The 57,671-nt window shown below is 65.9% G+C and carries 52 protein-coding genes, 2 tRNA genes and 1 pseudogene (2 of these 55 cut by a window edge); 31 read left to right on the forward strand and 24 right to left on the reverse strand.

All coding sequences use genetic code 11. The annotated features are described in order from the left end of the window. The 3 genes from LRA87_RS08090 to LRA87_RS08100 form a co-directional block, all read right to left on the reverse strand. Positions 1–125, reverse strand: the beginning of a protein-coding gene (locus LRA87_RS08090; protein ID WP_230630860.1) for a hypothetical protein. It extends 361 nt beyond the left edge of the window; the window shows 125 of its 486 coding nt (coding positions 1–125); it begins with the start codon at positions 123–125; the stop codon falls past the left edge of the window. A gap of 132 nt (positions 126–257) precedes the next feature. Further along, positions 258–2,042, reverse strand: coding sequence for a lytic transglycosylase domain-containing protein (locus LRA87_RS08095; RefSeq protein ID WP_230631191.1), 1,785 nt, complete (start codon positions 2,040–2,042; stop codon positions 258–260). Positions 2,043–2,083: 41 nt separating this feature from the next. Next, entirely contained in the window at positions 2,084–2,812 is a 729-nt protein-coding gene (locus tag LRA87_RS08100) for a uracil-DNA glycosylase (protein ID WP_230630861.1), read from the reverse strand. A gap of 134 nt (positions 2,813–2,946) precedes the next feature. Between LRA87_RS08100 and LRA87_RS08105 the strand changes: the two genes are divergently transcribed. The 7 genes and pseudogenes from LRA87_RS08105 (at position 2,947) to LRA87_RS08135 (ending at position 10,087) form a co-directional block, all read left to right on the forward strand. Further along, complete coding sequence (locus LRA87_RS08105) at positions 2,947–4,599, forward strand: electron transfer flavoprotein-ubiquinone oxidoreductase (protein WP_230630862.1); 1,653 nt, start codon at positions 2,947–2,949, stop codon at positions 4,597–4,599. After that, the gene (locus LRA87_RS08110; RefSeq protein WP_230630863.1) at positions 4,571–6,181 is read left to right on the forward strand and encodes a tetratricopeptide repeat protein; all 1,611 of its coding nucleotides are present in this window, start codon (positions 4,571–4,573) and stop codon (positions 6,179–6,181) included. The genes LRA87_RS08105 and LRA87_RS08110 overlap by 29 nt, the downstream gene beginning before the upstream one ends. After that, a complete protein-coding gene (locus LRA87_RS08115; protein WP_230630864.1) occupies positions 6,178–7,023 on the forward strand; it encodes a 4-(cytidine 5'-diphospho)-2-C-methyl-D-erythritol kinase in 846 nt (281 codons plus the stop codon). Before LRA87_RS08110 ends, LRA87_RS08115 begins: the two co-directional genes overlap by 4 nt. Before the next feature lie 184 nt (positions 7,024–7,207). Continuing rightward, complete coding sequence (gene recA / locus LRA87_RS08120; RefSeq protein WP_329958586.1) at positions 7,208–8,281, forward strand: recombinase RecA; 1,074 nt, start codon at positions 7,208–7,210, stop codon at positions 8,279–8,281. Positions 8,282–8,613: 332 nt separating this feature from the next. Further along, positions 8,614–8,850 (forward strand): annotated as a pseudogene (locus LRA87_RS08125) (class I SAM-dependent methyltransferase); the annotation flags it as partial. 122 nt (positions 8,851–8,972) lie between these two features. After that, positions 8,973–9,455: a hypothetical protein gene (locus tag LRA87_RS08130; RefSeq protein ID WP_230631234.1), complete on the forward strand. Its 483-nt coding sequence runs from the start codon at positions 8,973–8,975 to the stop codon at positions 9,453–9,455. Continuing rightward, on the forward strand, positions 9,452–10,087 hold the full coding sequence (locus LRA87_RS08135) for a glutathione S-transferase family protein (RefSeq protein WP_230630865.1): 636 nt from the start codon (positions 9,452–9,454) through the stop codon (positions 10,085–10,087). Before LRA87_RS08130 ends, LRA87_RS08135 begins: the two co-directional genes overlap by 4 nt. A 9-nt stretch (positions 10,088–10,096) precedes the next feature. Here the strand turns inward: LRA87_RS08135 and LRA87_RS08140 are convergent, their stop codons facing one another. Next, a complete protein-coding gene (locus LRA87_RS08140; RefSeq protein WP_230630866.1) occupies positions 10,097–11,416 on the reverse strand; it encodes a dicarboxylate/amino acid:cation symporter in 1,320 nt (439 codons plus the stop codon). A 71-nt stretch (positions 11,417–11,487) separates the two neighbouring features. Here LRA87_RS08140 and LRA87_RS08145 point away from each other — a divergent pair, with 71 nt between their 5' ends. Genes LRA87_RS08145 through alaS form a run of 3 tightly spaced genes read left to right on the forward strand, consistent with a single transcriptional unit; the run spans position 11,488 to position 15,845 of the window. Further along, positions 11,488–12,744, forward strand: coding sequence for a M24 family metallopeptidase (locus LRA87_RS08145; protein WP_230631193.1), 1,257 nt, complete (start codon positions 11,488–11,490; stop codon positions 12,742–12,744). An 11-nt stretch (positions 12,745–12,755) separates the two neighbouring features. Beyond that, a complete protein-coding gene (locus LRA87_RS08150) occupies positions 12,756–13,154 on the forward strand; it encodes a hypothetical protein (protein ID WP_230630867.1) in 399 nt (132 codons plus the stop codon). A 45-nt stretch (positions 13,155–13,199) separates the two neighbouring features. Then, positions 13,200–15,845 carry an alanine--tRNA ligase gene (alaS, locus tag LRA87_RS08155; RefSeq protein WP_230630868.1) on the forward strand — a complete coding sequence of 882 codons (2,646 nt, stop codon included), beginning with the start codon at positions 13,200–13,202 and terminating at the stop codon, positions 15,843–15,845. Between the two features lie 169 nt (positions 15,846–16,014). Here the strand turns inward: alaS and LRA87_RS08160 are convergent, their stop codons facing one another. The 5 genes from LRA87_RS08160 to yaaA form a co-directional block, all read right to left on the reverse strand. Then, on the reverse strand, positions 16,015–16,623 hold the full coding sequence (locus tag LRA87_RS08160; RefSeq protein ID WP_230630869.1) for a hypothetical protein: 609 nt from the start codon (positions 16,621–16,623) through the stop codon (positions 16,015–16,017). Between the two features lie 96 nt (positions 16,624–16,719). Beyond that, complete coding sequence (locus LRA87_RS08165; RefSeq protein ID WP_230630870.1) at positions 16,720–17,073, reverse strand: DUF952 domain-containing protein; 354 nt, start codon at positions 17,071–17,073, stop codon at positions 16,720–16,722. After that, entirely contained in the window at positions 17,070–19,895 is a 2,826-nt protein-coding gene (gene gyrA / locus LRA87_RS08170) for a DNA gyrase subunit A (protein ID WP_230630871.1), read from the reverse strand. Before gyrA ends, LRA87_RS08165 begins: the two co-directional genes overlap by 4 nt. A 142-nt stretch (positions 19,896–20,037) precedes the next feature. Next, on the reverse strand, positions 20,038–20,739 hold the full coding sequence (locus LRA87_RS08175) for an SDR family oxidoreductase (protein WP_230631194.1): 702 nt from the start codon (positions 20,737–20,739) through the stop codon (positions 20,038–20,040). Then, on the reverse strand, positions 20,736–21,476 hold the full coding sequence (yaaA, locus tag LRA87_RS08180; protein ID WP_230630872.1) for a peroxide stress protein YaaA: 741 nt from the start codon (positions 21,474–21,476) through the stop codon (positions 20,736–20,738). The genes LRA87_RS08175 and yaaA overlap by 4 nt, the downstream gene beginning before the upstream one ends. A gap of 165 nt (positions 21,477–21,641) precedes the next feature. Between yaaA and LRA87_RS08185 the strand changes: the two genes are divergently transcribed. Beyond that, on the forward strand, positions 21,642–22,964 hold the full coding sequence (locus LRA87_RS08185; protein WP_230630873.1) for a hypothetical protein: 1,323 nt from the start codon (positions 21,642–21,644) through the stop codon (positions 22,962–22,964). A gap of 60 nt (positions 22,965–23,024) precedes the next feature. On the opposite strand, the gene LRA87_RS08190 is transcribed toward LRA87_RS08185, so the two are convergent. After that, the gene (locus LRA87_RS08190) at positions 23,025–23,492 is read right to left on the reverse strand and encodes an Lrp/AsnC family transcriptional regulator (RefSeq protein WP_230630874.1); all 468 of its coding nucleotides are present in this window, start codon (positions 23,490–23,492) and stop codon (positions 23,025–23,027) included. Positions 23,493–23,676: 184 nt separating this feature from the next. Between LRA87_RS08190 and LRA87_RS08195 the strand changes: the two genes are divergently transcribed. The 3 genes from LRA87_RS08195 to LRA87_RS08205 all read left to right on the forward strand — a co-directional run bounded on the left by LRA87_RS08195 (position 23,677) and on the right by LRA87_RS08205 (position 26,957). Further along, entirely contained in the window at positions 23,677–25,425 is a 1,749-nt protein-coding gene (locus LRA87_RS08195; protein WP_230630875.1) for a sensor histidine kinase, read from the forward strand. Positions 25,426–25,427: 2 nt separating this feature from the next. Further along, on the forward strand, positions 25,428–26,447 hold the full coding sequence (locus LRA87_RS08200; RefSeq protein WP_230630876.1) for a WalW protein: 1,020 nt from the start codon (positions 25,428–25,430) through the stop codon (positions 26,445–26,447). A gap of 294 nt (positions 26,448–26,741) precedes the next feature. Further along, positions 26,742–26,957, forward strand: coding sequence for a hypothetical protein (locus LRA87_RS08205; RefSeq protein ID WP_230630877.1), 216 nt, complete (start codon positions 26,742–26,744; stop codon positions 26,955–26,957). A 378-nt stretch (positions 26,958–27,335) separates the two neighbouring features. On the opposite strand, the gene LRA87_RS08210 is transcribed toward LRA87_RS08205, so the two are convergent. From LRA87_RS08210 to LRA87_RS08225, 4 genes are all read right to left on the reverse strand, one after another. After that, positions 27,336–27,412: transfer RNA gene (locus LRA87_RS08210), tRNA-Pro, on the reverse strand. A gap of 273 nt (positions 27,413–27,685) precedes the next feature. Beyond that, positions 27,686–27,761 (reverse strand) — tRNA-Ile (locus tag LRA87_RS08215). A gap of 156 nt (positions 27,762–27,917) precedes the next feature. Beyond that, positions 27,918–28,181 carry a hypothetical protein gene (locus LRA87_RS08220; protein ID WP_230630878.1) on the reverse strand — a complete coding sequence of 88 codons (264 nt, stop codon included), beginning with the start codon at positions 28,179–28,181 and terminating at the stop codon, positions 27,918–27,920. Positions 28,182–28,324: 143 nt separating this feature from the next. Then, positions 28,325–29,734, reverse strand: coding sequence for a M28 family peptidase (locus LRA87_RS08225; RefSeq protein WP_230630879.1), 1,410 nt, complete (start codon positions 29,732–29,734; stop codon positions 28,325–28,327). Positions 29,735–29,884: 150 nt separating this feature from the next. On the opposite strand from LRA87_RS08225, the gene ettA reads away from it, so the two are divergent. Both ettA and LRA87_RS08235 read left to right on the forward strand, forming a co-directional pair. Further along, positions 29,885–31,564, forward strand: coding sequence for an energy-dependent translational throttle protein EttA (gene ettA / locus LRA87_RS08230; RefSeq protein ID WP_230631196.1), 1,680 nt, complete (start codon positions 29,885–29,887; stop codon positions 31,562–31,564). Between the two features lie 150 nt (positions 31,565–31,714). Then, positions 31,715–32,890 carry a sensor histidine kinase gene (locus LRA87_RS08235; RefSeq protein WP_230630880.1) on the forward strand — a complete coding sequence of 392 codons (1,176 nt, stop codon included), beginning with the start codon at positions 31,715–31,717 and terminating at the stop codon, positions 32,888–32,890. Here the strand turns inward: LRA87_RS08235 and LRA87_RS08240 are convergent, their stop codons facing one another. The 5 genes from LRA87_RS08240 to LRA87_RS08260 are packed head-to-tail and all read right to left on the reverse strand — an operon-like array spanning position 32,891 to position 37,129. Further along, on the reverse strand, positions 32,891–33,445 hold the full coding sequence (locus LRA87_RS08240; protein WP_230630881.1) for a Uma2 family endonuclease: 555 nt from the start codon (positions 33,443–33,445) through the stop codon (positions 32,891–32,893). 50 nt (positions 33,446–33,495) lie between these two features. Next, positions 33,496–34,269, reverse strand: a complete 774-nt coding sequence (locus tag LRA87_RS08245; protein ID WP_230630882.1) for an NYN domain-containing protein — start codon at positions 34,267–34,269, stop codon at positions 33,496–33,498. Positions 34,270–34,322: 53 nt separating this feature from the next. Then, complete coding sequence (locus LRA87_RS08250; RefSeq protein ID WP_230630883.1) at positions 34,323–34,565, reverse strand: hypothetical protein; 243 nt, start codon at positions 34,563–34,565, stop codon at positions 34,323–34,325. 50 nt (positions 34,566–34,615) lie between these two features. Beyond that, entirely contained in the window at positions 34,616–35,101 is a 486-nt protein-coding gene (greB, locus tag LRA87_RS08255; RefSeq protein WP_230630884.1) for a transcription elongation factor GreB, read from the reverse strand. A gap of 3 nt (positions 35,102–35,104) precedes the next feature. Then, positions 35,105–37,129 (reverse strand): lytic transglycosylase domain-containing protein, encoded by a 2,025-nt coding sequence (locus LRA87_RS08260; protein WP_230630885.1) that lies wholly within the window; start codon positions 37,127–37,129, stop codon positions 35,105–35,107. A gap of 78 nt (positions 37,130–37,207) precedes the next feature. Here LRA87_RS08260 and dapA point away from each other — a divergent pair, with 78 nt between their 5' ends. The 11 genes from dapA (at position 37,208) to LRA87_RS08315 (ending at position 51,402) form a co-directional block, all read left to right on the forward strand. Beyond that, complete coding sequence (gene dapA, locus LRA87_RS08265; protein ID WP_230630886.1) at positions 37,208–38,092, forward strand: 4-hydroxy-tetrahydrodipicolinate synthase; 885 nt, start codon at positions 37,208–37,210, stop codon at positions 38,090–38,092. A gap of 110 nt (positions 38,093–38,202) precedes the next feature. Continuing rightward, positions 38,203–38,685 carry an SsrA-binding protein SmpB gene (gene smpB / locus LRA87_RS08270; RefSeq protein ID WP_230630887.1) on the forward strand — a complete coding sequence of 161 codons (483 nt, stop codon included), beginning with the start codon at positions 38,203–38,205 and terminating at the stop codon, positions 38,683–38,685. Between the two features lie 20 nt (positions 38,686–38,705). After that, complete coding sequence (locus LRA87_RS08275) at positions 38,706–39,260, forward strand: DUF2062 domain-containing protein (protein WP_230630888.1); 555 nt, start codon at positions 38,706–38,708, stop codon at positions 39,258–39,260. Positions 39,261–39,320: 60 nt separating this feature from the next. Next, positions 39,321–41,375 (forward strand): M13 family metallopeptidase, encoded by a 2,055-nt coding sequence (locus LRA87_RS08280; RefSeq protein WP_230630889.1) that lies wholly within the window; start codon positions 39,321–39,323, stop codon positions 41,373–41,375. A gap of 251 nt (positions 41,376–41,626) precedes the next feature. After that, entirely contained in the window at positions 41,627–43,651 is a 2,025-nt protein-coding gene (locus LRA87_RS08285) for a M13 family metallopeptidase (RefSeq protein WP_230630890.1), read from the forward strand. 173 nt (positions 43,652–43,824) lie between these two features. After that, a complete protein-coding gene (locus tag LRA87_RS08290) occupies positions 43,825–46,209 on the forward strand; it encodes a hybrid sensor histidine kinase/response regulator (RefSeq protein ID WP_230630891.1) in 2,385 nt (794 codons plus the stop codon). A gap of 104 nt (positions 46,210–46,313) precedes the next feature. Further along, a complete protein-coding gene (locus LRA87_RS08295) occupies positions 46,314–46,664 on the forward strand; it encodes a response regulator (RefSeq protein WP_230630892.1) in 351 nt (116 codons plus the stop codon). A 59-nt stretch (positions 46,665–46,723) separates the two neighbouring features. Continuing rightward, positions 46,724–48,442, forward strand: a complete 1,719-nt coding sequence (gene ilvD / locus LRA87_RS08300) for a dihydroxy-acid dehydratase (RefSeq protein WP_230630893.1) — start codon at positions 46,724–46,726, stop codon at positions 48,440–48,442. Then, positions 48,429–48,833: a hypothetical protein gene (locus tag LRA87_RS08305; protein ID WP_230630894.1), complete on the forward strand. Its 405-nt coding sequence runs from the start codon at positions 48,429–48,431 to the stop codon at positions 48,831–48,833. Before ilvD ends, LRA87_RS08305 begins: the two co-directional genes overlap by 14 nt. Beyond that, positions 48,830–50,218 carry an NAD(P)H-hydrate dehydratase gene (locus LRA87_RS08310; protein ID WP_230630895.1) on the forward strand — a complete coding sequence of 463 codons (1,389 nt, stop codon included), beginning with the start codon at positions 48,830–48,832 and terminating at the stop codon, positions 50,216–50,218. Before LRA87_RS08305 ends, LRA87_RS08310 begins: the two co-directional genes overlap by 4 nt. After that, complete coding sequence (locus LRA87_RS08315; RefSeq protein WP_230630896.1) at positions 50,215–51,402, forward strand: class I SAM-dependent RNA methyltransferase; 1,188 nt, start codon at positions 50,215–50,217, stop codon at positions 51,400–51,402. The genes LRA87_RS08310 and LRA87_RS08315 overlap by 4 nt, the downstream gene beginning before the upstream one ends. Positions 51,403–51,414: 12 nt before the next feature. Here LRA87_RS08315 and truA read toward each other — a convergent pair whose 3' ends face one another. Both truA and fmt read right to left on the reverse strand, forming a co-directional pair. Further along, entirely contained in the window at positions 51,415–52,158 is a 744-nt protein-coding gene (gene truA, locus LRA87_RS08320) for a tRNA pseudouridine(38-40) synthase TruA (protein WP_230630897.1), read from the reverse strand. Continuing rightward, positions 52,155–53,066 (reverse strand): methionyl-tRNA formyltransferase, encoded by a 912-nt coding sequence (fmt, locus tag LRA87_RS08325; RefSeq protein WP_230630898.1) that lies wholly within the window; start codon positions 53,064–53,066, stop codon positions 52,155–52,157. The genes truA and fmt overlap by 4 nt, the downstream gene beginning before the upstream one ends. Positions 53,067–53,120: 54 nt before the next feature. Between fmt and recR the strand changes: the two genes are divergently transcribed. The 4 genes from recR (at position 53,121) to LRA87_RS08345 (ending at position 56,205) form a co-directional block, all read left to right on the forward strand. Next, a complete protein-coding gene (gene recR / locus LRA87_RS08330; protein ID WP_230630899.1) occupies positions 53,121–53,717 on the forward strand; it encodes a recombination mediator RecR in 597 nt (198 codons plus the stop codon). 48 nt (positions 53,718–53,765) lie between these two features. Further along, positions 53,766–54,287: a peptide deformylase gene (def, locus tag LRA87_RS08335; RefSeq protein WP_230630900.1), complete on the forward strand. Its 522-nt coding sequence runs from the start codon at positions 53,766–53,768 to the stop codon at positions 54,285–54,287. A 230-nt stretch (positions 54,288–54,517) separates the two neighbouring features. After that, complete coding sequence (gene rmuC / locus LRA87_RS08340) at positions 54,518–55,963, forward strand: DNA recombination protein RmuC (RefSeq protein WP_230630901.1); 1,446 nt, start codon at positions 54,518–54,520, stop codon at positions 55,961–55,963. A gap of 20 nt (positions 55,964–55,983) precedes the next feature. Continuing rightward, a complete protein-coding gene (locus LRA87_RS08345; protein ID WP_230630902.1) occupies positions 55,984–56,205 on the forward strand; it encodes a hypothetical protein in 222 nt (73 codons plus the stop codon). A 144-nt stretch (positions 56,206–56,349) separates the two neighbouring features. On the opposite strand, the gene LRA87_RS08350 is transcribed toward LRA87_RS08345, so the two are convergent. The 3 genes in view from LRA87_RS08350 to LRA87_RS08360 are tightly spaced (at most 38 nt apart) and all read right to left on the reverse strand, a layout consistent with a single transcriptional unit that may run on beyond the window. Further along, positions 56,350–57,150 (reverse strand): TrmH family RNA methyltransferase, encoded by an 801-nt coding sequence (locus tag LRA87_RS08350; protein ID WP_230630903.1) that lies wholly within the window; start codon positions 57,148–57,150, stop codon positions 56,350–56,352. Between the two features lie 38 nt (positions 57,151–57,188). Continuing rightward, positions 57,189–57,461, reverse strand: a complete 273-nt coding sequence (locus tag LRA87_RS08355; protein ID WP_230630904.1) for an HPr family phosphocarrier protein — start codon at positions 57,459–57,461, stop codon at positions 57,189–57,191. After that, positions 57,458–57,671 carry the 3' portion of a PTS sugar transporter subunit IIA gene (locus LRA87_RS08360; RefSeq protein ID WP_230631198.1) on the reverse strand. The gene runs 194 nt beyond the window's last position, so the window shows 214 of its 408 coding nt (coding positions 195–408); the start codon falls outside the window, past its right edge — the gene reads right to left on this strand; it ends in the stop codon at positions 57,458–57,460. The genes LRA87_RS08355 and LRA87_RS08360 overlap by 4 nt, the downstream gene beginning before the upstream one ends.

Consider the following 57,671-nt stretch of genomic DNA (forward strand, 5'->3'; position numbering starts at 1 on the left):
TGGAGGGCGAACAGCAGGTCGGGCAGTTCCTTGTTCCAGTAATTCGCGAAGAGCGATTCCAGCTGCTGAGGCATGTCTTGCTTGTTGAAGCCGCGCATCAGCCTCGATCTGAACGGATAGATCATCGTCGTTTGCTCCCCGGCACCCGGCAACGGGCGGGTGCCTTACGACGAGGGTGTACCCGGGGCGCCCGGCGACCTAATCGAACCCGGTCCGAAACGACGGCGAGCAACGATGGTCTGCGCCGTCCGCTATTCTCAGTCCTTCGACACCGTCGTCGATTGCGGCGAGACCCGTCCGTTCACCGCGATCGCGGTCGCATTCGGCCGCGCATTCATCCGCACCGCTGCCGCGCCGGGCAGGCCGGGGAAGCGCGGCCACATGCCCTGCGCCAGCGCCGACCGGCTGGCCGATGCCTTCCGTCCGCCCTGCGCCTCGTACATCCAGTAGTTGCGCAGCACCGTCGTGACGTAGCCGCGCGTCTCCCAATACGGAATGCTCTCGATATACAGCAAGGGATCGCCGCCATCGTGCACGATCGCGTTCCAGTCGCCGACCGGACGCGGGCCGGCGTTATAGGCCGCGATCACCTTGGGCAGCAGACCGCCGGTCACGCCCGCCATGTCGCGCAGCCGTTCGAGGTGGCGCTGGCCGATATCCATATTGGTCGCCGGTCTGGTCAACGCGCTCTTGTCGAGCGGCAGGCCCTTTTCGCGCGAATAATCGGTCGCAGCGGCGGGCATGATCTGCATCAGGCCATAGGCGCCGGCGGGGCTGACCACCTTGTTGCGGAACCCGCTCTCTTCCAGCGTGTGGGCGTAAACCAGCGCCTTGTCGACGCGCCAGCCGCTCGATGGCGTCCAGTTCGGCGTCGGATAGCGCGCCTCTGCGGTCGCGACGACTCCCTGCGGACAATTGTGGGCCAGCCAGACGGTGGTGGCGGGCAGGCTCAGCGCCTCGGCGACGCGCACCAGGCTGCCGAATTCGGACGGATCGCCGATCCGTGCCTGTTGCCGGATGACGCTATCGGCCAGATCGGTTTCGCCGATCTCGGCCAGCGCCGCCGCGACGCGGATGTTCGGCCGCTTGTCGAGCCGCGCCCAGTCCGCCGCGACCACCTGCGTCGATGGTTTGCCCTTGTCCTTGATCAAAAGCGCCTGCCGCGACAACTGGCCGTAGAAGCTTTCGGAAAACTGCGCCGCCGATTGCAGCCGCGCCTGCACCTTGTCGGGCCGGCCGCACACCATATCGGCGCGCGACGCCCAATAGAGCGCCGCCGCGCGCAGATCGACGTCGGTCGCCCGTGCCGCCACGCCCTCGAATCCCGTCTCGGCCGCGGCGCAGTCGTTCTGCCGCCATGCCGACAGCGATCCGGTCCAGCGGCCCTGTACCGCCCAGTCGCCGACGCCATTCGCCGCCTTCACCGCCATGCTGCGTGCGTTGGCGTCGTCGCCGGTCAGGAAGTACATCCAGGCGACCTTCGCCTGCCATTCGGTCTGCGCCTCGGGCGTCAGCCCCTGCGTGCTCTCCAGCAACGCCTGCGCATCCGTCGCCATGTCCGCCTTGACGAACGGCTGCATCCTGGTCGCCAGATCGGCCGCGATCTCGTCGCTCTTCGTCGCCTTCGCGCGTACCCGCCGGGGCGCACCGTCTTGCCAGATCAACCGCTGCGCGAGGGGCAGGGGCGGGAGTTCGCTCGCCCCGCGCGCCTTCGCCAGTCGGGCAAGGTCCGCCGCCTGCGGCAGTTCGGGCGCTTCGTTGAGCACCGCCATCAGCGGCTCCAGCTCGATCCGCGGCGATCCCTTGGCGGTGTACAGCTCGGCCCGCGCAATTGCATGCAGCGGCCCGGGCTTCATCGCGTCGAGCCCGATCTGCGCATCCTGCCATTTACCGTCGCGGATCGCCTGAAATACCGCGCGATAACCTTCGCGCTGGCCGGCATCGAGCTGGTCCGGAATGCGATCCGCGCCGCCGATCGCCGCGAGCTTGGCCTCGCCAGCCGGCTCGGGTCCGCTATCCGCCCAGGCGGGTGCCGCCGCCATCAGGCATGCGGCCGTTCCAATCGTCAGCGCCAGCTTGCGGGTCACGCGGATATTCCCCCCATCAGCAATTGCAGATCCTTCCACGCCTCGGCCTTCGCCGCGGGCTTCTCGATGAGAAAGCGCGGATGAAAGCTGGCGACCACCTCGGTCTCACCACGCTTATGGTTAAACCGGTGTAAAGACCCGCGCGTCCCGGGCATTTCCGCCCGCAGAATGGCACGGCTCGCCGCATTGCCGAGCAGCAGCAGCCGTTTCGGCGCGACCAGCCCGATGTGGTGCTTCGAAATCTCCGCCAGCCGCGTCTCGACCTCGCGCGGCATCCGGCCCGCCACCGGTCGCTTTGCGCACACCGCGGCAAGGTGGATCGTCTCGCGCGACAGCCCGATCGCGGCGAGCATCCGGTCGAACAGCGCGCCGGTCGGGCCGGTCATCAGCATCCCCGCTGCGCCGTCGTCCTTGTCGGGGCAATCGACCAGCACCATCACCTGCGCCTCTGGCGGTCCGGCAGCGGCGATCGACACGCCGCGCCATTCGACCTCCGGCACCGCATCACCCATCCGCCACGCGATGAAATCCGCCAGCGTCTCGGGCAAGGCGGCAGGGACGTGCACCGGAGCGGCAGGGGCGACGAACGCCACCGGGGCCGCCATCGGCTCGGCCAGCCAGTCCCGTGGGGCGTCGTCGACGAGCACGTCGACGCCCGCCTCCTGCCACCAGTCGAGCGCGCTCGCCGCGCTGCTCATCCAGTCGAGATGTTGATCGGCCCCCACGCATTTCCTTCTCTGTAAGGTTGACGTTTCCGTCAACTTGTCCGATCGCGGTTCGGAGACGAGACGTTGTCGGCCTGCGCCTGACCGCTATCCCCCGGCGCCGACAACCGCAACCGTATCCGGGAGTGGATGAGATGACGACACGCGAATCGATGCCTTATGATGTGGTGATCGTCGGTGCAGGTCCGGCGGGCCTGTCGGCGGCGATCCGTTTCAAACAGGTCGCGGCGGAGAAGGGCGCGGACCTCAGCGTCTGCGTGCTCGAAAAGGGGTCGGAGGTCGGCGCGCACATCCTGTCGGGCGCGGTGATCGATCCGCGCAGCCTCGACGAGCTGCTGCCCGACTGGCGCGACGACTGCCCGCTCGCCGAAGTGCCGGTGACCGAGAACCTGCACTGGGTGCTCAGCCCAAAGAAGAAGGTAACGCTTCCCCACCTCTGGACCCCGCCGTTCCTGCACAACAAGGGAACCTACACGGGCAGCCTCGGCAACCTCTGCCGCTGGCTCGCGGGCAAGGCGGAGGAACTCGGCGTCGAGATCTTCCCCGGTTTCGCCGCCGCCGAGATCCTGTTCGACGAGCAGGGCCGCGTGAAGGGCGTCGCCACCGGCGACATGGGCGTCGCCCGCGACGGCACGCACAAGGGCGATTACACCCCCGGCCTCGAACTCCACGCCAAATACACCTTCTTCGCGGAGGGCGTGCGCGGTCACCTGTCGAAGGAGATCATCCGCACCTTTGATCTCGCGACGGACGCACAGCCGCAGGTCTACGGCCTCGGCGTCAAGGAATTGTGGGACATCGATCCCGAACTCCACAAGCCCGGCCGCGTCATCCACACGCAGGGCTGGCCCTTGGGCGACGACGCCAATGGCGGCGGCTGGTTGTACCATCAGGCGAACGGGCAGGTCAGCCTCGGCTTCGTGACGTGGCTCAACTACAGCAACCCGTATCTGTCGCCCTTCTCGGAAATGCAGAAGTGGAAGACCCATCCGGAAATCGCCGCGATCCTGAAGGGGGCCAAGCGCGTCTCCTACGGCGCCCGCGCGATCAGCGACGGCGGCCTCCAGTCGATCCCCAAGCTGGTCTTCCCCGGCGGCGCGCTGATCGGCTGTTCGGCGGGCTTCCTCAACGTACCCCGCATCAAGGGCACGCACACCGCGATGAAGAGCGGCATGATGGCCGCGGAAGCCGCCGCCGACGCGATCCTGTCGCAGCGCGAGCATGACGAGCTGACCGCTTACCCGGAGGCGTTCGAGCGCAGCTGGGTAAAAAAGGAGCTGTCGATCGTCCGCAACGTCGTGCCGCTGGTCAAGAAGTTCGGCGATTTCGTCGGCTCCGGCCTGTCGGGCATCACCATGTGGCTCGAGCATTTCGGCATCAAGATGCCCTTCACGATGAAGCATCATCCGGACCACGAGACGCTGTGGCGCAAGGACATGGTCAAGCCGCCGGTCTACCCGAAGGCGGACGGCGTCCTCACCTTCGATCGCCTGTCGTCGGTGTTCCTGTCGAACACCAACCACGAGGAGGACCAGCCGGTCCACCTGACGCTGCGCGACCCGAACGTGCCGGTCGAATACGACCTGCCGATGTACGACGAGCCGGCGCAACGCTATTGCCCGGCCGGTGTTTACGAGATCGTCGGACAGGAAACCGGCGACCCCAAGTTCGTCATCAACGCGCAGAATTGCGTCCACTGCAAGACCTGCGACATCAAGGACCCGACCCAGAACATCAACTGGGTCGTACCCGAGGGCGGTGGAGGCCCGAACTATCCCAATATGTAAGCGTCTGTTCCTCGCATCGGTCCTCAGCCTTGGCGCCATCGCGCCGGCGGGGGCCGATACGTCCCGTATCGCCGATTATCTGAAGGCGCGTGCCGCCGATGCCGACGGCAACAGCGCGCTTGCTGTGGCGGGCTATGCCAGCGCGCTGGACGACATGCCCGCCAGCCCCGTCGTGGCCATAAGGGCCTATCGCCAGGCGCTGGCGACCGGCGACATCGCGCTGGCCAGCCGTGCCGCAGCCGTGCTGCGTGCCAGCGCCGACGCACCCGCCGACCTGCCGTTGCTCCCCCTCGCACTTGCGGCGGCGCGAAACGATCCCGTCGGGGTCGAGGCCGCGACGAAGTCTCTGGCGTCGACACCACTCGGCGTCATGGCGCCATCGCTCCGCGCCTGGACGGCGTTCGTGCGTGGCGAGGATCCGGCGGCGCGGATCGGCATGGTCGCCACGGGCAAGGACGCCGTCACCCAGCGCCTCGCTGCCGAGACTGCGGCATTGCTCCAGATCGCCCGCGGCGATGTCGATAAGGGGCTCGCCACCGTACAGACCCTGCGCGAGACGGGATCGCCGATCGATCTGCGCCTGTCCGCCGCGCAATTGTTGTTCGGCAACGGTCACGCGGATGCGGCGCGTGGATTGCTGGCGGGGGGCGATCCGGTGTTTGCCGCGTTGCGCCGTGGCACGCCGGCAAAGGCGACACTGGGTTTCGGTGTGTCCCGCCTGCTCGGCCGGATTGCCAGCGACCTTGCGGAACAGGACGCCGCGACGCTGTCCATCGCGCTGTCGCGCACCGCGCTGATCGCCAACCCCGCCAACGATCGCGCCCGGCTGTTGCTCGCGTCGGCGCTGGCGAAGGACGATGCCCCCGATCGCGCGCTGGCGACGCTCGACGCCATGCCGCCGGACAGTCCCTTCGCGCCGACCGCGCTCGCCGCGCGCATCGCGATCCTGGCCGGCGCAGGCCGCGAAGCCGACGCGCTGGCGCTCGCGCGACAGGGCGCGGAGGGTTCCGGAGCGGGCACCGGCGACTGGCAGACCTACGCCGACCGGCTCACCGCAGCGGGCCGGCATGCCGAGGCGGTCCCGTGGTATCGCCGGATTCGCGATACCGATCCGGACGAATGGACCGCATGGTTGCAATACGGCGGTGCGCTCGAGCAGTCCGGCGATTGGCCCGCCGGGCGCAAGGCGTTGCAAAAGGCCGTCGAACTCGCCCCGAGCGAACCGCTGGCGCTCAATTATCTGGGCTATGCGCAGGCGCAGCGCGGGATCGACGTCACGGCGTCGACGGCGATGCTGCAGCGGGCGCACGCATTGAAGCCGGACGACGGGTCGATCACCGATTCGCTGGGCTGGGCCTATTTCATCAACGGCGACATGGCGCGCGCGCTGCCGCTGCTGGAACGGGCCGCAGCGAGCGATCCGATCAATGCGGAGATCGGCGAACACCTCGGCGACCTGTACTGGACGATCGGCCGCCACTACGAGGCGCGCTACGCATGGCGCGCCGCCGCGCTCACCGCGCCCGCCGCGGATCAGGCGCGTCTCTCCACCAGAATCGTCCAGGGATTACCCGCCAAGTGATCGTCGAACGCGCGCCCGCCAAGATCAACCTCGCCCTCCACATCCGCCATCGCCGCCCCGACGGCTATCACGAACTGGAAACGCTGTTCGCCTTCGCCGCCGACGGTGACACGGTGACCGTCGTGCCCGCGACGGCGGACAGCTTCGCCATCACCGGCCCGTTCGCGGCGGCGCTGGCCGCGTCGGCGGAACGGGCAGGGGAGCCTGTTACGCCGAACCTCGTCGAGCGGGCTGCCATCGCCTTCCGCGACACCTTCGGCATCGAACAGGCGCACGCGATCACCCTAGACAAGCACTTGCCAGTCGCCTCCGGTATCGGCGGCGGCTCGGCGGATGCCGCAGCCACGTTGCGCGCGCTCGCCCGGCTCCATGCCATCGCACCCGAAGACCCCCGCCTGTTCGTCATCGCCGAAGCGCTCGGCGCCGACGTGCCCGCCTGCCTGCTCGGCCGCACTACATTGGGCACCGGCAAGGGCGAGGCGCTTATCCCGGTGCACGGCCTTGCCGGAACCCCGCTGCTGCTGGTCAATCCCGGCATCGCGGTCTCCACCAGCGCCGTTTTCGCGCGTTGGGACGGCCACGACCGCGGCGGCATCGCAGCCGAAGGCGACCTCCTCGCCCGCGCCATCGCCGGCCGCAACGACCTGCAACCCGCCGCACTGGAACTCGCCCCCGTCATTGCCGACGTGCTGACGGCGCTGGCGGCATCCGAAGGCGTCCTCCTGTTCCGCATGTCCGGCAGCGGCGCCACCTGCTTCGCGTTGTTCGAAAACGAACCTGCCCGAGACGCAGCCGCCAGGACGATGCCGCAGCATTGGAGCCTGGCCACAACCTTACTCTAAATTCCGCTTTAGCGCGGGAGGGGGACGCGCTTCCCGAAGGGACCATTGCAACGAAGCGCAAAAAATCCGCAAACCCCGCAAAAAATCGGCAAAGTTCCCCTCTTGTTCCATAGGAACAAACATCGTACATACAGAACAGATGCGTTGCCCCGTGCGCGCGCTTGCTCTAGCGAGGAACCTCCCGATGGCCGCCAATCTGAAAGTGATCGACACCGGCATGGCAACCGCAACCACCGACCGGCAGAAGGCGCTCGACGCCGCTCTCGCCCAGATCGACCGCGCCTTCGGCAAGGGCTCGGCAATGAAGCTCGGCGCCAAGCAGTCGATGGAGGTCGAGACGATCTCCACCGGATCGCTCGGTCTCGATATCGCATTGGGCGTCGGCGGCCTGCCGCGCGGCCGCGTGATCGAGGTCTATGGTCCTGAATCGTCAGGCAAGACCACGCTGGCGCTGCACGTCATCGCCGAGGCGCAAAAGGGTGGCGGCACCGCCGCCTTCGTCGACGCCGAACACGCGCTCGACCCGGTCTATGCCAAGAAGCTGGGCGTCAACATCGACGAACTGATCGTCTCGCAGCCGGACACCGGTGAACAGGCGCTGGAGATCGTCGACACGCTCGTCCGTTCCAACGCGATCGACGTGCTCGTCGTCGACTCGGTTGCCGCCCTCGTGCCGCGCGCCGAGATCGAAGGCGAGATGGGCGACAGCCACGTCGGCCTTCAGGCCCGACTGATGTCGCAGTCGCTGCGCAAGCTGACCGGTTCGATCAGCCGTTCGCGCTGCATGGTGATCTTCATCAACCAGCTGCGCATGAAGATCGGCGTGATGTACGGCAATCCGGAGACGACGACGGGCGGCAACGCCCTCAAATTCTACGCTTCGGTCCGTCTCGACATCCGCCGCACCGGCGCGATCAAGGACAAGGAAGAGGTGACCGGCAACGCCACCCGCGTGAAGGTCGTCAAGAACAAGGTCGCACCGCCGTTCAAGCAGGTCGAATTCGACATCATGTACGGCGAGGGCATCTCGAAGATCGGCGAGATTCTCGATCTGGGCGTGAAGGCCGGCCTCGTCGAGAAGTCGGGCGCGTGGTTCAGCTACGACAGCGTCCGCATCGGTCAGGGTCGCGAAAATTCGAAGACCTATCTGCGCGAACACCCGGAGATGGCCGACCGCCTCGAAAAGGCGATCCGCCAGCGTACCGAAAAGGTCGCCGAAGAGATGATGACCGGCCCGGAAGCCGACGACGACATCTGATGCACCGTCATCCGATCAGGATGCACGAAGGGCTCGCCGGTAACGGCGGGCCCTTTTCGGTTGGTCGCATTCCAACCGCACCGTACCGTCAACTTCGACAACTTCCGCGTCCGATACTCCTGCAAGTGCAGGAGCCCGGAACTCCCCGGCGCTTTCACGGAAACGATGAAGCCGGTTCCCCGGCGAAGGCCGGAACCCGTCCGGCAACCCTGTCGATTCCGGTTCGAACCCATCCGCCGTGTCTCCGCGAACGCGGGCACCCAGTACCGCGCCCCGCCTCGGCAGGAGCGCAAGGCTGCGATGACACCGCCCCGCACTGCTAGGATTCCATCATGACCACCACCGCAGACTGGACCGGCCGCGTCGGCCAAACCTGGGCCGCGGAATGGCAGCGCACCGACCGTTCGCTCGCCGATCTCGCCCGTCACCTCGACGCCGCCGTCCTCGCAGCGGCGCCGGACGCGTCGTTCCGCGCGATCGACATCGGCTGCGGCGCCGGCTCCACCAGCCTGTCGCTCGCGACGTCACGCCCCGATGCGCAGATCGTCGGTGTCGACCTCTCCCCCGAACTCCTCGCCGTGGCGGTGACCCGAGGAGTGGCGCACCCGAACCTCACTTTCGCCGGGGCGACGCATCCGTCGCAGCGCAGGAGCTTGCCCCCATCGACCTGTTCGTATCGCGTCACGGCGTCATGTTCTTCGCCGATCCCGCGGCCGTCTTCGCCGACCTCCATGACGTCGCCGCGTCGGACGCCCGGCTCGTCTTCTCCTGCTTCCGGGACCGTGCCGACAATCCGTGGGCATCCGACCTCGTCGAACAGGTCACCGGTTCCCGTCCGCCGATCGCCTCCGGCTACACCCCGGGTCCGTTCGCTTTCGCCGATCCCGCACACACCGCCGCGATCCTCGAAACCGCCGGCTGGTCCGTGGATAGCTATGCCCGCGTCGACTTCACCTATGTCGCCGGCGCGGGCGAAGATCGGATCGACGACGCCGTCGCCTTCTTCCGCCGCATCGGCCCGCTCGCCTCGGCTTTAAAGACCGCCGCCGATCCTGCCGCCGCAACCGCGCGGCTCAAAGCCGCGCTCGAACGTTACAGCACCGGCAGCAGCGTCGCCTTCCCGGCATCGGCCTGGATATGGCGGGCGCGCGCCGCGAAGGGGAGAGAAGCATGATCATCGTCCACCATCTCGAAAACAGCCGCTCGCAGCGCGTGCTGTGGCTGCTCGAGGAACTCGGCCTGGACTATCAGATCAAGCGCTACGAACGGGATCGAAAGACGATGCTCGCGCCGCCCGAACTCAAGCGGATCCATCCACTCGGCAAGTCGCCGGTGATCGAGGATCTGGACGCGGACGGTGGCCGCGTCGTCGCCGAAACCGGCGCGATCGTCGAATATCTGGTCGAGAAGGCCGACGGCAAGCTCGGCACCCCCGCCCATCGTGACGCCGCGCTCCGCTACCGCTTCTGGCTGCATTATGCCGAGGGGTCGATGATGCCGCCGCTGCTGCTCAAGCTGGTGCTCGGCCGTATCCCGCTGATGGGCAAGCCGGCGATTAAACGCATCCAGCCGATGATTGACGTTCATCTCGACTATGTCGAATCGGAGCTGGCGCAGCGCCCGTGGTTCGCCGGGTCCGACATGACCGCGGCCGACGTCATGATGAGTTTCCCGATCGAGGCTGCCCGCAGCCGGGCCGGTCTCGACAAGTCCCGCCCGGCGACGATCGCCTGGCTCGATAAGGTGCATGCCCGCCCGGCCTATCAGGCCGCCCTCGCGAAGGGCGGCCCCTATGCGTATGCCTGATGCCTCGGCCTAGTGGCGGAAGCTGGTCGGTGCCGGTGGCTCCGGCACGTGCGCGGGGGCATGCGCCGGTTCGATCTCGGCGGGTTCCCGCGGATCGAACCCGCCCTCCCATTTCGCCACCACCGCGCTTGCGACCGCATTGCCGATCACGTTCGTCGCGGTCCGGCCCATGTCGAGGAAGTGGTCGATCGCCAGGATCAGCAGCAGGCCAGCTTCCGGAATGTCGAACACCGGCAGCACGGCGGCAATCACGACCAGACTGGCCCGCGGCACCGCGGCGATGCCCTTGGACGAGATCATCAGGAACAGCAGCATCGCGATCTGCGTCCCCAGCGGCATGTCGATGCCATAGGCCTGGGCGATGAACACCGACGCGAACGTCATGTACATCATCGATCCGTCGAGGTTGAACGAATAGCCCAGCGGCAGCACGAAGCTCGCGATCTTCGGCGGCACACCGAACCGGTCGAGCGCTTCCAGCATCCGCGGGTAGGCGGCCTCGGACGACGCCGTGGTGAAGGCGACGAGCAACGGCTCGCGGACATAGCGCACCAGCTGAACGATCCGCGGTCCGATGAACAGGAAGCCGATCCCCAGCAGGATCGCCCACAGGATCAGCAGGGCAAGGTAGAAGCTGCCCATGAAGAACGCCAACTGCCCGATCACCCCCGCACCGCGTTCGGCCAGCGTCGCGGTGACCGCACAGAATACCGCGACCGGTGCGACCCGCATGACGTAGTCGGTGATCTGCAACATGATCGCGACCAGTCCATCGACCGCCCGCACGATCGGCGCGGCGCGCTCGCCGACCGCGGTGATCGCCACGCCGACGAAGATCGAGAAGACGACGATCTGCAGGATTTCGTTGGTCGCCATCGCCTCGATCATCGATGCGGGGACGATATGGCTGATGAACTTGGCAAGGCTGAACGCCTCGGTCGACACGCCGGCATCCGCCGTCACCGGTGGCAGCGCCAGCCCGATACCGACGCCCGGCTGGATCGCGTTGACCAGGATCAGCCCCAGCCCCAGCGACAACAGGCTGGCGCAGACGAACCAGCCGATTGCCTTCGCACCGACCCGGCCCAATGCCGCGGTGTCGCCCATCTGCGCGATGCCGCTCACCAGGGTCGCGAACACCAGCGGCGCTATGATCATCTTGATCAGGCGGAGGAAGATCGTCGTACCGATCGAGAAATAGCCGGCGATCGCCTTCAACCGTTCCGTCGCGGCCGGCGTGCCGTCGTCCAGCCAGCCGTTGATCGCCAGTCCCGTGACGATACCGAGTATCAGGCCGATCACGATAAACACAGTCAGCCGCTTGGCCATGCATGCACTCCCGAAATTACGGGCAGGGAAGGGGATTGCGGCCGCCGGGTCAAGCGCCGTATCGATCCATGATGGTCGTCACGCCTTCCCGCCGCGCGCTCCTCGCCGGTCTAGCCACGCTGCCGCTGCTGTCCAGCGGTGTCCTCCGCGCTGCCGAGCCCGACCTTTCGGAGCTGAAGGACCTTACCGCCGGCACGGTCCCGATCGGGCCGGCCGAACGCGCCCGCCGCCTGTCCCGGGCGCAGTCGCTGATGCGGGCGAACGGCCTTGGCGCGGTACTGACCGAGCCCGGATCGTCGATGATATACTTCACCGGCGTCCGCTGGGGGCGTAGCGAACGCCCGACCCTCGCGATCCTGCCCCGCGAAGGCCGGCCGCTGATCGTCACGCCGTTCTTCGAGGAGCCATCGGTTCGTCAGTCGCTCGCGGTTCCCGCCGAGGTCCGTGTCTGGCAAGAGGACGGCGACGCGCTCGCCGTTGTCGCCGCCTGGCTGAAGGAGCGCCGCCTCGACCGTCTGCCGATCGGGATAGAGGAAACCACCCGCGTCTTCATCCCCGCCGCACTCGCTCGGTTCGCCCCGGATGCCAGACAGGTCAGCGCCAACCCGGTCGTCCGCGGCTGTCGCATGATCAAGACGCCCGCCGAACTCGCGCTGATGCAGGCCGCGACCGACGTGACGCTGGCGGCTTACCGCTGGCTTGTACCCCGCATCGAACCGGGAATGACCGGCCCGGAGATCGGCGCACTGATGAACGCAGCGACCGCGAAGCTCGGCGGCGACCCCGAGTTCGCGCTCGCGCTGATCGGCCCGGCGGCTGCCCTGCCGCACGGCAGCCGCGACGTGCACCGCATCGCGCCCGACGAAATCCTTCTGATGGACTGCGGCTGCACCGTGCGGGGCTATCAGTCCGACGTCTCCCGCACCTGGGTGCCGAAGGGCCGCGCCACCAGAGTTCAACGCAAGGTCTGGGACGAAGTCGCCAAAGGCCAGCAGGTCGCTCGTGCCGCGGCGAAGGTCGGGGCTACCGCGGGCAGCGTCGACGACGCGGTCCGTACCTTCTACACCGGCCTCGGCTACGGCCCCGACTACCGGCTTCCCGGCCTGTCGCATCGCACCGGCCACGGTATCGGCATGGATGGCCACGAACCGGTCAACCTCGTGCGCGGCGAAACAACGCGGCTTGCGCCCGGCATGTGCTTCTCGAACGAACCCGGCCTCTACCTGCCCGGCCACTTCGGCGTCCGACTGGAGGATTGCTTCCACATGACTGCCGACGGCCCCGTCTGGTTCAGTACGCCACCTGCTTCGATCGATCAGCCACTATGACGAAGGGAACGATGATGACGCCCACCACCTGCGGTACGATCCTGCTGCTGCTCGCTGCCGCAGCGCCTCTCACGGCGGCGACCCCCGTCCGCATGCCGGCCCGCGTCGGCGCCTGCGCGATGACCACGATCCGGAGCGTGTCGTCGCGGCTGGAGGACGGCGCGGGCAAGGCGGTGCCGGACAGCGGATCGGCAGTGACCCTCGCCAACGGTGTCTATGGCGTGTCCTATGACCAAATCCCCGCGGTGGATCGGTCCCGCCGGGGCGATCGCGCGCTGACCTGCCTCGTTCAATTGCCCAAGAACTGCCCGCCCGGCGACAAGCGCGGCCGCTGGTACACCACCACCAACCTACGCACGATGGCATCATGGACTTTACCCGATGCGCAGCACATGTGCGGCGGTGCGTAACGACCGCTTGAGGGGAGGGGCGCTCTCGCCTAAGTCGCTATCCCTATGACCTCGACCAACGACATCCGCCGCGGCTTTCTCGACTATTTCGCCGCGCAGGGGCACACGATCGTGCCGTCCGCACCGCTCGTGCCGCAGAACGATCCGACGCTGATGTTCGTCAACGCAGGCATGGTGCCGTTCAAGAACGTCTTCACCGGCCTCGAATCCCGGCCATATGTCACCGCGACCAGCAGCCAGAAGTCGGTCCGCGCCGGCGGCAAGCACAACGACCTCGACAATGTCGGCTATACCGCGCGCCACCACACCTTTTTCGAAATGCTCGGCAATTTCTCGTTCGGCGACTATTTCAAGGAACAGGCGATCCATCATGCGTGGACGCTGCTGACCGACGTCTGGGGCATTCCCGCCGAAAAGCTGACCGCCACCGTCTACCACACCGATGACGAGGCGCATGCGCTCTGGACCAGATACCTCCCCGACGAACGCATCATCCGCATCGCCACCAAGGACAATTTCTGGGCGATGGGCGACAGCGGCCCGTGCGGTCCGTGTTCGGAAATCTTCTACGACCACGGCGACCACATCTTCGGTGGGCCGCCCGGCAGCCCGGATGAGGACGGCGATCGCTTCGTCGAGATCTGGAACCTCGTGTTCATGCAATACGAGCAGGACGCGAACGAAATCGTCGGCGAACTGCCCAAGAAGGCGATCGACACCGGCATGGGGCTGGAGCGGATCGCCGCGGTGTTGCAGGGCGTCCACGATAATTACGACACCGACACCTTCAAGGCGCTGATCGCCGCCTCGACCTCGCTGACCGGCACCGATGCCGAGGGGCCACGCAAGGCGTCGCACCGCGTCATCGCCGATCACCTGCGCTCGTCGGGCTTCCTCGTCGCGGACGGCGTGCTGCCCGCCAACGAAGGCCGCGGCTATGTGCTGCGCCGGATCATGCGCCGTGCGATGCGCCACGCGCACCTGCTCGGCGCGAAGGAGCCGTTGATGCACCGGCTGGTGCCCGCGCTGGTGGCAGAGATGGGCGCGGCCTATCCCGAGCTCGTCCGCGCGCAGCCGCTGATCGAGGCGACGCTGCGGCAGGAGGAGACGCAGTTCCGCAAGACGCTGCAAAACGGTCTCAAACTGCTCGACGAGGCGACCGCAGGCATGCAGCCCGGCGATACGCTCGCCGGCGAAACAGCCTTCAAGCTCTACGACACCTTTGGCTTCCCTTACGACCTTACCGAGGACGCGCTACGGGCGCAGGACTTCCACGTCGACCGTGCCGGCTTCGACGCCGCGATGGCCGAGCAGAAGCGCGCCGCCCGCGCCGCGTGGAAGGGATCGGGCGCCAAGGCGTCCGACGACCTGTGGTTCGACATCGCCGAGGAATCCGGTTCGACCGAATTCATCGGCTATTCCGCCGACGTCGGCGAGGGCGAGGTCGTTGCGCTGGTAAAGGACGGCGCGCGCGTCGACCATGCCGCGGCGGGCGATACCGTTGCGATCATCGTGAACCAGACGCCCTTCTATGGCGAAAGCGGCGGGCAGGTCGGCGACACCGGCACGATTTCCACCGATGCCGGCCTGCGTGCGTATGTCAGCGAGACGTCGAAGCAGCTCGGTCGCATCTTCGTCCATCACGCCACCGTCGAGGCCGGTACGATCGCGGTCGGCGACGCGGTGAAGCTCCAGATCGACGTGGCACGCCGCGCGCAGATTCGCGCCAACCATTCGGCGACGCATCTGTTGCACGAAGCGCTGCGGCAGCGGCTCGGCACGCACGTCGCCCAGAAGGGCTCGCTCGTCGCGCCCGAACGCTTGCGCTTCGATGTGTCACATCCCGTTGCGATGACAGCGGACGAACTGGCCGATGCGGAGGCGGCGGTGAACGCGCAGATCCGCGGTAACGGAACCGTCACCACCCGCCTGATGACCCCCGACGAAGCGATTGCCGAGGGCGCGATGGCGCTGTTCGGCGAGAAATACGGTGACGAGGTGCGTGTCGTCGGCATGGGTACGGAGGACGGCGGCAAGACCTATTCGATCGAGCTTTGCGGCGGCACCCACGTCAACGCGCTCGGCGATATCGGCCTGTTCAAGGTGGTGGGCGAGGGCGCTGTGTCGTCCGGCGTCCGCCGTGTCGAGGCCCTGACCGGCGAAGCGGCTCGCGCCTATCTCACCGCGCGCGACGAACGCTTGCGCGAAGCCGCGACCGCGTTGAAGACCACGCCCGACGAGGTGCCGGCACGTGTGGTCGCATTGCTCGACGAACGGCGCCGGCTGGAGCGCGAACTCGCCGAGGCCAAGAAAGCGCTGGCGATGGGTGGCGGTGCGGGTGGCGCGGCTGCCGGACCGGAAGAGATCGGCGGCGTAGCCTTTATCGGGCAGGTGCTCGACGGCTTCGAGGCCAAGGGTCTGCGTGGCGCGGTCGACGACGCCAGGCAGCGGCTGAATGGATCGGGTATCGCGGTGATGGTCGCCGTAAACGACGGCCGTGCCTCGATCGCAGTCGGTGTCAGCGACGATCTGGTCGCGCGTTTCAACGCGGTCGACCTGTTGCGCAAGGCGGTGGCGGTGCTCGGCGGACAGGGTGGCGGTGGCCGGCCCGACATGGCGCAGGGCGGCGGCCCGGACGGATCGAAAGCCGCAGATGCGGTCGACGCAGTCCGGCAGGCACTGGCGGCGTAATAGCCCTCCGGGACGATCTGATACCCTTCGTCGTCCTAAGAACGCGCGCGGGTGGACAGGGAATCCCGGTAACCGGAGACGGCGACACGGGCCGTCATGGGCTCCGAAGCCCAAATGAAAACGGGGAGGGCGTAAACCCTCCCCGTTTCACCGTGTTTGACCGAAGCGATTACTTCGGTGCGGCACTGTTCGTGGGGGCACCGGCACTTGCGCCGGCCGTTGCCGCAGCAAGCTGGTCGGCCGTGATACCGACGATCACCTTGCCGCTCGCATCCGCCGAGAAGCCGGCGATCGGCAGCTTCACATCGCCCTTGGCCGTAGTGACCGTAACGAACTGATCATCGGCCGTCTTGATCGTGCCCAGCGATGCGCCGTTCAACCCGCTGACCGCGGTGCCCGGCGTCAGCTTCGCCTTCACGGCCGCCTGCGCCTGTGCCTGCGAACTGGCGACCGCCGCATCGAGGTCGGCCTTGGTCATGGCCATTGCAAAGCCCTTGTCGGTCTTGCCGATCGAGGTCGGCGGCACGGGGACCTGCACGGTCCCGGTGTTGAGCACGATCGCCTGTGGCGTGATGCTGGCGACGGTGCCGAGCGCGACGCCGGCGCTGTCGTAGATCGTCGCGCCTACGGTCGGAGCGGTGGCGGTCGCATCGGCCGATGTCGCGGCCTGTGCCGGAGCGCTTGCGGGCAAGGCTGCACGGCCGGGTGTGGCTTGCTGTGCCAGAGCCGCGGCGGGCACCATCATCAGGCTGCCGATCGTCAGGGCTAGGGTACGCATGAGGATTCTCCATCTTCTGTCGTTGTGACAGGGTAACGATGGTATGTCCGATGCGGTTCCGCCCGCCTTTGTCGGCGAGCGGAGAGCCTAACGGGATCAGCCGGTTACAGGCAAACGGACTGTCCCGTCCTCATCTCGTTCCAGCGGCGAGTAGGCGATGACCGTTTCCAGCAGCAGTGGACCGTAGAGGTGCGGGAACAGCTGCCCGCCCCGCGATTCCTCCCATTTCAGCGAATCGCCGAAACTGCCGAGATCGACCGCGGCGACGTGCAGATCGCTCTGCCCGGCGAAATGCTTGTCGACGGTTTCGGTCAGTTGCGCTGCGGTCGACATGTGGAGGTATCCATCCGACAGGTCGACGGGTGCGCCGGGGAACGTCCCGTCGCGTTCCAGCGCCGCCATCTGCTCCGCGGTCAGGACCTTGTACGCGGTGGTAGGGAGGTCGTTCACGCCTCGTCCTCCCCGCCATCCGCGTCGCCGTCATCCGTCTCGCCGACAGCCTCGTCCATCGTCTGCGGTCCGGTGCCGTCGTCGACGATCAGCGCATCCCCGGTCGGCGTGGCGGGAGCATCGCCCAATTCCTCGGCAACGATCGCCTCGGCCTCGTTCTCGGGCTCTTCCTCCTCGTCGATCCGCGCGGCAGAGACGACATGCTCGTCCTTTGCCACGCTGAACAGTGTCACGCCCTGCGTGTTGCGCCCGGTGACGCGGACGTCGCCCACCGACATGCGGATCAGCTTCGCCTGATCGGTGACCAGCATCAGCTGCTCGCCCGAATGCGCCGGGAAGCTCGCGACGACCGGGCCGTTACGGCCGGCCGAGACGATGTTGGTGATGCCCTGACCACCGCGGTTGGTGCGGCGATATTCGTACGCGGAGGTGCGCTTGCCGTAGCCGTTCTGCGTGACGGTGAGGATGAACTCCTCCGCCGCAGCGAATTCGGCCATCCGATCGGGGTCGAGCGTCGATTCGCGCTCGCCTTCCTTCCAGCTCGCCGCCTTCAGGTACAATTCGCGTTCCTCGGCCGTCGCCGCGAAGCCGCGCAGGATCGACAGGCTGATGACCTCGTCGTCGCCGATCAGGCTGACGCCGCGCACGCCGGTGGAGGTGCGGCTCTGGAATTCGCGCACGTCGGTGGCGGCGAAGCGGATCGCCTTGCCGTTGCGCGTCGCCAGCAGCACGTCGTCGGTCTCGGTCAGCACCGCGACGCCGATCAGCTTGTCGTCGGACCCCTCGTCGAAGCGCATCGCCAGCTTGCCGTTGGTCGGGATGTTGGCGAACGCATCCATCGCGTTGCGCCGTACCGTGCCGTTGGCGGTCGCGAACATGACGTGCAGGTCGCCCCAGCGCGTCTCGTCCTCCGGCAGCGGCAGGACGGTGGAGATCGTCTCCCCCTCCGCCAGCGGCAGCAGGTTGATCATCGGCCGCCCGCGCGTCGCCGGTCCGCCCTCGGGCAGGCGCCACACCTTCTTGCGATAGACCTTGCCGTGGTTGCTGAAGAACAGCACCGGCGTGTGCGTCGAGGTGACGAAGAGCGAGGTGATCGCATCCTCTTCCTTTGTCGCCATGCCGGCGCGGCCCTTGCCGCCGCGCTTCTGCGCGCGGAACGCATCGAGCGGCGTGCGCTTGATATAACCCTGCACGGTGACGGTGACGACCATCTCCTCGCGCTCGATCAGATCCTCGTCGTCGATGCCATCGGCGGCCGCGGCGATTTCGGTCCGGCGCGGCGTCGCGAAGATTGAGCGGACATCGACCAGTTCCTCGCGCATCACCTCGTACAGGCGGACACGATTGCCGAGGATTTCGAGCAGGGCCGCGATCGAATCAGCCAGACCCTTCAGTTCGTCGCCGATCTCGTCGCGGCCCAGCGCGGTCAGGCGATGCAGGCGCAGATCGAGGATCGCGCGGACCTGCGTATCGGACAGCTTGTAGCCGTCACCAACCTGGGTGCCCTCGACCGCCTCCACGAGGCTCAGATAGGGTGCAATCTCGGCGATCGGCCATTCGCGCGCCAGCAGTGCCGCGCGCGCCTCGGCCGGGCTGCCCGACCCGCGGATGATCCGCACCACTTCGTCGAGATTGGTGACCGCGATCACCAGACCCAGCAAAATGTGCGCGCGGTCTCGCGCCTTGTTCAGCTCGAACTTCGAGCGGCGGGTGATGACCTGTTCGCGGAACTGGACGAACGACTGGATGATGTCGCGGAGGTTCAGCGTTTCCGGGCGGCCACCGCGGATCGCGAGCATGTTGGCGGGGAAGCTGCCTTGCGCCGGCGTGTGCCGCCACAATTGGTTCAGCACCACCTCAGGCGTCGCATCACGCTTCAGGTCGATGACGATCCGAACGCCTTCACGGTTCGATTCGTCGCGAATGTCGCTGACGCCCTCGATCCGCTTGTCCTTGGCGGCCTCGGCGATCTTCTCGACCAGCGCATTCTTGCCCTGCTGGAACGGGATGGCAGTCAGCACGATCGACCGGCGGTCGCCGCGCGTTTCCTCGACGATATGCCGCGACCGCACGATGATCGAGCCGCGACCAGTGTGATACGCCGATCGCGCCCCGGCCTTGCCGAGGATGATCGCACCCGTCGGGAAATCGGGACCCGGTACGATTTCGATCAGCTCGTCGATCGTGATCGCCGGATTGTCGATATACGCGATGCAGGCGTCGACCACCTCGCCCAGATTGTGCGGCGGAATATTGGTGGCCATGCCGACCGCGATGCCGCCCGCACCGTTGACCAGCAGATTGGGGAAACGCGCCGGCAGCACCTGCGGCTCGCGCTCGCTGGCATCGTAGTTCGGCTGGAAATCGACGGTATCCTTGTCGAGATCGTCCATCAGATAACTGGCCGACCGCGCAAGGCGCGCCTCGGTGTATCGCATCGCGGCAGGCGGATCGGGATCCATCGAGCCGAAGTTGCCTTGACCGTCGATCAACGGCAGCCGCATCGCCCAATCCTGGGTCATGCGCGCCAAGGCGTCGTAGATCGACTGGTCGCCGTGCGGGTGATATTTACCGATCACGTCACCGACGATGCGCGCGGACTTGCGGTACGGCCGGTTGAACAGGAAGCCGTTCTCCTGCGCGGAGAACAGGATGCGCCGGTGCACCGGCTTCAGGCCATCGCGCACATCGGGCAGTGCGCGCGCCACGATCACGCTCATGGCATAGTCGAGATAGCTCGACTTCATCTCGTCGACGATCGAGATCGTCGAAATGTCGCCGTTATGGGGGGTAGGTTCGGCGAGTGTGGTCTCGTCGGCCAAGGCAATACGCTTTCGGATTGTTACAGATGTGTGCCGATCATGTAGGACGCCGCGACAGGAAAGTCACGTGCGCGCAGGCACGCAGGCGCACGTACGCGAGGGCTTTTCGACCGCGTCTGACGAGCCGCCTCCGCAGCCGGTCTCAGGGTGCGACTTCCTTGCCCTCGAAGTCGAACAGCTTGCCGCTGTCGGGCGCCTTCAGGCCGTCTATCACGTCGAGCAGCTGCGACGCTGCGCGGTCGGGCGTGAACAGCGTACCCGGACGCACGTTGCCCTGAAACGGTTTGGACAATGCCGTATCGACCGTCCCCGGATGCAGCCCGACGATGATCGAACGATCGTTGCGCCGCTTTTCCTCGATGCTCAGCGTCCGCACGAGCTGGTTGAGCGCCGCCTTGGCCATGCGATAACCGTACCATCCGCCCAGCCGATTGTCGGAGATGCTGCCGATCCGTGCGGACAGGAACGCGAACACGCTGCGGCCCTGCTTCGGCATCAGCGGCAACAGATGCTTGGCCACCAGCGCCGGCCCGATGGCGTTGACCGCCATCGTCGTCGCCAGCCACGCGGGGTCGAACTCGCGATAGCTTTTCTCGGGAGCATGCGCGTTGTCGTGAAGCAGGCCGGTCGCGACGATCACCAGCGACGGCGGCGGGCCGGCGGCAATCCGCGCGGCGGCGGCCGCGATGCTGACCTCGTTCGCGATGTCGATCCGGTCGTCGCCCGATCGCGACAGCCGGTGGACGACGCCGAACGTGTCCTCGTCCGCGATCGCGTCGGCCAGCGCCGCGCCGATCCCGCCGGAACTGCCGATCACCACGGCGCTCGTCATGCCCGCGCTCATCGCGCGAACCGCCATTGATCGTCCGTGCTCTCGTTCGCATCGAACGCATAGCCGGCGCTGTCGAACCCCCGCATCGCGTCGATATCGGTGATGCGATGTTCGATCATCCAGCGCGCCATCAACCCGCGTGCCTTCTTGGCGTGGAAACTCACGAAGCGGTCGCCGTCGCGAAAATCGACCGCGACCACGCGTACGCTACCGGGCAATCGCGCCGCCACCGCCGCCCAATATTCCTGACTGGCCAGGTTCAGCATGACGCCGCTGCCATCCTCCGCGACGTCCGCAGCCAGTAGCGTTGCGATACGATCCCCCCACCAGTCGGTCAGTTTCTTGACGCGCGGCCCCCACCGCGTTCCCATCTCCAGACGATACGGACGCATCAGGTCCAGCGGCCGCAGCAGGCCATATAGACCGGACAGCAAGCGCAGATGATCCTGCGCGAACGCGATCGCCTCGTCCTCCAGCGTCCTGGCATCCAGCCCGGTGTAGACGTCGCCGTCGAAGGCGAACATCGCCGGGCGCTCCGGTGCATCGGCGAAATTGCGGAAGCGGTCGGCATTCAGCTTCGCCAGCGCCGGCGAGATGTGCATCAGTTCCGACAGCTTCTTCTGCGTCAGGTGCGATGCCGCCGCGGCAAGCGTCGTCGCCTCCGTGGCGAAGCGTGGCGTGGTCGGCGTGAGCGCCGGCAAAGGAGACTCATAGTCGAGCGTCTTGGCGGGGGAAAGGACGGCGATCATCGCATGTGGCGGTAGCCGCGCCGGACCCTGCGTTCAATCACCGTTCAGCGGGTCTACGGCAAACGGATGCGTCATGGCTTTGCTTGAACGGCCCGCGACGGACCGTTAGAGCGCCGCGAACGTTAGCGGCAGCGATGCCCCCAACTTGTCGGAGAGAGAGTTAGCATGAAGACCCTGTCGAAGCTCGCGCTGGCCGCGGTCCTTGCCACCGGCGTGAGCGGTCTGGCGATCGTCGCGCCCGCGGCTGCCAAGGACAAGAAGGAAGAACAGGCGGCACCCGGCTTCAAGCTCAGCAAGCCCGTCCAGGCCGTCGCGTTCCAGGCGCAGGAAGCGATCAAGGCCCGTAACCCGGCGGTTGCCGAGCCGATCGTCGCACAGATCGAAACCGCCGCGACGACGGATGACGACAAGTACATCGCCGCCGCTCTGCGCTACGATCTGGAGAATACGAAGCTCGCGCTGGCGCAGGCCGCCAACCCCAAGGCGCCGCTCGACGAGACCGTCCTCGCAAAGCCGCTGGACGCGTTGCTCGCTGCCAAGAGCACGCCGGCGGCCGACCGCGGCAAGTACCTCTTCCGCCGCGGCCAGCTCGCCTACAACAGCCAGCAATATCCGGTGGCGTCGCAATATTTCACGCAGGCCAAGCAGGCCGGCTACACCAGCGGCGATTTCGATCTGCAACTCGCCAAGGTGAAGGTACAGGCAGGTGACGTTGCCGGCGGTCTTGCCGATCTCGATCGCTACGTGACTGCGCAAAAGGCTGCCGGCCAGACCGTGCCCGAAGCCTATTATCGCTTCGGCATCGCGACCGCCAACGGCAAGAAGATGGCGCCGGAGACGCTGGCATGGATGCAGAAATACGTCACCGCCTATCCGAACGCCAAGGTATGGCGTGACGTGGTCCTGCAATATGCCTTTGCGCAGAACAGCCTCGCGATGCCGGACAAGGCGCAGAACGTCGATCTCTTCCGCCTGCTGCGTGCGGCGGGCGCAATGCCCGACCAGTCGATGTACGAGGAATACGCCAAGAACGTCTTCGATCGCGGCAATCCGTACGAGGCGGCAGCGGTGCTCAAGGAAGGTATGGCATCCGGCAAGATTCCGGCGAGCAGCAGCTTTTCGAAAAGCCTGCTGACGGCGGCTAACACGGCGATCAAGAGCGAAGGATCGCTGGCGGGTAGCGAGAAGCAGGCGCTGGCCGCGAAAGACGGCAAGATCGCGTCTTCGACCGGCGATGCCTATCTCGGCCAAAGCAACTACGCCAAGGCTGTCGAGATGTACCGCGCCGCGCTCAGCAAGGGCGGCGTCGACGCGAACGAGGTGAACACCCGCCTCGGCATCGCGCTGGCACGTTCTGGAGACAAGGCCGGGGCGCAGGCCGCATTCGGTGCGGTCACCGGCAATCCGCGCGCCGGGATCGCCGCACTATGGACCACGTGGACCCAGGTCGGTTCGGGACCCGCGGCGGCGGCGGCTCCGGCGGCCTGATCCAAGACCCGCTGATAAGAAGGGGCGGTCCGGCGACGGGCCGCCCCTTCCTTTTGGGGGTTAGTCGATGGTGACCGGGATACCCGACGTCGACTTGGCGGTACGGATCGTCAGCGATGTCTTGACGCTGGCCACGTTCGGGGCAGGCGTCAGATGCGTGGTGAGGATTTCCTGAAAGCTCTTCAGGTCGCTCGCGACGATCTTCAGGATGAAATCGATTTCCCCGTTGAGCATGTGGCATTCCCGTATTTCGGGGATATCGGCGACATGCGCCTCGAACGCGGCCAGATCGTGCTCCGCCTGGCTGCGCAACGACACCATCGCAAAGACGGTGATCGGGAAACCCAGACTGGCGGGATCAAGATCGGCGTGATAGCCGCGGATGACGCCTGCCTCTTCCAGCGCACGGACGCGGCGCAGGCAGGGCGGGGCAGTCAGCCCGACGCGTTCGGCCAGCTCGACATTGGTCATCCTGCCGTCCTGTTGCAGGTGGGCGAGAATCTGACGATCGATCCGATCGAAGGACATTGCGTATTACTCTCCGGAAACAGGCCGAACTCGCGCGGCGGCTTCCCCTAATCATAAGAAAATTGCGGCGCAACGCAATTGTCCCACTATGCGACGACGCGAAATCACCTGTTCCCCCCGCGACTCAGGCTCGTTAAGAAATAGGCGCGCGCATCCTTCGGGTGAGCGGTTCCCGGGAGTTGATGTGCGTTTCGACGACAGCCTCAAGACAGTGCTCTCTGCCGATATGGAGACTGGCTTCGGTGCGCAATCCGCGTGGCGGCAGCTCGTCGATCTGATGGGGCGTGGCCGCATTGCGGTGGACGAACCGGCGTTGGCTCGCCTGCGTCTCTTGCGGCAGGCGGTGCCGCTCGGCGTCCGCGCCGCCAGCGCCCGGGCTCTGGCGTTCGCCACTCCACCCGCGGCGCTCGTCGGCCTTTTTGCGGAAGACGAACTTGCGGTCGCGGCACCCGTCTTGCGGACGGCGGAGCTGGCCGGGGCCGACTGGGTATCCCTGTTGCCTCGCCTAAATCCGCAAGGACGCGCGCTGCTTCGCCATCGGCGCGATCTGCCGGCGGAGGTGGGACGGGGGCTGGAAAGCTTCGGACCCGCCGATTTCATACTGCCCTATAGCGCGCCGATCGTCGCCAACGACCTCTACCAGGACGTGTCGGTTACCGCGCCGGATGACGGCGACGGCCCGGGCGATGCCAGTCCGGTCGCGGGATCCGACGTGGCGCCGGCGGCCGTATCGAGCGTGCAAGACGATCCGATCGTGGATATCGAAGCGCCGCCTTCACCACCCGAGTTACGACCCACGCCTGCGGGTGGCTTTTACATCGCCGATCTCGTTGCACGGATCGACGCATTCCAACGGCAGCGCGAGCCCGCCTTTGCCGCGCCGGATCCCGGGCAGCCGCATCAGCCGGTGACCTGCTTCCGCTTCGACACCGACGGGCAGGGCATCATCTGCGCGGTCGAGGGCGTATCGCGAAGTGCGCTGGTCGGGGCGTCTCTCGCGTCCGGCGCTGCACAGGGTGAAGTGAAGGTGGATGCCGTGATGAACGGTGCGCTGCGTCAGCGTCAGCGGTTCGCCGGCGCGCGGCTGGACGTCGGTGGACGATCCGATGCCGCAGGGTCGTGGCGCGTTGCCGGTACGCCGCAGTTCGATGCCGCCACCGGGCGGTTCACCGGTTATGCGGCGATCGCCCGTCGGCCGCGCAGCGACGAAGAGGCAGCACAGGTGCCCGGCAAGGCAGCGTCCGATTCGCTGCGGCAACTCGTGCATGAACTTCGGACGCCGACCAATGCGATCGCCGGTTTCGCCGAGCTGATCGAGGCACAGCTGCTGGGGCCGGTGTCCCCCGTCTATCGGGATCATGCGATGACGATCCGCAGCCAAGCGGCCAGCTTGCTGGGCGCGATCGAGGACCTCGACACGGCGGCCCGCATCGAGGGAAAGGCGCTCGAACTTCGGCCGGGGCCGGTCGCGATCGAGCCGATGCTGCACAGGATCGCGCGCGATCTGGCGCCGCTCGCTACGTTGCGGGGCACGGCTATCGACGTTCATCCGATGGGCGATCATGCGGCGCTGACCGATGATCGCAACATGGAACGCCTGTTGTCGCGGTTGCTTGCCGCACTCACGGCCGCGGCAGCATCCGGCGAGCGCATCGACATCGCCGAGGCACCGGCACCTGCGGGTCAGGTGGCGATCTGCTTCGCTCGGCCGGTATCGCTCGGCACGGGCGGGGAAGACGTGCTGCTCAGTATCGACGGAGACGGGGTCGGCACCGAGGGGGAGGGCGCACCTCTCCTCGGCACCGGGTTCGCGTTGCGTCTCGCCCGTAATCTGGCGATCGAGCTGGGTGGCGAGCTGATCTTCGGCGACCACCTGCTGACTTTGCGGTTACCCGCCGCTGCTGACGTCATAGCGGAGCGGGCGATCCCCTGACCGTGGCCACCGGCGCCGTTGCCCCATACCGGATGCCGGCGCCCGCGTTGGAAGACCAGATATGCTGGCCCGACGACTTTGGCACCCGCTTCATCGTCTTCGTTGATGTCGAAGAGGAATTCGACTGGTCTGCGCCGTTAAGCGCCGCCAACCGTTCGGTACAGGCGATGCGGGCGCTGCCCTCCGCCCACGCCCGCTTTGTCGATCACGGCGTGGCACTGGCGTGCATGGTCGACCACCCGGTGGCCGTCGATCCGGCTGCAATCGATATCCTGCGCGGCGTCCTCGCCGACGGTCGATCCTCGATCGGCGCCCAATTGCACCCATGGGTCACGCCGCCATTCACCGCGCCGCAGCCGGGCGACAGCTACGCGGGAAACCTTTCCCATAATCTGGAGGCCGCCAAGCTCGACACGCTGACCGATGCGCTGCATCGCGCGTTCGGTCACCGGCCGCAGGCGTATCGGGCCGGTCGGTATGGGATCGGCCGCCATACGGCCGCATTGCTCGCGAACCGGGGCTACCGGGTGGAAACGTCCGTCCGCGCCGGATACGATTACCGCTTCGATGGCGGGCCGGACTTCAGCGCGATCGGCAACGCGTCATACCGGCTCGGCACGCTGCTCGAAGTCCCGTTGACGACAGTCTTCACCGGCAGGCTCCGTCGCTGGGGCGAGCCGCTGTATCCACTGCTCGGGCATGTACCTCATGCGCGGGGCATCGGCGCCCGATCCGGTCTTTTGCAACGCGTGGCGCTCACACCTGAGGATATGCCGATCGAAGCCGCTCTGGACGCCGTCAAGGTCGCGGTACTGGAGGAGCGACAGAGATTGCTCAGTTTCTCCTTCCACTCGCCATCGCTGGAGCCGGGCCATACGCCTTATGTACGCGATCCGGATGATCTGAAGCACTTCTGGGTCTGGTGGGACCGCATGTTGTCATTACTCGCGGGGCTAGACGTACGGCCGATCGGCTTGAGTGAACTGATCGATTGCTTCGACGATCTGGTGTGCTCCAGCTAGCTTTATGGCGTTCTTCATATTCGCGATTCGAGATACGTATGACAACGGTGTGACATTCCCTGTCGATCATGCACGATCCCGGTCATACGGCCGTCGATTCCTCCGTTTGGAAAAACATCCGACTCGATATCTTCACTGAGCCAAGATGACGCGGAGTGCCTTGTGGAAAAGGTCTTTCGATTAAACAGACACTTCTGCGGAATTCGAAAAACTCTATTGCGTTTCTCGACGAATGTGACCATGGGTGCCGCTCACCATATGAGAGGGGGGACCATTATGGTTGCCAAGTATCTGATGGCTGCAGCTGCAGCCGCCCTTGCCGTGGCACCCGCCGCGGCTGCTCCGTCGAATCCCGCCGCGAGCCTGTCGGTTTCCAAGTCGGTTCGCACCGGTTCGGTTTCGAAGAAGAGCAACGAGCTCGCCGGTGGCGGTCTGATCATCGCGCTGATCGCGGCGGCTGCGGTCGTTGTGGGCATCGTGGTCGTCGCCGACGACAGCGACAGCAACTAATACCTGCCGATATCCGGCGGAGTTCCCAAGACGCTCGTCGGACATCATTCAGGTTAGACAAGGGGGGCTTCGGCTCCCCTTGTTGATTCTGGCGTCCGTCACGACTGGAAGCGTCGCGCAGGCGATAGATAATCTGTCGGAAGCCTATCAAGAAAGCCCGGCGGACAATCGTGGGCAACGCCTAGGCCCAGCTAAGATGCCTTCTCCGATACACAGCATCGCTTTCATGGGATAAGCTTGGGCGGCATCGACGGCGTTAGCCGTTGATGATCGAGCGAAGAGGACGACCCGTCGACGTCGCCATGATCAGACGCCAGTGGATAAAACTCACTTGCCGAGCGGCGTAAACTGCATGGCAGTTCTATGTGATAGATAAAATGGTCGGGGAGACAGGATTCGAACCTGCGACCCCCTGGTCCCAAACCAGGTGCGCTACCAGCCTGCGCCACTCCCCGACATGCCCAGCGACCCATAAGTGCTCCGCAGAGCTCATCGGGTGCGAACAACCCGCTCCTAATCGGACAAGCGCTTACTGGCAACCCAATGTGTCACCTTCGTCGACCGCCAGCGATGATTTCGCCCGGCATAGCGCACCGCCCGCGAGATCACCTTAGAAAGCGGATACGACTGCTGACGGCTTCGCGATCCACGCCGCCATCGATCACGACCCAGCGGGGAATATCATCACCAACCGACCATGCTCATCGAGCTGCCGACGCAGGCGTACGTGGTGGGCCCGGCAGGACTCGAACCCGCAACCTAGCCGTTATGAGCGGCCAGCTCTAACCATTGAGCTACAGGCCCACACGCAAGGCGTTCGCTAGCGCACCCGTACGCAAAGAAAAAGCCGGTGCGGGTCGTCTTATATAGAAAAAGGGGCGCTTCCCTCGCGGAAAACGCCCCTTTTCGGATCGTGCAACAGCATGACCGGCGCACCGGGTAACACCCGGCGCAGCGCGATTACATGTTGTCGGCCTTCTCCTCGGCTGCATCACGGACGTTGTCCGCTGCCGAGTTGATGTTGTCGGCCGCGTTCTCGAGAACGGCTTCAGCTGCACCGTTTGCGGTGTTGTCAGCCATGGCGTCCATGTTGTCCGCCTGCATTTCCATGTTGTCCGCCAGCATGTCCGCGTTGTTCTCAACGGCAGCAGCTTCAGGCGACTTCGAGCAGGCAGCGACGGACATCAGGCCGGCGGCAGCGAGAACGAAAGCGATCTTCTTCATTCGAATGCTCCCAAGCAAAGCAAAAATCGCGGCCGGCCCGATCGCCGTCGCGAGACAGCCCAAATACCGCACGACTCCCCCCGGTCAATCACCAAATTCATCCGGGGGAAAGGTGTGCGCCAGTCGGAGCCCGCTGCACCCCGTCATTTGCGCGGCGTGACCGGCCCGATCTCCTCCGGCGCATTGGCCACGATCGCCAGCATCGTGGTCCACGCAGCGACGTTCTGGCGCAGCTGTTCGGGGTCGATCCGGTCGAGCGTGTCGTCGGGTGTATGGTGCGTATCGAAATAGCGCGTGCCGTCCTGGTTCAGGTCGATCGCCGCCACGCCGAGCGCCATCGTCGGGCCGACGTCGGTGCCATCCCCGCCAACGCCCGATCCGCGACTGATCCCCAGCGGCGCCAGCGCGCTCTGCAGCCGATCCGCCACCGCCTTCGCGCTCTCGGGCAGATTGACCTCGAACCGCCAGACGCGATCCGCGCCGAAGTCGCTCTCGCCGGCGGTGGCGTGCCGCTCGCCGCCATGGACGCGGGCATATTCCTTGCCGCCATAGCCGCCCGGCTCCTCGGCACCGAACCAGACGACGCGGATCGTACGGCGCGGGCGTGGCCCGTCGAGCAGTCGCTTCGCGGCCGCTGCCGTGATGCCAACGCCCGATGCGTCGTCAATCGCACCTGTTCCGAGGTCCCAGCTGTCGAGATGCCCGCCGATCAGCACGATTCCCGCCCCGGGATCGGTCCCGGGTACCTCGGCGATGACGTTGCCCGATGTGCCGGTGCCTGCGAAGCGCGGCGTCAGCACCAGCTTCAGCGTGATCTGCTTGCCGCGCTGCGCCATCCGCTCGATCAGTTCCGCGTCCGGCACCGACAGGGCCGCAGCCGGGATCGGTGCGACGCCGGCGGGAAAGTTGGTGCCGCCGGTGTGCGGGTTACGATGATGGTCCGTGCCGATCGACTTGATCACGACCGCCGCCGCGCCCAGCTTTGCCGCCAGCGCCGGCCCGACGAAGCGGGCAGGGCCGTATGCGCCATAGCTCGATCCGTCCTGTGTCGGCTGCATGGCATTGCCGATGTAGACGATCTTGCCGCGGACACTTGCGGGGGTGGCGTTGGCGAGTTCGCCATAGGTGCGGAACACCGCGACCTGTGCGGTCAGACCTGCCGCCGGAGTGGCGCCCGAATTGCCCAGCGCCACCAGCTTCAGCCGCTGCGGGAAGGGTGCGAGCACCTCCGCGATTTCCTCGCCGCGCAGCCAGACCGGCATCTGGTACGTCTCGACATGCACGTTCTTGAATCCCAGCGCTTTCAGCTTGGCGACGCTCCACGTCCGGGCCCGCGCTTCGGCCTCCGTCGCCGCCAGCCGCTGGCCGACTTCCGTGGTCAGCCCCTCGACGATGTCATAGGCGACATCGTCCTTCAACGCAGCGTCGCGCAGCGCTGCAACCTTCGGATCGACCGCCGCAGGCGCAGGCGGTGCGACGCGCTGCGCCGCCAGGGTGTCCGGCAGGGCGGTAGAAGCGGCGAGGGCGAGCAGCGCAAGCGTCAGGCGGGTCATTCGGTCAATCCCCTTGTCATTCTTCGATGACGACGGTGTGAGCGAAGCGGGCGGCCAGCACAAGCACCGCGGATTTGCACCCGGCCACTGCGCTCGCTACATGCGCACGGCAGAAATTCCGTCCGTATCGATCAGGAGCGCGTGCCGACCATGGCCGTCCAGTATACCTACGTCATGAAGGGTCTGAGCAAGACCTTCCCCGGTGCCGCCAAGCCGGTCCTCAACAACATCCACCTGCAATTCATCCCGTCGGCGAAGATCGCGATCATCGGCCCCAACGGGTCGGGCAAGTCCACCCTGATGAAGATCATGGCGGGTATGGACCCCGACTTCACCGGCGAGGCCTGGGCCGCCGAGGGCATCAACGTCGGCTATCTGGCGCAGGAGCCGCAGCTCGATCCGAGCAAGGACGTGATGGGCAACGTCAAGGACGGCGTGCGCCCGATCGCGGATCTGGTCGATCGCTTCAACGCGATCTCGGCCGAGATGGGCGATCCCAAGGACGACACCGATTTCGATGCCTTGATGGAGGAGATGGGCGACCTTCAGGCCAAGATCGACGCGGTCGATGGCTGGTCGCTCGACAGCCAGCTCGAACAGGCGATGGAGGCCCTGCGCTGCCCGCCCGGCGATGCCTCGGTCGAGAATCTGTCCGGCGGTGAAAAGCGCCGCGTCGCGCTGTGCAAGCTGCTGCTCGAAAAGCCGCAGATCCTGCTGCTCGACGAACCGACCAACCACCTCGACGCCGAAAGCGTGTCGTGGCTGGAGAACTACCTGAAGGAATATACCGGCAACGTCATCCTCGTGACGCACGACCGTTACTTCCTCGACAATGTCGTCAACTGGGTGCTCGAACTCGATCGGGGCCGGTATTACACCTACGAAAGCAACTATTCGGGCTATCTGGAAAAGAAGGCGCAGCGCCTCAGCCAGGAAGAGCGCGAAGAGGCCGGCAAGCAGAAGGCGATCGCCGACGAGCTGGCATGGATGCGACAGACCCCAAAGGCCCGCCAGACCAAGTCGAAGGCACGTATCCGCGCATTCGACGAGCTGATGGAAAAGCAGGAAAATCGCGTCGCCGGCAAGGCCGCGATCCTGATCCAGCTGCCCTCGCGCCTCGGCGGCAAGGTGATCGAAGCCAAGGGGCTGACCAAGTCCTATGGCGACAAATTGCTGTTCGACGGTCTCGACTTCACGCTGCCGCCGGGCGGCATCGTCGGCGTCATCGGCCCGAACGGCGCCGGCAAGTCGACGCTGTTCAAGCTCATCACCGGGCAGGAACAGCCCGACAGCGGCACGATCGAGGTCGGGTCCACCGTCAAGCTCGGTTATGTCGACCAGAGCCGCGATCACCTCGATCCCAACAAGAACGTCTGGCAGGAAATCTCCGACGAGCTGGAGGTCTTTCGCTTCGGCAAGCAGGAGATGGGGACGCGCGCCTATGTCGGCGCGTTCAATTTCCGCGGGCAGGATCAGCAGAAGAAGGTCGGTCAGCTGTCGGGCGGTGAACGCAACCGCGTCCACATGGCCAAGATGCTGAAGGAGGGCGGCAACGTTCTGCTGCTCGACGAACCGACCAACGACCTCGACGTCGAGACGCTGCGTGCACTTGAGGAGGCGCTGGAGACCTTCGCCGGTTGCGCGGTGGTCATCAGCCACGATCGCTTCTTCCTCGATCGTCTGGCCACCCACATCCTGGCGTTCGAAGGCGACAGCCACGTCGAATGGTTCGAAGGCAATTACGAAAGTTATGAAGAGGACAAGCGTCGCCGCCTGGGCGACGCCGCCGACCGTCCTACGCGTCTGGCCTACAAGAAGCTGACGCGCTGACCCCGACGCGGGGCGGCGATGGCGCGCCGCCCCGTTCATAAGCCACGATCCAGCCCGAACCGGGTTGAAAACGGTCGCATCCGATGTACTTGGCGTCGGGCGAGAGGCGATCGGGCAGCAGCCCGTCCAAGGAGATGCGAAGGATTGGCCGTGGTCGAGGAATCACCCGGCGGGGATCAAGCGCCGGGCGCGGGTGAGCTGCAATACCGGCTGCAACAGCAATCGGTGCTGGCGAAGTTCGGTATCGAGGCGTTGCGCGCCCGCGACCTGCAACCGATGCTGCAGCGCGCAGTCGAACTGTGCGCCGAGGGCATGCGCTCGCGCTATTGCAAATTCCTTGAACATTGCGCCGATGAAAACGTGCTGCTCGTCCGCAACGGAGTCGGCTGGCGCGAGGGCGTGGTCGGTGGCACCGAGATGCGCGCCGATCTCGGTTCACCCGCCGGTTACGCCTACCACACCGGTGAGGCGGTGATCTCGAACCATCTCGAGAACGAGACGCGCTTCCGCACGCCCTCGTTCATGGCCGATCACCACATCCGCCGCGCGATCAACGTGCTGGTGGAGGCGAGCGGCCGCCGTTTCGGCGTGCTCGAGGTCGACAGTCCGGACGAGGGCAAGTTCGAAGCATCCGACCTCGCCTTCATGCAGGGGTTTGCCAATCTGATCGGCGTAGCGATCGAGCGACAGGAGGCCGAGCGCCGGCTCAACCACGCGCTCGAGCATCAGGAGCTGCTGACGCGCGAGGCGAGCCATCGCGTCAAGAACAGCCTGGCGATGGTATCGGGTCTGCTCAACCTCCAGATGCAGGCCGATCCCGACGAACGGATCACCCGACTGCTTGGCGATGCTCAGGCGCGGATCACCGCAATAGCGCAGGCACACGACCGTTTGTGGCGTGGTGAACAGGTCGGCATCGTCGCTCTGGACGATCTGATCGGCGGCATCGTCGAACAATTGCGCGAACAGGCGCCGCTCCACACCATCGCCTGCGACGTCGCACGCATCCACATCAGTGCGGATTCGGCCATACCGATCGGCTTGCTGGTGACGGAACTGGTCACCAACGCGATCAAATACGCTTATGACGACGGCGGCGAGATCCACGTCGCGATCGTCGACAGGGCACAGGAATTGCACCTCACGGTTCGCGACAATGGCCACGGCCTGCCCGAAGGCTTCGACCTCAAATCGGCGTCGCGGCAGAGCCTTGGTATGCGGATGATCGCCAGTCTGTCGCGCCAGCTGCGCGGCGAACTTGTCTATGAGGATGCCGTCCCCGGCACCTGCGCCCTGCTGGTGATGCCCGATCCGCGGTCAGGCTGATTACAGCCGGTCGGTTGCCACTGTCAGGCCGGGGATCGCCATGGAGGTGATGGGATCGCCGAACGGAACTTCCGCTCGCCAGTCGAACCCTGCCGTCGCCGGCATGGCGAGCTGATGGATCACGCCCGCATTCAGGTCGACGACCCAATACTCCGGTACGCGGGCGTGAGCGTACACCGCCGCCTTGCGCCCAAGATCGTGATCGAGGGTGGTATCCGCCACCTCGACCAGCAGGCTCACGCTCGTTCCGGGAATGGGGCCATCGCCACGCGGCTCCGATGTCAGGATGATATCGGGTTGAGGAACGTCATTGTCCGACAGCCGCACCGATCCTTCGGTGCCGACGAACAGGTCGATCGCCGCCGTTTCGAGCGCTTGACGCAAACGATAGGCGAGTTCGTCCTTGGCGACCATGTGCGGGCGAAACTGCGCGTTCATGTAGAGCAGTTCCCCTTCGATCAACTCAACTCGCCCGTAGCTCTCGAATGCGCCCCGCGCGTCGAGGAACATGAAGTGGTCCGCCCGCAAGGGAACGCGCAATGGTCCAGTCTTCATGGGCGAGTATTGGTTCATCGCATCATCCTATCACGCCACCACAGACCAGCCTAGCGCACCCGCTTGACGTACACCCCGTCTGGCCGCCGCTCAGACTGGAAGTTCGGCACCGCAAGGATCAGGTCCGACAACCGCTGATAGCCGTAATTCCGGGTGTCGAAGCTCGACCGGTTGCCGGCCAGCTGGCCCATTTTGGAAACGCTGACATAGCCCTTCTCGTCGCGCTTCACCGATTGATAGGCATCGATTAGCAACGCGATCAGCTCGGGATCGATCGGCTTCTTCGTCTTGGCGACGGCGATCGACGGCGGCAGCGAATCGCCGATCGGTACGTCGACGCTCGCCGGTCTCGCAGGCGCAGCCGCCACGACTTCCGCCTTCGCCTCGCTCACCAGCGCGCCGACATCAATGAAGCGGGTGCACGCCTGCTTGAACGCCTCGGGCGTCTTGGCATTGCCGAAGCCGTATACAGGGATGCCATCCTGCCGGATCCGCATCGCCAGCGGCATAAAGTCGCTGTCCGACGACATGATGCCGAACCCGCCGATCCGCCCGCGGAACAGCAGGTCCATCGCGTCGATCGTCATCTTCATGTCGGTGGCGTTCTTGCCTTTGGTCAGGTCGAACTGCTGCTGCGGCTCGATACCGTGCTTTACCGTCATGTCTCGCCAGCCCTTCAGCGCAGGCTTCGACCAATTGCCGTAGACCCGGCGAATGTTGACGGTGCCAAGTTCTGCCAGCACCGTCAGGACGGGATCGATCGCGTGCCACGACGCGTTGTCGGCGTCGATCAGCAGGGCGATGTTGCGGTTGTTGTCTTCCATGCGCGCGAACCTCGCGGGCCGGGCGCATCCGGTCAACCGCTAAGCGTTCTGCGTCAGCGGTTCGGCCCGCGATCCGCCGGACGTGCCTGACCGTGGTTCACGTCGTTCTGTTTGGTGACCCGCTCGTGTGCTTCCGGATCGTCGATTGCGCGGGTCAGGTCGTCCTTGCTGCCGACGTCCTGCGCCAGCCTGCCGCCGCTCGATCCGGCCACGGCATCGCCGGTCGGGATCATGCCCTCGATCAGATCGGTGTCGTCGTTGTCGCGGGCAGTCTCGGTGCGTGGGGTCTCGGCCATGATCGCTCTCCTTCTGCCGTCAATAACCGGGCAGAGGGGCTCAGCGTTCCTCACTCCGCCGGGTAAGTTATGGCAATCACCTCATATTCCTTCTCGCCCGCGGGCAGTACCACCCGCCGCAGGTCGCCCGCGGTTGACCCGCGCAATGCCCGTGCGATCGGGGCATTCCATCCGATCCGACCCGAACCGGCCTCAGCCTCGTCGTCGCCGACGAGAGTCAGCACGCGCTGGTTGTTGTCCTCGTCCGCGATCGTCACCGTCGCGCCGAACCACACCCGATTGCGGTCCTGTGACTTTGCAGGATCGACGACTTTGGCCGCCTTCATTCGCCTGGACAGCCAGCCCAGTCGCCGGTCGATCTCGCGCAATCGCTTGCGGCCATAGATATAGTCGCCGTTCTCGGACCGGTCGCCGTTGCCCGCTGCCCAGGCGATCGTTTCGACCAGAGCCGGGCGCTCGGTGCCGAACAGCTGCTGGTATTCGGCGCTCAGCGTCGCATAACCCGCCGGCGTGATGTAATTCGGCCGTTGTTCCACCGATCAGCCCGGACGCTTGCCCAGATACCAGCTGAGGTTCGCCGGCCCCCGGCTCTTCGCGCGGCCCGGATTGATGAGGTCGTAGACCACCGCATTTTCCAGCACGCGCTGCACGTAGTTTCGCGTCTCCATATAGGGAATCGCCTCTATCCAGTCGACCATGTCGACCCCGCCAGTGCGCGGATCGCCATTGGCGCGCAGCCACTTGTTCACGTTGCCACCACCGGCGTTGTAAGCAGCGATGGCCAGCGGATAACTGCCATAGATGCCGAAGATCCGCTGAAAATAGCTCGACCCCAGCATAATCGACAAATTGGGATCGCTCGTGAGTGCCGACGGATTGTAGGAAATGCCAATCTTGCCCGATTGTTCGCGCGCAGTGGCAGGCATCAGCTGCATCAGCCCACGCGCACCGGCATGGCTGACCGCGGTCTTGTCGAATTGGCTCTCCTGCCGCGCGATGGCGTGGATCAGCGTCCAATTGTCCTCATACCCGGCCGGCACGCTCACAGTCGGAAAGCCCGCCGCAGAATAGTCGCTCAGCCCATTCTGCATCGCGCTGCGGCCGACCATCACGCCCAGATCGGGACGGTTGATCTCGCGCGACAGTTCGGCGGCGAGCAGGTGATCGGTGTCGCTGGTCGCCTGCGCCGCGATCTGGCGGACGAAGGCCGTCTGGTCCTGCCAGCTGCCGATCTGCCCCAGGAACCGTACTGCCCGCACCGTCTCGCGGTTGGCGAACGCCTGTCGCACCGCAGGCGCGATCGCCGGCGCGCCGATCGTCGGCGGTGCCACCAGCGCTTTGCCGGTCCGTTCCAGCGCCAGCTGACCGTAGAATTGGTCGCGATAGCCCCCGGCGCGAGCGTAGTAATTTGCCGCCTCCGCCGACTTGTTCGCTGCCTCCGCCGCGCGGCCCGCCCAATAGAATCCCTTCGCCCGCGTCTGCGGCGCCTGGCTGCCGCGGCCGTAGCGCTCGAACATCACCATCGCGTCCGCCGGTCGACCCAACTGCTTCATCGCGACCTGCCCGGCGAGCCAGACGAGGCTCGTGTAATCGTCGCGCTCGCCATAGGGCTTGGTCGATACGTCGGTGACGGCGGGGTAGGCGTCGTCGACCTGTCGCGCGATATCGTAGGCGACCTGATACTGGCTGTCCGCCTGCGCACCGCGCGCATTGATCAGCAGCACCTCATACCATTTCTCGACATCGCCGGGTCGATTGGCGAGCGCCCGCGGCCGCGCCAGCCACGACCGCGCCGTCGGCGAAGCGCCGGAATTCCGCAGCCATATCGCCCGATCGGCGACATAGCCCGGATCATTAGCATACTGATCCTGCGTGCGCATCGCGAGGTCGGCAGCGTTCGCCGCGTTGGTCCGGAACGCCAGCCGCGCCTCGAATACCGGACGGCGTGCGGGGCTGGTGTATGCGATCTGCCGCCCGGCGACGCCGGTCGCGCTCTGCCAGAGCAGCGCATCCATTCGCGCATCGTGATCGTCGGGGGTCAGCGCGCCCGCAAAGCCGCTCAGCACAGTCGCCTCGTCGTTCGCCGACAACCCGCCCTTGCGCCACGAAGCCCGCGCCGCGGCCTGCGCCTCCGGCATGCGTCCGACCGCCTGAAACGCCCGCGCCTGCGCGACCAGGCCGGCACCGCCGAGCGGGGGGAAGCGGGTGAAATAGGCGATGGCATTGGCCGGCGAAGCGTTCGCCGCCTGCCGCTCCGCCGCGCGCCGGTTGGCGGCTTCGCTCGGCCAGCCGGGATGCGCCATCAGGAACCCGGCATAGCTGTCGAACGGCAGCGCATCGGTCTGCCCGATCGCCTTCCACTGCGCGATCGATGCGGCGATCGCGCCATCGGCGGGGTTCTGTGGCGCCCGCGGCGACATGTTCGCCATCTGCGTACGATAGCGGTCCAGCTGATCCTGATCCGCGGCTTGCGGAACGGGCTGAACCTGCATCTGGACGGGAGCCGCGGTGACGCTGGCGAAGGTGGCGAGAAGGAGGCCGATCGGAAGCGTGGCTGGGTGCATGTGGACATCATACGGCCTCCACCCGTATCTGTCCTGAACGAAAACCCGTCCCGGCGCAGCAGGAGCGCGAATTACCTCATGTTTTCAGGTTCCATCCCCGCCCTCGTCACGCCATTCGCCGATGACGGCATGTTCGACGAGGCTGCTTACCGCGCGCTGGTCGACTGGCAGATTGCCGAAGGATCGTCGGCGCTCGTTCCCTGCGGCACCACCGGAGAAGCGGCGACGCTGACCGCCGACGAGCATTTCGGCATCGTCCGGGTGTGCGTCGATCAGGCGGCGGGCCGCGTGCCGGTGATCGCCGGGGCAGGATCGAACGACACGGTCGTCGCCGCCGCCAATATTGCCCGCGCCCGCGACGCCGGTGCCGACGCCGCGCTGATGGTCCCCCCCTATTATAATCGGCCGAGCCAGGACGGCATCTACCAGCACTTCGCCCGACTGGCGGAAACCGCCGAACTCCCGATCGTCCTCTACAACGTGCCGGCACGCACAGTGACCGATATCCAGCCCGCCACGATGGCCCGGATCGTCAATGCCTTTCCCAAGGTATTCGTCGCGGTGAAGGACGCCAGCGGGGCGATCGCGCGGGTCTCCGCCCACCGCGAGGCGTGCGGCCCCGACTTCATACAGCTGTCGGGCAACGACGACATGGCGCTGGCCTTCAACGCGATGGGGGGCAGGGGCTGCATCTCCGTCTCCGCCAACGTCGCGCCCCGCCTGTGCGCAGAGTTTCAGGTTGCCTGTCAGTCGGGAGATTTCAAGAAGGCATTGGCATTGCAGGACAGGCTCTACCCCCTGCACGACGCGCTCTTCACCGACGCATCGCCCGGTCCGGTGAAATACGCCATGACCCGCGTACGGGCCGATTTTCCCATGGGTATCCGCCTGCCGATGACGTGGCCCTCCGAAAGCTCGCGTGCGGCAGTAGACGCGGCGCTGGCACATGCCGGCCTGATCTGACCAAGTCCTTCCCCCCTTGCGGGGGAGGAATGTCTGTCACGATCTGCCTCTGGCAGGAATAACCGCCTCCCGCTTCCCTTGCCCCCCATCACCCCCTACATCGCCCCCACATGTCGCGTCCCAAACCCGCCACCTTCGACAAGAAGAAGATCGTCGCCGAGAACCGCAAGGCGCGGTTCGAATACACCATCGACACCGTCTACGAGGCGGGGATCGCGCTCACCGGCACCGAGGTGAAGTCGCTCCGCTTCGGCGAGGGCAGCATCGCCGAGAGCTATGCCGAGGTGCGCGATGGCATCGTCTGGCTGGTCAACGCCAACGTGCCCGAATTCAGCCACGGCAACCGCTTCAATCACGAAGCGAAGCGCCCCCGTAAATTGCTGCTTCACGAACGTGAGATAAACAAGCTCCACGGTGCCGTCGCGCGCGAGGGGATGACCCTTGTGCCGCTTAGTGTGTATTTTAACGGGCGAGGGCGCGCGAAGGTGGAGCTGGCATTGGCCAAGGGTCGCAAGGATCACGACAAGCGCGCCGCGATCAAGGAGCGCGAGTGGAAGCGCGAAGCCGGTCGCATCATGCGCGACCGGGGCTGATGGCAGCCACAGCGCCGGGCATGTTCCACAAGAGTATCGCATGGTGCCGGCGCAACATGCCGACGCGCGAATCGATGGAATCAAACCGCTTGCTTCGTCCCGTCGCGCATCGCGTGATGGAGCCCGGCCTGTGGCGCTTCAATCGCCGCTCTGTTCCGCGCGGCGTGGCGCTCGGGATGGTCGCGGGCTTCCTGTTCCCGGTCGCGCAGATCGCCATCGCCGCGCTGTTCGCGTTGCCGTTCCGCGCGAACGTGCCGGTCGCGGCACTGACGACCTTCATCACCAACCCGCTGACGACGCCGTTCCTCTGGTATGTCGCATACCGTATCGGCACGTGGCTGCTGCGGAGCGACGCGCCCGCGATTACCCAGCCGGTCACACAGGCGGCTACCGGCTGGCTCCAATGGCTCACCGGGGCGCTCGACTGGCTCTGGTCGCAGGGGCCGGCGTTCGGGCTGGGCCTGATCGTCCTCACCACCGTCTGCGCGGTGCTGGGCTACGCGCTGACGGCACTCGGCTGGCGGCTGTGGATCGCGCGCAAGTGGCGACATCGTCACAATGGAAACCATATTTGACGAGCCGTTTTAACTGATTACAACACTGCGCATCAAGAGTCGTTTTCCCAAGGATACTCGATGCGCAATACGGTTATCGCCGCTCTTCTGCTCGCCTCCGCCGCAACCGGCGCCGTCTACGCCCAGACCGCAGCCACGACGGCCGCGCCGGTCCCCGGCAAGCCGCAGCTCGGTGACTTCGGTGTCGATCTGACCGCGATGGACAAGGCTGTCCTGCCCGGCAACGACTTCTACAATTACGTCAACGGCGCGTGGATGGCCCGCACCGAGATTCCTGCCGACCGTTCCAGCTGGGGCGGCTTCGCGATCCTGCGCAACCTGTCCGACGAACGGACCCGCGCGGTGATCGAAGGCTCGGCCGCCAATCCCGGCGGCGATCCGGTGTCGGCCAAGATCGGCGATACCTATGCCAGCTTCATGGACGTCGCCAAGATCGAGGCTGCCGGCGCCGCGCCGCTGAAGCCGTATCTTGCCAAGATCGCTGCGATCAACACGCAGGCCGATCTCGCCATGGCGTTCGGCGAAGCGACGATGCACGGCATCGACGTGCCGATCGGCGCCGGCGTGCAGCAGGACCTGAAGGACAACACCGTTTACGCCGTCTATCTCGGCCAGGGCGGCATCGGCCTGCCGGACCGCGATTACTTCCTGAAGGACGATCCCAAGTTCGCCGAGGCGCGCACCAAGTACGTCGCCTACATCGCCGACATGCTGCGCATGGCCGGCCAGCCTGACCCACAGGGCGCGGCACAGCGCATCTTCGACCTCGAGAAGAGCATCGCGCAGGTGCACTGGGAGCGCGCCGAACTGCGTCAGGTCGAAAAGGGCTACAACCCGATGGAGGTGGCGCAGCTCGCCACCGCGATGCCGGGCTTCGACTGGAAGGCGATGCTCGCCGCACAGGGCCTCGGCGCGCAGACGCGCGTGATCGTCGGCCAGCCTTCGGCGCTGACCGCGACCGCCAAGATCGTCGCCGCCACGCCGCTGCCGGTGTGGAAGGAATATCTGGCGTTCCACACCATCTCGAACGCCGCACCGTTGCTGTCGTCGAACTTCGTCAACACGCAGTTCGCGTTCTACGGCACGACCCTGTCGGGGACGCCGCAGCTGAAGGAGCGCTGGAAGCGCGGCGTCGACCTCGTCAACGGCAGTCTGGGTGAGGCGGTCGGCCAGGTCTACGTTCAGAAGTATTTTCCGCCCGAGGCCAAGGCGAAGGCCGACGAACTGGTCCGCAACCTGATCAGCGCGATGGATGCCCGTCTCGCCAAGCTGGAATGGATGGCACCCGAGACCAAGGTGAAGGCGCGCGCCAAGCTGGCGGCGTTCACGCCGAAGATCGGCTACCCCGACAAGTTCCGCGACTATACCAACCTGCGCGTGGTGAAGGGCGACGTGCTCGGCAACGCCGACCGCGTCGCGGAGTTCGAATACAAGCGTCAGCTCGACAAGATCGGCAAGCCGGTCGATCGCGCCGAATGGTTCATGACCCCGCAGACGGTCAACGCCTACGCCAACCCGCTGATGAACGAGGTCGTGTTCCCGGCCGCGATCCTCCAGCCGCCGTTCTTCGATCCCAACGCCGATCCGGCCGTCAACTATGGCGCGATCGGCGCGGTGATCGGCCACGAGCTTTCGCACCACTTCGACGATCAGGGTCGCAAGTTCGATCCGAAGGGCAATTTCGCCGACTGGTGGACGGCAGAGGACGTCAAGCGCTTCGGCGCGCTGACCGACAAGGTCGTCGCGCAATACGGCGCCTACGAACCGATCCCCGGCAGCAAGGTCAACGGCCAGCTGACGCTGGGCGAGAACATGGCCGACCTCGCCGGCATCAACGTCGCCTACGACGCCTACAAACTGTCGCTGAAGGGCAAGAAAGCACCTGTGCTGAACGGCTTCACCGGCGATCAGCGCTTCTTCATGGGCTTCGGACAGGTCTGGCAGACCAAGGCGCGCGAGGCGGCGATCAAGAACCAGCTGACCACCGATCCGCACACGCCGGGCCAGTGGCGCGCCTATGTCGTCCGCAATATGGACGCCTGGTATCCGGCGTTCGACGTGAAGCCGGGCCAGAAATATTATCTCGCGCCCGCCGACCGCATCAAGATCTGGTAAGCCTCGGCTGTCTGTGAACCTTTGGCTGTCCCACATCCTCCGTCACCCCGGACTGGTTCCGGGGTCCACTTCGCGGATGGGGGAGGCGTTCGCGGCTCCAGCTTTTCCTTCGCGGACCAGTGGACCCCGGAGCAAGTCCGGGGTGACGGTGGAAAGCTCGGAAGCGTCGCAGCCCACTTAGAAGTTTGAATAATCTCACCGCCGTCCGCCTTGACCGGCGGGCGGCGGTTTTCGTTTCGTCTGGAGTAGCCATGAAAACCATCCTCATCGCCGGTCTGCTCGGCGCGTCGGCGCTCGCCGGCATCGTCCACGCCCAAACCGCGCCCGCACCAGCCACGACCGCCGGCAAGCCCGAACTGGGCACCTATGGCTTCGACGAGGCGGGGATGAACCGTGCCGCCGCACCGGGCGACGACTTCTACGACTATGCCAACGGCGCCTGGGCGAAGAGCACCGCCATCCCCTCCGACAAATCGAGCTTCGGCGCTTTCGACGTGCTCGCCGACCGTTCGCGCGACCGTACCCGCGGCATCCTCGAAGCGGCCGCCAAGGACAAGGGTTCGAAGATCGGCACTGCCTACGCAACCTATCTCGACACGACGGAAATCGAGAAGAAGGGCCTCGCGCCGATCAAACCGTGGATGACGCAGATCAAATCGGCAACCAAGGCAAGTTACGCGGCGCTGATCGCCAAGGCCGCGCGTCAGGGCGTCGGCACGCCCTTCGGCACCGGCGTCGGCCAGGACGCGAAAAATCCGGAGGTGTACATCGTCGGCGTCCGCCAGTCCGGCCTCGGTCTGCCCGATCGCGATTATTACCTCGAAGCCAAGAACGCCAAGGAGAAGGCAGGCTACGAGGCGCATGTCGCCAGGATGTTCACTCTGGCCGGCGAGCCGAACGCCGCCGCACGCGCCAAGGCGCTCATCGATTTCGAAACCCGGATCGCGCAGGTCAGCTGGACCCGCATCGACAGCCGCGACGCCAACAAGACGTACAACAAGATGACCGTCGCCGATCTGACGCGCGCCGCGCCGGGCTTCGACTTCGTCACCTATCTGAAGGGGCTCGGCACCCCCGTCGACAGCCTCAACGTCAGCCAGCCGTCCGCGATCACCGGGATTGCCGCGCTGATCGCGCAGGCACCAATCGGCGTGTTGCAGGACCAGTTGCTGATCCGCAGCCTCGACAATTATGCCGACGTGCTGCCTGCCGCCTTCGATCAGGAGCAATTCGCCTTCTATGGTACGCTCCTGTCAGGCACGCCGCAGCAGGAGGAGCGCTGGAAGCGCGCGGTCGGCTTCACCAGCGGCGCGCTGTCCGACGAGGTCAGCAAGGTCTATGTCGCGCAATATTTCCCGCCCGAAACGAAGGCGGCAGCGGACACGCTCGTCAAGAACGTGCTCGCCGCGATGGGAACGCGCATCGACAAGCTCGACTGGATGGCGCCCGAAACCAAGGTGAAGGCGCATGCCAAGCTCGCGGCCTTCACCCCGAAGATCGGCTATCCCGACCGCTGGCGCGACTATTCCGCGCTGAAGATCGTCGCCGGCGATGCGTTCGGCAACGAACGGCGCGCGGCGGAATGGCGCTACAACTACAACATCGGTCATCTCGGCAAACCGTTGCAGCGCTGGGAATGGGGCATGACCCCGATGACGGTGAACGCCTATGCCAATTTCGGCATGGTCGAGATCGTCTTCCCCGCCGCGATCCTGCAGCCGCCGTTCTTCGATCCCAATGCCGATCCGGCGGTGAACTATGGCGGCATCGGCGCGGTGATCGGACACGAACTCAGCCATCATTTCGACGATCAGGGCTCGAAATACGACGCCAAGGGGCAGTTGACCGACTGGTGGACGCCGCAGGATGTCGAGCGGTTCAAGGCACTGACCGGCAAGCTCGTCGCGCAATATGACGCGTACGAACCGCTGCCCGGTCTGCACGTGAAGGGTGCGCTGACGCTCGGTGAGAACACCGCGGACCTCGCCGGCCTGTCGGTGGCCTATGATGCCTACAAGAAGTCGCTGAACGGCAAGGAGGCACCGGTGATCGGCGGCATGACCGGCGATCAACGCTTCTACCTCGGCTGGGCGCAGGTGTGGCGTCGCAACTACCGCGAGGCCAACCTCAAGCAGCGGCTGATGACCGATCCGCACAGCCCCTCGCAACAGCGCACCTGGGTCGTCCGCAATCTCGATCCCTGGTATCCGGCCTTCAAGCCGGCGCCCACCGGGAAGCTGGTACTGACGCCCGAACAGCGCGTCCGGATCTGGTAGACGTCATCCCTCCCTCGCTCCGGCGGGGGAGGGACTGTCATTGACCTCAAGCGGACATTGCCAAGGTCGAGCCGCACTCGACGCACGGTTACGTCTTCACGTCTCTTCTCCCTGGGCCCAGCCAAACCAATCGCTTGACGCCGCCCGTCACATCCCGCGATGACATCGCCGACATGGCGTCCCACCCGATCCCCGCAGGCCTTGATCCCACCCGCGCTGCCGCCGTGGTCGCGGGTATAGCCACGCTCGCCGCCGCCGGTCTCGTGCTACTCCTCGTCGGCAGCGTCGCTGCCGCCGCCGGATTCGCAGCGATCGGCATCATCGCAGGTGGGGCCGTCGTCGCGTGGCGCCTGCTTTCCTCGCCGTCGGTGCGTGATCAGCAATCGGTCGATTGGGAATTTACGCGCACCGTCGCGCAAGCGAGCGGGGACGCCGTGGCGATCACCGACCGCGCCGGCCGTCTTGTCTGCGCGAACGACGCCTACGAGACGTTGTTTGCCGGCTTTCCGACGCCGCCCGGATTGCCCCTGGGTGGCGATGGCGTCGCCCAACTCGGCAATGCGGGCCGGATCGCATGGCGGGACGGTTCGGCGGACGTTTCAGGCATGCATGTCGGGGCGCACCGCATTCGCGCGCACATCACCCGCTCCGGCGACGAAGGCGACATGCTCGTCTGGCGCTTCGTCGTCCTTCAGAAGCACGACGTCGTTGCCTCGACCGAGACGCTCATCGGCGGCGCGACCGGGGATCGCCTTGGTGGTGCAGGCGTGATGGCCGCGCTGATAGGCCCCGACGGTCGGGTCCGCGCCGCCAACCGCGTGCTCACCCAGCGGGCACTCGGCGGAATCGGCGCGATCGAGGGGCGGGATTTCGCCCGCCTGCTCATCACCGACAGCCGTGGACTCGTCCGCTTCGAACGTGAAGGGCTCGACGGTACACCGCTCCGCGTCCTCCAGATCCCGTTCATGGAGGCGGAGGATGCCCCGGTGCTCGTCGCGCTGCTCGACGACGAGGATACTGCTCCCGCGATCGGCGCGAGCGCCTCCGCTCATGTCCGCAGCCTTGTCAGCCTGATGCCGTTCGGCATGGCACTGGTCGATCGCGAAGGGCGCTTCCTCCAGATGAACGACGCCTTCATCCGTGCCGCCGGCGTCGATCCGCACGCACCTCCGCTCTACCCCGGAGACCTCGTCGTGCGCGAGGACAAGACTGCGGTTGCCGACGCCATTCGACGCTTCGCCGGCGGCGCGACGCACTCGTCGGACATGGCCGTCCGGCTGAAGAGCCACCCGGAAGAACCCGTCGCTCTGACCATTGCCGGTGCCCGGGGATTGGGCGACGCCGCGGTGCTGCTCAGCCTGAAGGACAATAGCGAGGAAAGCCGTTTGAAGCGTGAGGTCGCGCAGGCGACGAAGATGCAGGCGGTCGGTCAGCTGGCCGGCGGCGTCGCCCACGACTTCAACAACATCCTCACCGCCATCATCGGGCATTGCGACCTGATGATGATGCGCCATTCACCTGGCGACAGCGACTATGACGACATCCAGCAGATCCGTACAAATTCCAACCGCGCCGCCAGCTTGACCCGTCAGCTGCTGGCGTTCAGCCGTCAGCAAACCCTGCGCCCCCAGACCCTGCAATTGCCCGATGTGGTTGCCGAGGTTTCCAATCTCCTCAAGCGGCTCATGGGCGAACAGATCACGCTCGACGTCACGCACGGCCGCAATCTTGGCGCAGTACGCGCCGATCCGGGCCAGCTGGAGCAGGTGGTCGTCAACCTCGCCGTCAATGCCCGCGACGCGATGCTCTCGCACAATCCACGCGGCGGCGGCACGCTCACGATCCAGACCAAGGCGGTGACCGCAGCGGAGGTTCGTGCGATGGCGTCCGACATACTGCCGGTCGCGGATTACACCGCACTCGTCGTCAGTGATACCGGTGCAGGCATCCCGCCCGAAATTCTGCCGAAGATCTTCGAACCCTTCTTCACCACCAAGGAAGTGGGGAAGGGCACGGGCCTGGGCCTGTCGACCGTCTATGGCATCGTCAAACAATCGGGCGGCTGGATCTTCGCCGAATCAAAGCCGGGTCAGGGCGCAACCTTTACGATGTATCTGCCCGTCCATGCCGCCGGCACGGTCACCCGCACGCCCGTTCCGACCCGGGCACCCGCGAAGCCGGTCGAGATGTGGGGCACCGGCACCATCCTGCTGGTCGAGGACGAAGACATGGTTCGGGCCGTTGCCGAACGCGCGCTGACCCGACAGGGATACACCGTAATGACCGCCGAAAATGGAGAAGCTGCACTCGATCTGCTCGACAAGAACGGCCGACCGGATCTGCTCATCAGCGACGTGGTCATGCCGACGATGGATGGCCCGACGATGGTCCGCCATGCGCGCGATCGCTACCCGGACCTGCCGATCATTTTCATGTCCGGCTATGCCGAGGAGCAATTGCGCAAGTCGATCGACCTCGACAACGTCGCCTTCCTGCCAAAACCGTTCAGCGTGCAACAACTGGCAGAAGCGGCAAGGGACGTGCTGGCCGCCACGTGATTCCTTCCCAGCATCGCAAGGGGGTGGAGGGGCAGGTTTCGTCCCGGGCTGCTCTTGCAAACAACATGTTGGCATTGCGCAACAACCGCGGGTAAGGACCATGCATGCCTTCCCCCATGCAGATCCTCATCGTCGAGGATGAACCGCTCATCGCGATGATGCTCGAGGATTTCCTCGAGGTTCTGGACAAGACCGCCGTCGGCACCGTCGATAGTGTCGCTAGCGCACTTGCACGCGTTGAAGGCGGCGGCATCGACGCCGCCATCCTCGACGTCAACCTGCGGGGCGGCGAGAAGAGCACGCCCGTCGCCGAAGCGCTCGCCGCACGCGACATTCCGTTCGTATTCGCCACCGGCGGCAGTGACGATAGCGTGGATGCCCAGTTCCGCGACCGCCCCGTGTTGCAGAAGCCTTTCACCATGGACGGCGTCGCGAAGGCTCTGGACGCGCTCTGAGCTAATTTTAGCGTAACAGACTTGCGTCGCGGGCTGGCTCGACGCAATAGCCTGTCGCCATGACCCAGTTCGACAAGACCCGTTTGCCGAGCCGCCACGTCTCGGTAGGACCAGAGCGCGCCCCGCATCGCAGCTATTATTACGCGATGGGGATCGCTGAAGAGGATATCGCCAAGCCCTTCGTCGCGCTGGCCAGTGCCGGCAACAATTCGGCGCCGTGCAATACGACGCTCGACGCGCAGGCCGATGCCGCGCAGGCCGGCGTCATCAACGGCGGCGGCATGCCGCGCCGGTTCAACACGATCACCGTCACCGACGGCATCGCGATGGGCCATCAGGGCATGAAAGCCTCGCTGGTCAGCCGTGAGGTGATCGCCGATTCGGTCGAGCTGTCCGTCCGCGGCCATTGCTACGACGCGCTCGTCGGTTTCGCCGGCTGCGACAAGTCGCTCCCCGGCATGATGATGGCGATGCTGCGCCTCAACATCCCGTCGATCTTCGTTTATGGCGGATCGATCCTGCCCGGCCGTTTTCAGAACCGCGACGTCACCGTCGTCGACGTGTTCGAAGTCGTCGGCAAATACGCCGCCGGCGCCTGTCCGCTGTCGGAAGTGCACGAGCTGGAAAAGGTCGCCTGCCCCGGTCACGGCGCATGCGGCGGCCAGTTCACCGCCAATACCATGGCCTGCGTCGGCGAGGCGATCGGGCTCAGCCTGCCGAACAGCAACATGGTTCCCGCACCCTACACCACGCGCGAACAGATCGCCGTCGCCGCCGGTGCGCAGGTGATGGAACTGGTCGCGAAACAGCTCCGTCCCCGCGACATCTGCACGCGCGAAGCCTTCATCAACGCCGCCCGCGTCGTCGCAGCCACCGGCGGATCGACCAATGCCGCGCTCCACCTGCCCGCGATGGCCAGCGAGGCAGGCATCGACTTCGACCTGTTCGACGTTGCCGAAGCGTTCAAGTCGACGCCCTATATCGCCGACCTCAAGCCCGGCGGGCAATATGTCGCCAAGGACATGTACGAGGCCGGCGGCGTCTACATGCTGATGAAGACGATGCTGAACGGCGGCCTGCTCGACGGCAATTGCATGACGGTCACGGGCAGGACTTTGGGCGAGAACATCGATCAGGTGACGTGGAACCCGGACCAAAAGGTCATCTACGACGTCAATACCCCGCTGAGCCCGACCGGCGGCGTCGTCGGCCTGCGTGGCAGCCTCGCTCCCGATGGCGCGATCGTGAAGGTCGCCGGCATGCACCGCCTCCAGTTCGAAGGGCCGGCGCGCGTTTTCGATTGTGAGGAGGATTGCTTCGCCGCGGTCGAGGCGCGCAGCATCAACGAAGGTGAAGTCCTCGTCATCCGCTACGAGGGGCCGAAGGGCGGCCCCGGCATGCGCGAGATGCTGTCGACCACCGCCGCGCTCTACGGCCTTGGCATGGGCGAAAAGGTCGCGCTCATCACCGACGGTCGCTTTTCCGGGGCCACCCGCGGTTTCTGCATCGGCCACGTCGGCCCCGAGGCCGCCGAGGGCGGTCCGATCGCGCTGGTCGAGGACGGCGACACGATCCGTATCGATGCCGAGGCCGGCACCATCGACCTCGTCGTCGAGGACGCCACGCTCGTGGCTCGCCGTGCCGCATGGCAACCGCGGGTGAACGATTACGGCTCGGGCGCATTGTGGCGCTATGCGCAGAACGTCGGTCCCGCATGGCAAGGCGCCGTTACCCACCCCGGCGCGAAAGCCGAAACCCACGTCTATGCGGATATTTGATCGCGGACTGGCGGCAGGAGCGTTGCTGCTCCTCGCCGGATGCGGAAATCCCGCGACACAGACCGCGAACACCAACGTCCTCGCGCAGGCAGAGGCACAACAGGCGAAGGCCGCCGAGGATGACGGCAACATTCTTTGCGCCCGGGGTCAGGGCGCTTTGCAGCGCACTTGCACGATCGAACAGGCGCAAGGCCGGCAGGGCCTGATCCTCACCCTGCGGCATTCCGACGGCGGGTTCCACCGCCTGTTGGTTACCAGGGACGGTCGCGGCGTCATCGCCGCCGATGGCGCGGAGGCGGCACAGGTCACCATTCCCGACGCCGGGTCGATCGACGTATCGATCGGCGGTAGCCGCTATCGCCTGCCCGCGACGATCAAGAGCGGCGGGTGATTTCCGTTCACGGCCAGCCCATCCTGACGACAGCCGGAATGCGCGCTGCCGAGAACGCCGCCATCGCCGCGGGCACCTCGGCCGAAACGCTTATGAACCGGGCGGGACAAGGGATCGCACAATCCGCCCGACGCCTCGCCGCGGGAGCCGACGTCCTGATCCTCTGCGGCCCCGGCAATAATGGCGGCGACGGCTATGTCGCCGCGGCGGCGCTGCACGCCGCCGGCGTTCCGGTTCGCGTAGCGGCAAACGCTGAATCGAAAACCGAAATCGCCCGCGGTGCGCGTAGCCGCTGGACCGGCATTATCGAGCCGCTCGACCAGACCCGCCCAGCCCCGATCTTGATCGACTGTGTCTTCGGCAGCGGCCTCACACGTCCCCTCGCGCCCGACCTCGATGCCGCCCTCGCACGTGTCGCCCGGGCGGCGCGCATCGTGATCGCGGCGGATCTTCCGAGCGGCACGAATGCCGACACTGCGGAAGCCCCCGTCTGGGCAAGACAAACCCCCGCCACCGTGACGCTCGCTCTCGGCGCGCCAAAGCCGGCCCATGTCCTCCACCCCGCCGCGGCGGCATGCGGTGCCATCCGCCTCATCGACCTCGGCATCGATCGCCCGGATGGCGTCACCATCGCTGCAAGACCCGATCTTCCGCAGCCTGGCCCAGAATCGCACAAATACACTCGCGGTATGGTTGCCATCGTCGCCGGCGCGATGGAGGGCGCCGCCCGCCTCGCCGCGGTCGCCGCACTGCGCAGCGGCGCCGGCTACGTGGCGCTCTACGGCGGCACCGGACAGGGTAGCCCGGACGCGATCGTTCATCGCCCCTACGATCCCGAAGCACTGGCCGACACGCGTATCGGCGCGATCCTCATCGGCCCGGGGCTCGGTCGCGACGATCGGGCCCGTACCCGTCTGGCCGCCCTGATCGAAGCCGACGGTCACCCGATCGTCATCGATGGCGACGCGCTCCACCTCCTCGACCCCGACGCGCTGAGGGCGCGTAAGAACGCTGTCATCCTCACTCCCCACGCAGGCGAGTTCAACGCCCTGTTCGGCACCCCCGAAGGCTCGTTGCTCGATCACGCCCGCATCGCTGCAACCCGCGCCAATGCGATCGTGGTGTTGAAAGGCCCCACCACGATCGTCGCCAGCGCGACCCGAACGATCGTCCACCCTGGCGGCAATCCGTGGCTTTCCACCGCCGGCACCGGCGACGTTCTCGCCGGCACGATCGCGGCACAGCTCGCTTATCCGAACGCCGATCCGCTCACCGCCGCCAGCGCTGGCACATGGCTCCACGCCCGCGCCGCGGCGTTTTGCGGCAACAGCTTCATCGCCGACGACTTGGCAAACGCGCTCACCCCCGCCAGAGCCAGCGCATGACATCCGACAACATGATCCTGCGCGTCGCCGCCCGCGGCGATGGCGTCACCGGGGACGGTCGTCACGCCGCCTTCGCCGCGCCCGGCGACCTGCTGGGCGACGATGGCACGCTGACGTTTGGTCCACATCACCAGGTTGCACCGTGCCGCCACTTCCCCGAATGCGGCGGTTGCCAGCTCCAGCACCTCGACGACGAAGCCTATGCCGCCTTCGTCACCGATCGCGTCGCCAGCGCGCTCGACGGGCAGGATCTGACCGCAACACTGCGCCCGCCGCTCGTTTCACCACCGAACACCCGCCGTCGCGCTACGCTGCACGCGGAAGGGAAGGGCGGTCGCGTCACGCTCGGCTTCAACGCCGAAAAGAGCCATGACATTGTCGACATGCGCGAATGCCACGTTCTCGCGCCCGAACTGTTCGCCGTCGTCGCGCCCCTGAGAGCGCTTTTGCAAAAACTCGGCTTCAAACGCCGCGGTGACGTGCACCTGACGCTGTCCGACCAGGGCCCGGACGTGATGGTCACCAACCTGACCGCCGACGGCCTCGCTGCTGCGGAGAAGATAACCGACTACTGCGAACGTCACGGCATCGCGCGCTTCACGCTCGACAGCGGCGACGGTCCGGAGTCACGCTGGGAACCGCAGCCGGTGACGATCACGCTCGGCGGTATCCCGGTCCCGCTGCCGCCGGCATCCTTTCTGCAGGCGACGCAGGAAGGCGAGGACGCGCTTGTCGCCGCGATGCGGGAAGCGACCAGGGGCGCGGCCACGATCGCCGACCTGTTCGCCGGCCTCGGCACCTTCACTCTCGCACTTCCCGCGCGTGTCTATGCTGCGGAGGGCGCACGCGATGCCGTATTCTCCCTGAAAGCCGCCGCAGGCATCCGCCAGATGCAGGTCTTCACGGAACACCGGGACCTCTACCGTCGTCCGCTGACCGTTCCCGAACTCGACCGTTTCGATGCGATCGTCATCGATCCTCCCCGCGCCGGTGCCCGCGACCAGACCGAAGCGCTCGCCGCTTGCCAGTCGAAGGTGATCGGCTACGTTTCCTGCAATCCCAGCAGCTTCGCCCGTGACGCCAAGCTCCTGATCGAGGGCGGCTGGCGCATCGACTGGATTCAGCCCGTCGGCCAGTTCCGTTGGTCCACCCATGTGGAACTGGCCGCGCGCTTCGTTCGATAGGGCAGCGCCTCCTCAAACGGGGTATGTGGCGGCCACGAAGAACAAGCCATCGGGCGGCGCATTCAGTCCCAGCTGCGCCCGATCCCGCGCGTCCAACGCCTCGGCGACCTGATCCACCGACCAGCGCCCCATACCCACCAACGCCAGACACCCGACCATCGACCGCACCTGATGATGCAGGAACGAGCGCGCAGCGGCCCGCACGGCGATCCGCTCTCCTGACCGCTCGACAGTCAGGACATCCAGCGTTCGGACCGGAGAATCCGCCTGACAATGCGCCGACCGGAACGTCGTGAAATCATGCCGCCCGACGAGCACCGCCGCCGCCGCCGCCATCGCGGCATCATCCAGTGGTTGGGGCACCTGCCATGCCAGTCCGGCCTCCCACGTCAACGGCGCGCGCCGATTGACGATTCGATACTCATAGGCGCGCGCCAGGCACGAAAATCGCGCATGCCAATCGTCCGCCACTACGACGCAGTCGAGGACCGCAACCGGGTTCGGCCGCACCCGCGCGTTCAGCGCTTCCATTAACCGGAATGGCGTGATGGCCCTGACGATATCGACATGCGCCCGCATTCCAAGCCCATGCACGCCCGCATCGGTCCGCCCGGCCGCATGCACCGCCGTCCGCTCGCCGGTCACGAGGAACACCGCCTCTTCCAGTGCCGCCTGCACGCTCGGCCCATGCTTCTGCCGCTGCCAACCCATGAACGGCCGGCCATCATATTCCACCGTCAGCGCGAATCGCGTCAAAGTCGGGTCGCCGATCGTACCGGAAACCCGCGCAACAGGTCGGCCGTGCTGGTCACCCCGCGCCCGGCGCGCTGCACCGACGTCGGTCGGATCGCGCCATCCCCGCATGCGATCGTCAGCCCCGCATCGACGGTCATACCCTCGCCGCCGGGGAAGCTGAACGGCAACACCTCCGCTGCCAGCACCTTCACCCGCTCGCCAGCCACCTCGAACCAGGCTCCGGGGGCGGGGTTCATCGCCCGCACCAGCCGCTCGACCTCTATCGCACTCCGGGTGAAGTCGATCCGCGCCTCCGCCTTGTCGATCTTGCTGGCATAGGTCACGCCCTCGTCCGGTTGCGCTACGGCGGGATGCGCCTCGAGATCGCGCAGCACCTCCACCATCAGCCGTGCGCCCAATGCCGCCAGTTCCCGGGTCAGCGCGCCAGCCGTCTTGCCCTCAACGGCGACACGTCCCTCCAGTCGAACCGGTCCGGTATCGAGTCCCGCTTCCATCTGCATGATGCCGACCCCCGTCTCGGCGTCTCCGGCCAGGATCGCCCGCTGCACCGGCGCCGCGCCACGCCAGCGCGGCAACAGCGATCCATGCACGTTCAGACAGCCATGCACCGGCGCGTCCAGAACGGCCCGCGGCAGGATCAGGCCGTAGGCCGCTACTATTGCCACGTCCGCGTCGAGGTCGGCAAACGCCGCCTGTTCCTCCGCCCCCTTCAGGCTGACCGGGTGCCGAACGGGAATGCCAAGCGCCTCCGCCCGGCTCTGCACCGGAGACGCCACCGTTTCACGCCCGCGTCGCCCGGCCGGCCGCGGCGGCTGGCTGTACGCCGCGACGACATCGTGGCCCGCATCCACCAGCGCCTCCAGCGTCGGCACCGCGAAGTCCGGAGTTCCCATGAAGATGATCCGCATCGCCGCCTTCAACGCGCTGGCGGGCGGGCGCGCAACCCCCTATCTGTTCTGGCTATGGCGTCTCCCGAAATCGAAGCCCTGACCCAGGCGCTGGCACGTCTTCCCGGCCTCGGCCCGCGCTCGGCCCGCCGCGCCGTGCTTCACCTGCTCAAGAAGCGTGACGCCGCGCTTGGTCCATTGCGCGCCGCGCTGGAAGCGGTCGACGAACGGCTTGAGACCTGCGCCACCTGCGGCAACGTCGACACCGCCAACCCGTGCGCGATCTGCGCCGACCCGCGCCGCGACCAGCGCTCGCTCTGCGTGGTCGAGGAAGTCGCCGACTTATGGGCGCTTGAACGCTCGCGTCTGTTCTCTGGCCGGTTCCACGTCCTCGGCGGTCGCCTGTCCGCGCTCGAAGGCGTTCGCCCCGAAGACCTGTCGATCGACGCCCTCGTCACCCGCGTCGAGGCCGGCGGCATCGACGAGGTCGTGCTGGCGATGAACGCTACCCTCGAAGGCCAGACCACGGCGCATTACCTCGCGGAGCGCATCGAACGCTTCCCCGTCCGCGTCACCCAGCTCGCCCATGGCCTGCCGGTGGGGGGAGAACTGGATTACCTCGATGAAGGCACCCTCGCGCAGGCGCTGCGAGCGCGGCGTCCCGTTGCCTGACGCCCCACAATCTTGACGCATCCTGACGACCGACCTAGCTCACCCGTCATGGCAGTCCTCCCTATCGTCGAAGTCCCCGATCCGCGCCTGCGCGTCATCTCCAAGCCCGTCGAGGCGATTACCGACGACACGCGCGCGTTCGTGTCCGACATGATCGACACGATGTACGCCGCCAACGGCATCGGCCTTGCCGCGATACAGGTCGGAATCGACAGCCGCATTCTCGTCATCGATCTGCAGGACGAGAAGGACGAGGACGACAAGCCGATCAAGGCGCCTCACGCCTATATCAACCCCGAAATCCTCTCGGTCAGCGAAGAGACGAGCACGTATAACGAAGGCTGCCTGTCGATCCCCGAGCAATACGCCGACGTCGCCCGTCCCGCCGCCTGCCGCGTTCGCTGGCAGGATGAACAGGGCGCGACGCATGAGGAAGACCTCACCGGGCTGCTCGCCACCTGCATGCAGCACGAGATCGATCACCTGAACGGCGTATTGTTCATCGACCACATCAGCCGCCTCAAGCGCGACATGGTGATGAAGAAGCTGACCAAGATGCGCCGCGGCTGATCCATAGGAAAGCCGCCACACCTCCCCCGTCATCCCCGACGTGTTCCGGGGGCCACTTCGCGGATGGGAGAAAAGCAGGAGGCGTGGGCGGGCTGGTCGTGGACGGGTTGATCCCCGAACACATCCGGGGCGCCGGCCGTGCAGGAACGGGTTCTTGCCAATGGTAAATTTCCCTGTCGCCAACCGCACGTTCGACGTATGTTCCCGCCACAACAAGGGAAACGCAGTCGTTGGACCAGTCTCTCATCATCGCCATTTTGGCCCTCGTCGTCGGCCTCGTCATCGGGTGGCTGCTCGCAAACCGCAAAGCCGCCACGCTGGCCGCCGATCTTGCGGTGGCGCAGAGCAGGGCTGCCGACGCCGACCTGGTCCGCCAGACTCGCGACGCCGTCGAACGTGAACGCAACGACGCGATCCGCGATCTTGCCGCCCTCCGCGCCCAAGCCGAAGACCTCATCGCCACCGCCGAATCACTTCGCATTGAACTGACGACCATCCGCGCCGACCGCGACGCTGCGCGAGCCGACCTAGCCACGCTGAAGGCGCAGCACGAAGCCTTCGAAACCCGCCTAGCCGACATGCGCGAGGCGAAGGATCTGATGGCCACCCAGTTCAACGATCTTGCTAACAAGGCGCTGACCGACGCGCAAAAGGCGTTCCTGGAGCGTGCTGAAGCGCGCTTTCGTCAGTCCGAGGAACTCGCCGGGACCAACCTCAAGTCACTGCTTCAGCCGGTGAACGATCGCCTGCTGCGCTACGAAGAGGGTGTCGCCAAGGTCGAGGCGGAACGCCGCGACGCCTTCGGCGACCTCAAGGGCCAGATCGAACAGATGCGCCTCGGTCAGGAACGCGTCTCCGGCGAAGCCGCCAAGCTCGTCAACGCGCTCCGCAATGCCCCCAAGGCCCGGGGCCGTTGGGGCGAACAGCAATTGCGCAATGTGCTGGAGAGCTGCGGTCTTGCAGAGCACACCGATTTCGCGATGGAAGTCAGCGTGGCCGACGGGGAGGGCGGTCGCCTGCGCCCCGACGCGATCGTCACCATACCAGGCGGCAAGTCGCTGATCATCGATGCCAAGGTATCTCTCAACGCCTATCAGGATGCGTTTGGCGCCGTAGACGAGGCCGATCGTAAGGCCGGTCTCATCGCCCATGCCACATCGATCCGGGCGCATGTCAACGGTCTGTCGGCGAAAAGCTACTGGTCGCAATTTGCCGATACGCCGGATTACGTCATCATGTTCATCCCGGGAGAGCATTTTCTTTCCGCGGCACTCGAACACGACCACGAGATCTGGCAGTTCGCTTTCGACAAGCGGGTTCTTCTGGCGACACCGACCAACCTTGTCGCCATCGCGCGCACTGTCGCTGCGGTCTGGCGTCAGGAAAAGCTCGCCACCGAAGCTCGCGCCATCGGTGTCCTGGGCAAGGAACTCTACGATCGTCTCGCGAAGGCCGGCGAGGACCTTCGCAAGGTCGGCAGCGGCCTCACCACGGCCGTCAACAACTACAACAGCTTCGTCTCCAGCTTCGAAAGCCGGGCGCTGGTTTCGGCGCGCAAGTTCCGCGACCTCAATATCGAACCCGGCGCGCGCGAAATCAGCGTGCTGGAACCGGTCGAGGCGCTCGCACGCTACGGTGACGAGCAGCCGCCACGCCTCTCGGACGCGGCGCAATAGGGGGCGATACGATGCGCGAAATGTATGACGGCGACTTGGTCATGGACCGGGACGGCAGTGTATCGGGCATGATCGCCGGTGATGTGATCGTCCCGTCCGGCCGTGAGGTCCGCATCAGCGGCATGGTGGCCGGCGATGTGATTATCGAGGACGGCGCAATCGTCCACATCAGCGGCATGGTATCCGGACGGATCATCAATCACGGCGGCGAGGTCCGCACATCGGGTGTAATTCGAGGCTAAATCAGACCGAGCTGGCTGCGCTTACATTCGCTCGTCTATCGCAAGAATAGAGATAAACACGGAGAACACACGAGCCGTTCGATGACCTGGGGGCAAACTGGCGGCTCGGATCAAGGCCTGAAATGTCATCGCTCTTGCGCTCGATCAGCCCCGCTGCTGCGCGAGTACTTCATACGCCATGACAGCGGTCGCCACCGCCGCGTTCAGGCTATCGGCCTTGCCCAGCATTGGGATCTTGACCAGCAGGTCGCACGCCTCGGAATAATCCGCGGGCATTCCCTGCGCCTCGTTGCCGGTCAGCAGGAACGCTGGAGCCTCGTAACGCGCGCCGCGATAGTCATGTTCGGTGTCGAGGCTCAATCCCACCAACTGTCCTGACCCTTGCCGCAGCCAGTCGAGGAACGGCTGCCACTCGCTCTTGACCACCGGCACCGTGAACAGCGCGCCCATGCTCGCGCGCACCGCCTCCACCGAAAACGGATCGACGCATTCGCCGATCAGGATCAGCCCCCCGGCACCGACCGCATCGGCGGTCCGCAGAATGGTTCCCAGATTGCCGGGATCGCGCAGCCGCTCCGCCACCAGCCATATTCCCGCCGATGCCCGATCAAGGTCTTCGAGCTTGGCAGCAAACTCGTCAAACACGCCGACGACCGCTTGCGGATTATCCTTCCCCGACAGCTTCGACAGAATATCAGGCGTGGTCTGGATCGATTCGCCGCCCGCCATTTCCACTTCGATCGAAAGGCCATGCACCAGCGGATGGTCGGCATTGCCCGCTGCGTAGAACAGGATGCTTGGTAGTCGCCCGGTATCACGCGCCTCCGTCAGGATGCGCAATCCCTCCGCCATGAACTGGCGCGAACCCCTGCGATGCTTTTTGTCGCGCAACTCGCGCGCGTACTTTACCAGAGGGTTTGAAAAGGCGGTAATCTCACGGGGCATGGATTACCCCTCCGGCAGGAAGCCCTGCCTGTGCAAGCCTAATCTTCCCCGAACTTGGCCTCAACGAGATCGACCAACGCCCCGACGGCCGCCTCCGCACCCTCGCCGGCTGCGCTGATCGTGATCTCGTCGCCCTTGGCGGCGCCGAGCATCATCAGCCCCATGATCGAGGTGCCGGTCACGGCACCATCGTCCTTGCGAACATGCACCTCGCACGACTGACTGGAGGCAAGAGTGACGAACTTCGCACTCGCGCGCGCATGCAATCCGCGCTTGTTGGTAATCAGGACGGTGCGGGTGACTTCGCTCATGCCGCAGCCTCTCCCAGAACCTCGGATGCCACGGAGATATACTTGCGGCCGGCCTCGCGCGCCGCGGCGACTGCCTCGACGACCTTCATGGACTTGCGCGCAGATCCCAGACGGATCAGCATCGGCAGGTTCATTCCCGCGATCACCTCGACCCGTCCGCGCTCCATCAGCGATATCGCGAGGTTGGATGGCGTGCCCCCGAACAGGTCG

The organism is Sphingomonas sp. Leaf37 (genome assembly GCF_920939475.1).
In the GTDB taxonomy this organism is placed as follows: domain Bacteria; phylum Pseudomonadota; class Alphaproteobacteria; order Sphingomonadales; family Sphingomonadaceae; genus Sphingomonas.

What these genes read in the sequence shown, in the direction of transcription:
- LRA87_RS08095 (WP_230631191.1), bottom strand. Translation starts at nt 2,042, where the DNA reads ATGGCGGCGGCACCCGCCTGGGCGGATAGCGGACCCGAGCCGGCTGGC.
- LRA87_RS08105 (WP_230630862.1), top strand. Translation starts at nt 2,947, where the DNA reads ATGACGACACGCGAATCGATGCCTTATGATGTGGTGATCGTCGGTGCA.
- recA (WP_329958586.1), top strand. Translation starts at nt 7,208, where the DNA reads ATGGCCGCCAATCTGAAAGTGATCGACACCGGCATGGCAACCGCAACC.
- LRA87_RS08130 (WP_230631234.1), top strand. Translation starts at nt 8,973, where the DNA reads ATGTTCTTCGCCGATCCCGCGGCCGTCTTCGCCGACCTCCATGACGTC.
- LRA87_RS08135 (WP_230630865.1), top strand. Translation starts at nt 9,452, where the DNA reads ATGATCATCGTCCACCATCTCGAAAACAGCCGCTCGCAGCGCGTGCTG.
- LRA87_RS08140 (WP_230630866.1), bottom strand. Translation starts at nt 11,416, where the DNA reads ATGGCCAAGCGGCTGACTGTGTTTATCGTGATCGGCCTGATACTCGGT.
- LRA87_RS08145 (WP_230631193.1), top strand. Translation starts at nt 11,488, where the DNA reads ATGGTCGTCACGCCTTCCCGCCGCGCGCTCCTCGCCGGTCTAGCCACG.
- LRA87_RS08150 (WP_230630867.1), top strand. Translation starts at nt 12,756, where the DNA reads ATGATGACGCCCACCACCTGCGGTACGATCCTGCTGCTGCTCGCTGCC.
- alaS (WP_230630868.1), top strand. Translation starts at nt 13,200, where the DNA reads ATGACCTCGACCAACGACATCCGCCGCGGCTTTCTCGACTATTTCGCC.
- LRA87_RS08160 (WP_230630869.1), bottom strand. Translation starts at nt 16,623, where the DNA reads ATGCGTACCCTAGCCCTGACGATCGGCAGCCTGATGATGGTGCCCGCC.
- LRA87_RS08175 (WP_230631194.1), bottom strand. Translation starts at nt 20,739, where the DNA reads ATGAGCGCGGGCATGACGAGCGCCGTGGTGATCGGCAGTTCCGGCGGG.
- yaaA (WP_230630872.1), bottom strand. Translation starts at nt 21,476, where the DNA reads ATGATCGCCGTCCTTTCCCCCGCCAAGACGCTCGACTATGAGTCTCCT.
- LRA87_RS08185 (WP_230630873.1), top strand. Translation starts at nt 21,642, where the DNA reads ATGAAGACCCTGTCGAAGCTCGCGCTGGCCGCGGTCCTTGCCACCGGC.
- LRA87_RS08190 (WP_230630874.1), bottom strand. Translation starts at nt 23,492, where the DNA reads ATGTCCTTCGATCGGATCGATCGTCAGATTCTCGCCCACCTGCAACAG.
- LRA87_RS08205 (WP_230630877.1), top strand. Translation starts at nt 26,742, where the DNA reads ATGGCTGCAGCTGCAGCCGCCCTTGCCGTGGCACCCGCCGCGGCTGCT.
- LRA87_RS08220 (WP_230630878.1), bottom strand. Translation starts at nt 28,181, where the DNA reads ATGAAGAAGATCGCTTTCGTTCTCGCTGCCGCCGGCCTGATGTCCGTC.
- LRA87_RS08225 (WP_230630879.1), bottom strand. Translation starts at nt 29,734, where the DNA reads ATGACCCGCCTGACGCTTGCGCTGCTCGCCCTCGCCGCTTCTACCGCC.
- ettA (WP_230631196.1), top strand. Translation starts at nt 29,885, where the DNA reads ATGGCCGTCCAGTATACCTACGTCATGAAGGGTCTGAGCAAGACCTTC.
- LRA87_RS08240 (WP_230630881.1), bottom strand. Translation starts at nt 33,445, where the DNA reads ATGAAGACTGGACCATTGCGCGTTCCCTTGCGGGCGGACCACTTCATG.
- LRA87_RS08245 (WP_230630882.1), bottom strand. Translation starts at nt 34,269, where the DNA reads ATGGAAGACAACAACCGCAACATCGCCCTGCTGATCGACGCCGACAAC.
- LRA87_RS08250 (WP_230630883.1), bottom strand. Translation starts at nt 34,565, where the DNA reads ATGGCCGAGACCCCACGCACCGAGACTGCCCGCGACAACGACGACACC.
- LRA87_RS08260 (WP_230630885.1), bottom strand. Translation starts at nt 37,129, where the DNA reads ATGCACCCAGCCACGCTTCCGATCGGCCTCCTTCTCGCCACCTTCGCC.
- dapA (WP_230630886.1), top strand. Translation starts at nt 37,208, where the DNA reads ATGTTTTCAGGTTCCATCCCCGCCCTCGTCACGCCATTCGCCGATGAC.
- smpB (WP_230630887.1), top strand. Translation starts at nt 38,203, where the DNA reads ATGTCGCGTCCCAAACCCGCCACCTTCGACAAGAAGAAGATCGTCGCC.
- LRA87_RS08275 (WP_230630888.1), top strand. Translation starts at nt 38,706, where the DNA reads ATGTTCCACAAGAGTATCGCATGGTGCCGGCGCAACATGCCGACGCGC.
- LRA87_RS08280 (WP_230630889.1), top strand. Translation starts at nt 39,321, where the DNA reads ATGCGCAATACGGTTATCGCCGCTCTTCTGCTCGCCTCCGCCGCAACC.
- LRA87_RS08285 (WP_230630890.1), top strand. Translation starts at nt 41,627, where the DNA reads ATGAAAACCATCCTCATCGCCGGTCTGCTCGGCGCGTCGGCGCTCGCC.
- LRA87_RS08290 (WP_230630891.1), top strand. Translation starts at nt 43,825, where the DNA reads ATGGCGTCCCACCCGATCCCCGCAGGCCTTGATCCCACCCGCGCTGCC.
- LRA87_RS08295 (WP_230630892.1), top strand. Translation starts at nt 46,314, where the DNA reads ATGCCTTCCCCCATGCAGATCCTCATCGTCGAGGATGAACCGCTCATC.
- ilvD (WP_230630893.1), top strand. Translation starts at nt 46,724, where the DNA reads ATGACCCAGTTCGACAAGACCCGTTTGCCGAGCCGCCACGTCTCGGTA.
- LRA87_RS08305 (WP_230630894.1), top strand. Translation starts at nt 48,429, where the DNA reads ATGCGGATATTTGATCGCGGACTGGCGGCAGGAGCGTTGCTGCTCCTC.
- LRA87_RS08315 (WP_230630896.1), top strand. Translation starts at nt 50,215, where the DNA reads ATGACATCCGACAACATGATCCTGCGCGTCGCCGCCCGCGGCGATGGC.
- fmt (WP_230630898.1), bottom strand. Translation starts at nt 53,066, where the DNA reads ATGCGGATCATCTTCATGGGAACTCCGGACTTCGCGGTGCCGACGCTG.
- recR (WP_230630899.1), top strand. Translation starts at nt 53,121, where the DNA reads ATGGCGTCTCCCGAAATCGAAGCCCTGACCCAGGCGCTGGCACGTCTT.
- def (WP_230630900.1), top strand. Translation starts at nt 53,766, where the DNA reads ATGGCAGTCCTCCCTATCGTCGAAGTCCCCGATCCGCGCCTGCGCGTC.
- LRA87_RS08345 (WP_230630902.1), top strand. Translation starts at nt 55,984, where the DNA reads ATGTATGACGGCGACTTGGTCATGGACCGGGACGGCAGTGTATCGGGC.
- LRA87_RS08350 (WP_230630903.1), bottom strand. Translation starts at nt 57,150, where the DNA reads ATGCCCCGTGAGATTACCGCCTTTTCAAACCCTCTGGTAAAGTACGCG.
- LRA87_RS08355 (WP_230630904.1), bottom strand. Translation starts at nt 57,461, where the DNA reads ATGAGCGAAGTCACCCGCACCGTCCTGATTACCAACAAGCGCGGATTG.